The sequence below is a fragment of the Lewinella sp. W8 genome (genome assembly GCF_004375085.3).
GTDB lineage: Bacteria > Bacteroidota > Bacteroidia > Chitinophagales > Saprospiraceae > Neolewinella.
Window position 1 is genome coordinate 1 of record NZ_SNAQ03000029.1, and the last position, 51,718, is coordinate 51,718.

Annotated in this window: 34 protein-coding genes; 16 read left to right on the forward strand and 18 right to left on the reverse strand. The window is 56.9% G+C overall.

Annotated features, from left to right (window positions below):
* Positions 1 to 168: 168 nt before the first annotated feature.
* Together E1J53_RS22670 and E1J53_RS22675 are read right to left on the reverse strand one after the other, a co-directional pair.
* Positions 169 to 603 (reverse strand): DUF1801 domain-containing protein, encoded by a 435-nt coding sequence (locus E1J53_RS22670; RefSeq protein ID WP_134274715.1) that lies wholly within the window; start codon positions 601 to 603, stop codon positions 169 to 171.
* A gap of 191 nt (positions 604 to 794) precedes the next feature.
* Positions 795 to 1,268: an ecotin family protein gene (locus E1J53_RS22675; protein WP_134274716.1), complete on the reverse strand. Its 474-nt coding sequence runs from the start codon at positions 1,266 to 1,268 to the stop codon at positions 795 to 797.
* Between the two features lie 282 nt (positions 1,269 to 1,550).
* On the opposite strand from E1J53_RS22675, the gene E1J53_RS22680 reads away from it, so the two are divergent.
* The 8 genes from E1J53_RS22680 (at position 1,551) to E1J53_RS22710 (ending at position 12,682) form a co-directional block, all read left to right on the forward strand.
* Entirely contained in the window at positions 1,551 to 4,922 is a 3,372-nt protein-coding gene (locus E1J53_RS22680) for a methylmalonyl-CoA mutase family protein (RefSeq protein ID WP_134274717.1), read from the forward strand.
* 85 nt (positions 4,923 to 5,007) lie between these two features.
* Positions 5,008 to 5,169, forward strand: coding sequence for a DUF5522 domain-containing protein (locus tag E1J53_RS24025; RefSeq protein WP_173021606.1), 162 nt, complete (start codon positions 5,008 to 5,010; stop codon positions 5,167 to 5,169).
* A gap of 13 nt (positions 5,170 to 5,182) precedes the next feature.
* Positions 5,183 to 5,953 carry a helical backbone metal receptor gene (locus E1J53_RS22685; RefSeq protein WP_173021607.1) on the forward strand — a complete coding sequence of 257 codons (771 nt, stop codon included), beginning with the start codon at positions 5,183 to 5,185 and terminating at the stop codon, positions 5,951 to 5,953.
* 56 nt (positions 5,954 to 6,009) lie between these two features.
* Positions 6,010 to 6,492, forward strand: coding sequence for an acetyl-CoA carboxylase biotin carboxyl carrier protein subunit (locus tag E1J53_RS22690; protein WP_253932289.1), 483 nt, complete (start codon positions 6,010 to 6,012; stop codon positions 6,490 to 6,492).
* Between the two features lie 64 nt (positions 6,493 to 6,556).
* Positions 6,557 to 8,032 (forward strand): acetyl/propionyl/methylcrotonyl-CoA carboxylase subunit alpha, encoded by a 1,476-nt coding sequence (locus tag E1J53_RS22695; RefSeq protein ID WP_134274719.1) that lies wholly within the window; start codon positions 6,557 to 6,559, stop codon positions 8,030 to 8,032.
* Positions 8,033 to 8,066: 34 nt separating this feature from the next.
* Positions 8,067 to 9,608, forward strand: coding sequence for an acyl-CoA carboxylase subunit beta (locus E1J53_RS22700; protein WP_134274720.1), 1,542 nt, complete (start codon positions 8,067 to 8,069; stop codon positions 9,606 to 9,608).
* A 537-nt stretch (positions 9,609 to 10,145) separates the two neighbouring features.
* Positions 10,146 to 11,261: a phosphotransferase family protein gene (locus tag E1J53_RS22705; protein ID WP_216650094.1), complete on the forward strand. Its 1,116-nt coding sequence runs from the start codon at positions 10,146 to 10,148 to the stop codon at positions 11,259 to 11,261.
* A 197-nt stretch (positions 11,262 to 11,458) separates the two neighbouring features.
* Positions 11,459 to 12,682, forward strand: a complete 1,224-nt coding sequence (locus E1J53_RS22710) for an acyl-CoA dehydrogenase family protein (RefSeq protein WP_134274721.1) — start codon at positions 11,459 to 11,461, stop codon at positions 12,680 to 12,682.
* Here the strand turns inward: E1J53_RS22710 and E1J53_RS22715 are convergent.
* The 3 genes from E1J53_RS22715 to E1J53_RS22725 form a co-directional block, all read right to left on the reverse strand.
* The gene (locus E1J53_RS22715; RefSeq protein WP_134274722.1) at positions 12,679 to 14,340 is read right to left on the reverse strand and encodes an AMP-binding protein; all 1,662 of its coding nucleotides are present in this window, start codon (positions 14,338 to 14,340) and stop codon (positions 12,679 to 12,681) included. The two genes, E1J53_RS22710 and E1J53_RS22715, sit on opposite strands and share 4 nt — an antisense overlap.
* Before the next feature lie 66 nt (positions 14,341 to 14,406).
* On the reverse strand, positions 14,407 to 15,159 hold the full coding sequence (locus E1J53_RS22720) for a DUF6438 domain-containing protein (protein WP_134274723.1): 753 nt from the start codon (positions 15,157 to 15,159) through the stop codon (positions 14,407 to 14,409).
* Between the two features lie 8 nt (positions 15,160 to 15,167).
* A complete protein-coding gene (locus E1J53_RS22725; protein WP_134274724.1) occupies positions 15,168 to 16,151 on the reverse strand; it encodes an OmpA family protein in 984 nt (327 codons plus the stop codon).
* A 77-nt stretch (positions 16,152 to 16,228) separates the two neighbouring features.
* Here E1J53_RS22725 and E1J53_RS22730 point away from each other — a divergent pair, with 77 nt between their 5' ends.
* Positions 16,229 to 16,804 carry a hypothetical protein gene (locus E1J53_RS22730; RefSeq protein WP_134274725.1) on the forward strand — a complete coding sequence of 192 codons (576 nt, stop codon included), beginning with the start codon at positions 16,229 to 16,231 and terminating at the stop codon, positions 16,802 to 16,804.
* Between the two features lie 24 nt (positions 16,805 to 16,828).
* On the opposite strand, the gene E1J53_RS22735 is transcribed toward E1J53_RS22730, so the two are convergent.
* The gene (locus E1J53_RS22735; RefSeq protein ID WP_134274726.1) at positions 16,829 to 17,788 is read right to left on the reverse strand and encodes a septal ring lytic transglycosylase RlpA family protein; all 960 of its coding nucleotides are present in this window, start codon (positions 17,786 to 17,788) and stop codon (positions 16,829 to 16,831) included.
* Between the two features lie 268 nt (positions 17,789 to 18,056).
* Here E1J53_RS22735 and mnmA point away from each other — a divergent pair, with 268 nt between their 5' ends.
* Positions 18,057 to 19,163: a tRNA 2-thiouridine(34) synthase MnmA gene (mnmA, locus tag E1J53_RS22740; RefSeq protein WP_134274727.1), complete on the forward strand. Its 1,107-nt coding sequence runs from the start codon at positions 18,057 to 18,059 to the stop codon at positions 19,161 to 19,163.
* Positions 19,164 to 19,439: 276 nt separating this feature from the next.
* Here mnmA and E1J53_RS22745 read toward each other — a convergent pair whose 3' ends face one another.
* Positions 19,440 to 23,561: an ATP-binding protein gene (locus E1J53_RS22745; RefSeq protein WP_134274728.1), complete on the reverse strand. Its 4,122-nt coding sequence runs from the start codon at positions 23,559 to 23,561 to the stop codon at positions 19,440 to 19,442.
* Positions 23,562 to 23,685: 124 nt separating this feature from the next.
* Here E1J53_RS22745 and E1J53_RS22750 point away from each other — a divergent pair, with 124 nt between their 5' ends.
* Positions 23,686 to 26,277, forward strand: coding sequence for a lamin tail domain-containing protein (locus E1J53_RS22750; RefSeq protein WP_173021608.1), 2,592 nt, complete (start codon positions 23,686 to 23,688; stop codon positions 26,275 to 26,277).
* 105 nt (positions 26,278 to 26,382) lie between these two features.
* Here E1J53_RS22750 and E1J53_RS22755 read toward each other — a convergent pair whose 3' ends face one another.
* Positions 26,383 to 27,396 (reverse strand): pirin family protein, encoded by a 1,014-nt coding sequence (locus E1J53_RS22755; RefSeq protein WP_134274730.1) that lies wholly within the window; start codon positions 27,394 to 27,396, stop codon positions 26,383 to 26,385.
* Positions 27,397 to 27,524: 128 nt separating this feature from the next.
* Here E1J53_RS22755 and E1J53_RS22760 point away from each other — a divergent pair, with 128 nt between their 5' ends.
* Positions 27,525 to 28,424 (forward strand): mechanosensitive ion channel family protein, encoded by a 900-nt coding sequence (locus tag E1J53_RS22760; RefSeq protein WP_134274731.1) that lies wholly within the window; start codon positions 27,525 to 27,527, stop codon positions 28,422 to 28,424.
* A 1,146-nt stretch (positions 28,425 to 29,570) separates the two neighbouring features.
* On the opposite strand, the gene E1J53_RS22765 is transcribed toward E1J53_RS22760, so the two are convergent.
* The 10 genes from E1J53_RS22765 to E1J53_RS22810 all read right to left on the reverse strand — a co-directional run bounded on the left by E1J53_RS22765 (position 29,571) and on the right by E1J53_RS22810 (position 42,662).
* The gene (locus E1J53_RS22765; protein WP_134274732.1) at positions 29,571 to 30,692 is read right to left on the reverse strand and encodes a cysteine desulfurase family protein; all 1,122 of its coding nucleotides are present in this window, start codon (positions 30,690 to 30,692) and stop codon (positions 29,571 to 29,573) included.
* A gap of 31 nt (positions 30,693 to 30,723) precedes the next feature.
* Positions 30,724 to 31,497: an exodeoxyribonuclease III gene (locus tag E1J53_RS22770; protein ID WP_134274733.1), complete on the reverse strand. Its 774-nt coding sequence runs from the start codon at positions 31,495 to 31,497 to the stop codon at positions 30,724 to 30,726.
* 77 nt (positions 31,498 to 31,574) lie between these two features.
* The gene (locus E1J53_RS22775; protein ID WP_134274747.1) at positions 31,575 to 32,054 is read right to left on the reverse strand and encodes an acyl-CoA thioesterase; all 480 of its coding nucleotides are present in this window, start codon (positions 32,052 to 32,054) and stop codon (positions 31,575 to 31,577) included.
* Positions 32,055 to 32,138: 84 nt separating this feature from the next.
* Positions 32,139 to 32,543, reverse strand: a complete 405-nt coding sequence (locus E1J53_RS22780) for a hypothetical protein (RefSeq protein ID WP_134274734.1) — start codon at positions 32,541 to 32,543, stop codon at positions 32,139 to 32,141.
* Positions 32,544 to 32,678: 135 nt separating this feature from the next.
* Positions 32,679 to 33,968, reverse strand: a complete 1,290-nt coding sequence (locus tag E1J53_RS22785; RefSeq protein WP_134274735.1) for an HlyD family efflux transporter periplasmic adaptor subunit — start codon at positions 33,966 to 33,968, stop codon at positions 32,679 to 32,681.
* Entirely contained in the window at positions 33,968 to 36,163 is a 2,196-nt protein-coding gene (locus E1J53_RS22790) for a peptidase domain-containing ABC transporter (protein ID WP_134274736.1), read from the reverse strand. Before E1J53_RS22790 ends, E1J53_RS22785 begins: the two co-directional genes overlap by 1 nt.
* A 152-nt stretch (positions 36,164 to 36,315) precedes the next feature.
* Positions 36,316 to 39,138: a CHAT domain-containing protein gene (locus E1J53_RS22795; protein ID WP_154640282.1), complete on the reverse strand. Its 2,823-nt coding sequence runs from the start codon at positions 39,136 to 39,138 to the stop codon at positions 36,316 to 36,318.
* On the reverse strand, positions 39,138 to 41,270 hold the full coding sequence (locus E1J53_RS22800; protein WP_134274738.1) for a S8 family peptidase: 2,133 nt from the start codon (positions 41,268 to 41,270) through the stop codon (positions 39,138 to 39,140). Before E1J53_RS22800 ends, E1J53_RS22795 begins: the two co-directional genes overlap by 1 nt.
* Positions 41,271 to 41,346: 76 nt before the next feature.
* Positions 41,347 to 42,096 carry a tetratricopeptide repeat protein gene (locus tag E1J53_RS22805; RefSeq protein WP_134274739.1) on the reverse strand — a complete coding sequence of 250 codons (750 nt, stop codon included), beginning with the start codon at positions 42,094 to 42,096 and terminating at the stop codon, positions 41,347 to 41,349.
* Positions 42,093 to 42,662, reverse strand: a complete 570-nt coding sequence (locus E1J53_RS22810; protein WP_134274740.1) for an RNA polymerase sigma factor — start codon at positions 42,660 to 42,662, stop codon at positions 42,093 to 42,095. Before E1J53_RS22810 ends, E1J53_RS22805 begins: the two co-directional genes overlap by 4 nt.
* A gap of 153 nt (positions 42,663 to 42,815) precedes the next feature.
* Here E1J53_RS22810 and E1J53_RS22815 point away from each other — a divergent pair, with 153 nt between their 5' ends.
* The 4 genes from E1J53_RS22815 (at position 42,816) to E1J53_RS22830 (ending at position 51,480) form a co-directional block, all read left to right on the forward strand.
* Complete coding sequence (locus E1J53_RS22815; protein WP_134274741.1) at positions 42,816 to 43,352, forward strand: hypothetical protein; 537 nt, start codon at positions 42,816 to 42,818, stop codon at positions 43,350 to 43,352.
* A 37-nt stretch (positions 43,353 to 43,389) separates the two neighbouring features.
* Entirely contained in the window at positions 43,390 to 45,729 is a 2,340-nt protein-coding gene (locus E1J53_RS22820; RefSeq protein WP_134274742.1) for a LamG domain-containing protein, read from the forward strand.
* Positions 45,730 to 45,763: 34 nt separating this feature from the next.
* Entirely contained in the window at positions 45,764 to 49,936 is a 4,173-nt protein-coding gene (locus E1J53_RS22825) for an HYR domain-containing protein (protein ID WP_134274743.1), read from the forward strand.
* Positions 49,937 to 50,040: 104 nt separating this feature from the next.
* The gene (locus tag E1J53_RS22830; protein WP_134274744.1) at positions 50,041 to 51,480 is read left to right on the forward strand and encodes an amidohydrolase; all 1,440 of its coding nucleotides are present in this window, start codon (positions 50,041 to 50,043) and stop codon (positions 51,478 to 51,480) included.
* Positions 51,481 to 51,718: the final 238 nt, after the last annotated feature.

Genomic DNA, 51,718 nt, shown 5'->3' on the forward strand with positions numbered 1-51,718 from the left:
GATACGGGTGAGGACACTCACCGTAATTCCGTCGCGTGAACTGCATCTGGCTAGAAGTAAGATCGTAAATAATGGTCAGCTAAACCACCTTTACCAATCCTGATGCTAACATATGAGCCGTCGAGTGTAACGAGCTGCTCGGAGGTGTCACGGGTAAAGAAGGAATTATTACTTGTGGCACGAACATTCGTGGTGCTCGTTCAGATAGGCGATGGTCTCCTCGCAGAGCTTTTTCAGCGTGGGAATGTCAATGTCCGCCAATTTTTTGACGTAAATGCAGGCTTTGCCCATTTTGAACTTGCCCAGGTCTGCCAGAAGTCGTTCGCTTTTCTCGGTATGCGAGTACACGTAAAGGGAGAAAGCTGCTTTGCGGGGGGAGAAGCCAAGCATGGGGGCGTCTCCCTCGTGGCCGCTGGCGTACTTATAGTGATAATTACCAAAACCAATGATGGTGGGACCCCACATCTTAGGTGCAAACCCGGACCATTCTTGCATCAACTCGACCAGTTGAAAGCTATCGGCTTTCTTTTGGTCCTTATCCACGTAGGCGTTAACGAACTCAGTGACGTTGACGTCGGTTTCGGCGGTTTTGTTTTTGGCCATGGTGGAATTTTTTGGGCTTTCAAATGATGGGTGAACATTAGTTATAGGCTGTTCCGTGAATTAATCCTTTGGCGATCAAGTTCTTGAATTTTCCAGTAGCGGCAAGGCATGCCTTGCCGCTACCATTTGCCCCTCTGAACTGCCGCGATTCCGCAGGAATCGCTGAAGAACCCTCACGGAACACCCTAACATTAGTTGTTGGTTGCCCGATATTCCCGCTCGATCCTGGTCCAGAATTTATACCGGACCTCAAATTGCTCCGGTACGTAGATCACGACGGGTAACCGGCTGTTGTAAGGGACCAGCGCGGGAGCAGCACGGACGAATTCCAGGTGCCGGTCGGCCTCCGGGCACCCCATCAGGGTGGAGAATACCTTACCGTCCCCTTCGAAAGTATAGAAGTTATACCCCCATCCCTCCACCGTTTGTTGAATGAGCTGACCGGAAAGGAAGTGATCGTTGCAGTCAATTTCCATTGGTATGCCCACATAGACCTCCACGGTGAAGTTGTGTTCTTCCATCAGTTGGGGAAGGTTAATGACGTACCGTGTCTGGCCGGGGTTGGCGGCGGGAAACATGGAGAGGTCAGAGCTTTGTTGCCCCAGAAGAGCCGTGGAAACCAAAGTGAAAAGAGCTACCTTAATGATGTGAAGGATTGGCCGCATAGGGTACGGGGATAAAGTGATGAAAGTACCGGCTACCGACTTAAATATACCACTTCAGGTTTTCCCTGAAGTGATGGGATGGTGCTTCCGGTAGGAATGCTCCCCCGGAAAGACAGTAGTTGCCGAACGGGGTGGGCTGATTACCGCTTCACTTTGTTTGGTACTTCCCTAGCTCCCCCAGGACCCTTACCTTTGCACTTTATTTACGATCCCTAAGCGGAAGAACTACATCTTTTTGCGGGATCTCGTGTTGTACCCTCAGCCCCTAACCGTCGATCATTTATGGAAAAGACCAGCCCCTACCAGGCCAAGCACAAAATCCGGATTCTCACCAGCGGCTCCCTCTTTGACGGCCACGATGCGGCCATCAACATCATGCGGCGCATCATTCAGCGCTCGGGCGGAGAGGTCATTCACCTGGGGCATAACCGGCCGGTTCACGAGATCGTGAACGCCGCCATCCAGGAAGACGTGCAGGGGATCGCCATCACCAGCTACCAGGGTGGGCACAATGAGTTTTTCAAATACGCCTACGACCTGCTGCGGGAAAAGGGCGCCGGACACATCAAAATCTTTGGCGGCGGCGGCGGAACCATCCTACCCAGTGAAATTGAGGAACTGCACGCCTACGGCATCGACCGGATTTACAGTCCGGACGACGGCCGGGCCATGGGCCTCCAGGGCATGATCAATGACCTGCTGCAGCAGTGTGATTTTGCCATTGGCGCCAACCTGAACGGGGAGGTGAAAAAGATCAGTCCGGAGAACCACGTGGCGATCGCCCGCAGCATCTCGGCGGCCGAGAATTACCCGGAGGAAAGTAAGGAATGGCTTGCCGGACTGGCCAAAAAGGCCAAAGAAACCGGGACGCCGGTCCTGGGGATCACTGGCACGGGTGGTGCCGGGAAGTCCAGCCTCGTGGACGAGTTGGTCCTGCGTTACCTGACGGTCTTCCCCGACAAGAACCTGGGACTGATTTCCGTCGACCCCTCCAAGCGGAAGACGGGCGGAGCGCTGCTCGGCGACCGCATCCGGATGAACGCCATCGCCAGCGACCGCGTCTTCATGCGCTCCCTAGCCACGCGGCAGTATAACCTGGCCCTTTCCAAGGATATCGACAGCGCCATCACCATCATGAAGGCCGCCGGATTTGACCTCATCATTCTGGAAACTTCCGGGATCGGGCAGTCCGACAGCGAAATCGTCGACCACGCCGATCTTTCGGTCTACGTGATGACGCCAGAGTTCGGGGCGGCCAGTCAGTTGGAGAAAATTGACATGCTCGATTTTGCCGACCTGATCGCCATCAACAAATTTGATAAGCGCGGCGCGCCGGATGCCCTGCGGGACGTCAAGAAGCAGTACCAGCGCAACCACGATTTGTGGGAGACGCCGGCCGAGGAGATGCCCGTTTTTGGTACGATCGCCAGCCAGTTCAATGACCCCGGGGTAAACCGATTATTTCGGGTACTGATGGGCAAGTTGTTTCCCGATGCGAAGATCAGTGCGGGGGCGGAAGGCGAAAGCAGCAAGCAGTACATCATTCCGCCGGCCCGGGTGCGCTACCTAAGCGAGATCACCGACACCATCCGTCGCTACGACGAAGAAGTAAAGGCGCAGAGCGAAGTGGCCCGCACCCTTTTTGGGGTTGAGCGTAGCCTGCAGCATTTGGGCGCCGAAGCGCAGGATGCCGAAGCAATGGGTCCGGCAGTGCAGGCCCTGGAGGTCGCCAAGTCCGATCTGGAGCAACAGCTTACCGCCGAAAACAAGGCAATTCTGGACGGCTGGGCCGAGAAAAAGGCCGCTTACCAGCAGGACAACTTCACCTACCAGGTCCGCAACCGGGAGATTACCGTGGAGAACTTCACTACCTCCCTTTCCCACAACAAGATCCCCAAGGTCGTACTGCCCCGCTACCAGGACTACGGGGAAATCTTGCGGTGGTCCAAGCAGGAGAACGTTCCCGGAGAGTTTCCCTACACCGCCGGGGTGTTTCCCTTCAAGCGGAAGGGTGAAGACCCCACGCGGATGTTTGCCGGAGAGGGCGGGCCGGAGCGCACCAACAAGCGTTTTCACTACCTGAGCCAGAACATGCCCGCCAAGCGGCTGTCTACGGCCTTCGATTCGGTGACGCTCTACGGGGAAGACCCGGACTACCGTCCCGACATCTACGGTAAAGTGGGCAATTCCGGGGTGAACGTCTCCTCCCTCAACGACGCCAAGAAACTGTATTCCGGTTTTGATCTGTGTGACCCGAAAACGTCGGTGTCCATGACGATCAACGGACCGGCGGCAACGATGACCGCCTTCTTCATGAATGCGGCCATCGACCAGCAGTGTGAGCGCTACATCCGTGAGCACGGACTGGAAGACCGGGTAGAAGCCAAACTCAAAGAGGTCTACGACGACCGGGGGCTGCCCCGCCCCCGCTACGAGGGCGCCTTGCCCGAAGGGAACGACGGCCTGGGCTTGCTGCTGCTGGGGCTCACCGGTGATCAGGTTCTGGAACCCGAGGTGTACGCGGAACTGAAAGACAAGGCCCTCCGCGCCGTGCGCGGCACGGTACAGGCCGACATCCTCAAGGAGGACCAGGCCCAGAATACCTGCATCTTCTCCACGGAGTTTTCCCTGAAACTCATGGGCGATGTCCAGCAGGCCTTCATTGATCACGGCGTGCGCAACTTCTATTCCGTTTCCATTTCCGGTTACCACATCGCCGAAGCGGGGGCTAATCCCATCAGCCAGCTGGCCTTCACGCTGAGTAATGGCTTCACCTTCGTGGAATACTATCTGAGCCGGGGCATGGACATCAACGACTTTGCCCCCAACCTGTCCTTCTTCTTCTCCAACGGCGTAGACCCCGAATACGCCGTGATCGGCCGGGTTGCCCGCCGCATCTGGGCGAAGGCGATGAAACTCAAATACGGGGCAAATGATCGCTCCCAGAAGCTGAAGTACCACATCCAGACCTCGGGGCGCTCGCTGCACGCTCAGGAAATTGACTTCAACGATATCCGGACGACGCTGCAGGCGCTCTACGCCATCTACGACAACTGCAACTCCCTGCACACCAACGCCTATGACGAGGCCATCACGACGCCCACCGAGGAAAGCGTGCGCCGGGCGGTGGCCATCCAGATGATCATCAACCACGAGCTGGGACTGGCCAAAAACGAAAACCCCCTCCAGGGTGCCTTCATCATCGAAGAACTTACCGATTTGGTGGAAGAAGCCGTGATGGTTGAGTTTGACCGGATCACCGAACGGGGAGGAGTGCTCGGTGCCATGGAAACCATGTACCAACGCGGCAAGATTCAGGAGGAAAGCATGCACTACGAGATGCTTAAGCATACCGGCGAGTATCCCATCATCGGGGTGAATACCTTCCTGAGCGACAAGGGCTCCCCGACCATCGTTCCCGACGAGGTCATCCGGGCCACCAAGGAGGAAAAAGATCAGCAGATCACCAACCTGGAGGCCCTGCACGCCGTGAATCCCGGCCAGAGTAAGGCCGCACTGGAAAAGCTCAAAGCGGTTGCACTCGCGAACGGCAACGTCTTCGAGCAACTCATGGAATGCGCCAAAATTTGTTCGCTCGGCCAGATTACTGAAGCCCTGTTCTCGGTGGGCGGACAGTACCGGCGGAGTATGTAGGCTTTTTTAGTGCGGTAGTTCTGTAATATCGCGAGATTACCAGCAACGGCGCCACCAGTAACCAGACAACCAGCAACCAACTCCAATGGCAGATTCATCGGATTTTTACGTTGACGACGACGGGATGTACGTGATGACCGCAGCCTTCCACCTGCGTCGGGGATACTGTTGTGGGAACCGTTGTAAGCATTGCCCCTACGATCACGTAAACGTACCGGGTGGCAAACAACAGTCGGAGGATGATTGAAAGCCGGGATCAATTGAATACGCTCCACCGCTTTGCAAAGGTGCCGGAAAGGATTGTTTCTCTGGTGCCTTCGATTACCGAGTTGCTCTGCGACCTGGGGTTGGCAGACCGAATAGTGGGCTGCACTAAATTTTGCGTGTATCCGCGGCACCTGCGCTCGCGCCAAAAGAATATTGGAGGAACGAAGAATCCACGGCTGGAAAAAATTAGTGACCTGGAGCCCGACATTATCCTGGCGAATAAGGAGGAAAACCGACGGGAAGACGTTGATCGGCTACGAGATGTTGCGCCCGTTTGGGTCAGTGACGTTCCCAGCCTGGAAGCCGGAGAAGACCTGATTCGGAGCCTTGCGGAACTATTTAATGCCGGCGACTTAGGCGATAGCATTATTCGGGCGAACCGGGCCAGCCTCGCGGAACAAAAGCTACCCCAGCGCAAGTCTGCCCTCTACCTCATCTGGCGGGAACCGTTTATGGGAGCGGGGCGCGATACCTTCATTCACGACGTGATGAATCGCCTCGGTTTTGATAACGTCCTTGCGAACCGAACCCGGTACCCCGAGGTAGAAACCAGGGAATTGGAAGACTTGGCTCCGCAGCTGATTTTGCTTTCTTCCGAACCCTATCCCTTTACTAATGCTCACCTTGAAGACATGCAAAAACTATTTCCCTTCGCCGAAATCCGATTGGTTAATGGAGAGTACTTTTCCTGGTACGGTTCCAGGATTGGTCACCTCCGAAGCATTTACGTTGCGGAGCAGGAGCCTTCCCCGGAAACATGCTAACGATCACCTGCCGAAGCCATTAATTCGTCTATCTTAGACCCGAAAATATTCTCGTCTTGACTACACAGTACACCCTGAAAAGCGATCACGGAAAAGTTGCCGTTGATCGTTCTACCATCGACCATCTTGACCTTATTCCGCTGGGTAACGACGAATACCACCTGGTGTCTGACGGTAAGTCCTTTCGCGTAAAATTGCTCTCCATAGATTTGAGTGCGGGCACGGTGTCGCTGCTGGTGAACGACCGCACCTACACCTTTGAGGTAGCCGATGAATACGATCAGCTGATTGATCAGCTGGGACTTGACGTGGTCGCGGACCAGAAGCTCAGCAGTATTCAGAGTCCCATGCCCGGACTGATCCTGGACATTCTCGTGAAACCCGGGGATACGGTGGCCAAAGGTGACCAACTGGTGATTCTGGAGGCCATGAAAATGGAAAACATCCTCAAGGCCGACGGCGAGGGCGTCGTGAAGTCCATTGAAGTTGAGCAAGGAGCAGCCGTGGAGAAGGGGCAGGTCCTCATTGAGATGGAATAGCCCGAGGCCCGAATTTATCCCAAAGATCAGCGGACAAAAGCGCCGCAACAAAGAGCAACTACCCATGCAAAAAATTCTGATTGCCAACCGCGGTGAAATTGCCCTGCGGGTTATGCGCACCGCCCGCAGGATGGGCATCAAAACGGTAGCGGTCTACTCCGAGGTTGACCGTAATGCCCCCCACGTCGTGTACGCCGATGAGGCGGTGCTGCTGGGCCCCTCACCCTCCAGCGAGTCCTATCTGGTGATGGACAAGATTATCGCGGCCGCCAAGGAAACCGGAGCCGAGGGAATTCACCCCGGCTACGGCTTTTTGAGCGAGAATGCCGTCTTCGCCCAGAAGGTTACGGATGCCGGCATTACGTTCATCGGTCCGCGCCCCCACGCTATCGAGGTGATGGGTAACAAACTGGCGGCCAAGGAAACCGTAGCGGATTACGATATCCCCATGGTGCCGGGGATCGAGGAGGCCATCACCGACATCGAGTTGGCCAAAAAAATCGGGGACGAGATCGGTTATCCCATCCTGATCAAGGCCGCCGCCGGCGGCGGCGGAAAGGGGATGCGGATCGTGGACCGCCGCGAGGACCTGGCCGAGCAGATGGCCCGGGCCATCAGTGAAGCCAAGTCGGCCTTCGGCGACGGATCGGTATTCATTGAGAAGTACGTGACCAGTCCGCGACACATCGAAATTCAGGTCATGGCGGACAACCACGGAAACGTGGTGCACCTGTTCGAGCGGGAATGCAGCATTCAGCGCCGCCACCAGAAGGTGGTGGAGGAAGCACCCTCGGCCGTACTCACCCCCGAGCTGCGGGAGCGGATGGGGGAGGCTGCCGTCCGGGTGGCCAAGTCCTGCGATTACACCGGAGCGGGTACGGTAGAATTTCTGCTGGACGCCGACCACAATTTCTACTTCCTGGAGATGAATACCCGATTGCAGGTGGAGCATCCCGTAACGGAGATCATTACGCAGCTGGACCTGGTGGAGCACCAAATCCGGGTGGCGCGGGGAGAAAAGCTGGCCTTTACCCAGGAGGACCTCAGTATTCACGGTCACGCCATCGAGGTGCGGGTGTACGCCGAGGACCCCTTCAACAACTTCCTGCCCGCCATCGGGACCCTGGAGACCTACGTCCGTCCGGAAGGGGAGGGCGTGCGCCTGGATGACGGCTACCGGGAGGGGATGGACATTCCCATTTACTACGACCCAATGCTGTCCAAGCTGATCGCCTACGGCGCCAACCGGGGGGAGGCCCTGGAACGCCTGAAGAAGGCCATTGAAGACTATAAAATCAAGGGAGCCACGACGACCAAGGAGTTTGGCAAGTTCGTGGCGGATCACCCCGCCTTCGTGTCGGGAGATTTCGACACCCACTTCGTAAAACAATACTGGACGGAGGAAGCCCAGGCGGAGTTCCTGAAGGGAGATATGGAGGTAGCCGCCGCGGCGGGCCTTAAGCTCTTCCTGGGGGCCAGCCACCGTTTGCGGACGGTGCAGAGCCGCCCCACGAACTGGTCCGCCGAAAACCGTTGTTAATTCCCTTCGCCAACTAAAGATATTTCAGCCCATCATGACTGATCCCGTAAAAACACTTCAGGAAAAACTGGCCGCCGCCAAACTGGGCGGTGGACAGGACCGCATTGACCGCCAGCACGAAAAAGGCAAACTGACCGCCCGGGAGCGTGTCCATTTTCTCATGGACGAAGGCTCCTTCGAGGAAATAGGTGCCCTGGTCACCCACCGTTCGCGTGACTTCGGCATGGACAAGCAGGTCTTTCCCGGTGACGGGGTAGTGACCGGCTACGGAACGGTGGACGGGCGCCTCGTTTACGTGTATTCTCAGGACTTCACCGTTTTTGGCGGGTCCCTCTCCGAAACCCACGCCGAGAAAATCTGCAAGATCATGGAGATGGCGATGAAGAACGGCGCTCCGCTGATCGGCCTCAACGACAGTGGCGGCGCCCGGATTCAGGAGGGCGTCAAATCCCTCGGGGGGTACGCGGACATCTTTTACCGCAACGTGATGGCCAGTGGCGTGATTCCGCAGATCAGTGCCATTATGGGGCCCTGTGCGGGAGGCGCGGTGTACTCTCCGGCGATGACGGACTTCACCATCATGGTGCGCGATACGAGTTACATGTTCGTTACCGGTCCCAACGTGGTGAAGACGGTCACTAATGAGGAAGTTACCGCTGAAGAGTTGGGCGGCGCGAGTGCGCATTCCACCAAATCCGGAGTGACGCACCTAACGGCGGCCAACGACATTGACTGTATTGCTAAAATCAAGCAGTTGCTCAGTTATCTGCCCCAGAACTGTGAGGACAAGCCCGAGAAAATACCCTACGAGCTGGGAACGGAGGTGCGCACGGCACTGGATTCCATTGTGCCCGAAAGTCCGAACCAGCCCTATGACATGCGGGAGGTGATTACGGGCATTACCGACGAGGGCTCCTTCTTCGAGATTCACCCAGATTACGCGGACAACATCGTGGTGGGCTTCGCCCGCCTGGGCGGGCGCTCGGTGGGCGTGGTGGCCAACCAGCCGATGAGCCTGGCCGGGGTGCTGGACGTAGAGAGCTCGCGCAAGGCGGCGCGCTTCACCCGTACCTGCGACTGTTTCAACGTGCCGCTGCTGGTGCTCGTGGACGTGCCGGGCTTCCTGCCGGGAACCGACCAGGAGTGGAGTGGTATCATCACCAACGGCGCCAAATTGCTTTACGCCCTGAGTGAGGCGACCGTTCCGCGGGTGACGCTCATCACCCGTAAGGCCTATGGTGGAGCGTATGACGTGATGAACTCCAAGCACATTGGGGCGGACATGAACTTTGCCTGGCCGACGGCGGAAATTGCCGTGATGGGGGCTAAGGGCGCGAGTGAGATCATTTTCCGCCGGGAGATCAAGGCGGCCGACGATCCGGCAGCGAAGCTGGCCGAGAAAGAGGCGGAATACGGCGAGAAGTTTGCTAATCCCTACCGGGCGGCGTCACGCGGGTTTATTGACGAGGTGATTTTACCGCGGGATTCCCGGCGTAAACTGATCAAGGCCTTTGCCATGCTGGAGAACAAGGTGGCCAGAATTCCCCGCAAGAAGCACGGTAATATTCCGTTGTAGGAAATCGGGGTTAAGGAAAATTTGGGCGTCGGAAATCGGGTCCGTCTACATGTAGACTTAGTCGACATGAGTTGGGTTTTGGCTTAAAAATTTTCCGTTTTTTAGCCTTCCGTCTACATGCAGGCTTAGTAGGCGTGAGTTGAATTTTGGCTTAGGAATTTTTCCGTTTTTCTAGCCTTCCGCCTACATGTAGGCTTAGTAGGCGTGAGTTGAAGTTTGACTTGGGGTTTTTTCCGTTTTTCCAACCTTCCGCTTACATGTAGGCTTAGTAGGCGTGAGTTAAATTTTGGCTTGGGGATTTTCCGTTTTTCTAGCCTTCCGCCTACATGTAGACTTAGTAGGCGTGAGTTGAATTTTGGCTTGGGGTTTTTTCCGTTTTTCCAGCCTTCCACCTACATGTAGACTTAGTCGACGCGAGTTGGATTTTGGCTTAAAAATTTTCCGTTTTTTAGCCTTCCGTCTACAAGTAGACTTAGTCGACGAAAGCTGATTTTTCCCCAAAAAATCAAATTTTCCCACCCAACTTGTCCGGGGGAAATGCACATCTTTTTTCACCAGTTGTCCCGGGTACGGCCACTCAACGTATTTTGGGCGCTGAACGCAGGTGCCATGAAGCTCGATCAAGCAAAGAATATCCGTAAGGGAGAAGAACTCAACTGGGAAAAACTGGAGGCCTACCTCCGGGAGGAACTCCCCGATCTGACCACGGGACCGATGGAGGTGGCGCAGTTTCACGGCGGACACGCCAATCTCACCTACCTGATTCGGTTTGGGGAGCGGGAGATGGTGCTTCGCCGCCCGCCCTTCGGGAAAATCGCCCCCGGCGCCCACGATATGCAGCGGGAATACCGGGTCTTGTCGCGCCTCAATGATCACTTTGCACCCGCGCCCCGCGCCCATCTGCTGTGCACGGACCCGGACGTCATCGGTGCGGAGTTCATCCTCATGCAACGGCGCAACGGAGTCGTGGTCCGGTATAAACTCCCGGAATGCTTCGCCGATACGCCGGACGCCGAAAACCGACTCTCGGATGCCCTGATGAAGGTTTGCGCGGACCTGCACCTCGTAGACGTAGCGGCCGCCGGACTTTCGGAACTCGGTCGGCCGGAAGGATTTATCGACCGACAATTGCGGGGATGGGCCAAACGCTGGGCGCTCTCCAAAACGGAGGAAAATGCGGATATGGACCAGACCATGGAACGGCTGCTGGAAGAAGTTCCCGCCCCCCAGCGCGTATCCATCGTGCACGGCGACCTGAAGTTCGACAATTGCCAGTTCCAGCCCGACAACCCGGACGAAGTGACCTCCGTCTTTGACTGGGATATGGCCACCCTCGGGGACCCGCTGGTGGACCTGGCCGGCCTCCTGAGCTTCTGGCCCGACCCGGAGCTCGATCCCCGACGCGTGCCCGTACTTTTGGCCGGCGATTTCCCCGATAAAGCCTACCTCAAAGAACGCTACGCTGCCTACAGTGGATTGGACCTTTCCCGCATGGACTGGTACGAATCCTTCGCCTGCTATAAAACCGCCGTCATCGCCCAGCAACTCTACCGTCGGTTTGCCGACGGCGCCACCCAGGATCAACGGATGGCCGGCTTCGGGGAAACGGCGAAGGCGATGGCGGCATTGGCGTTTAGGAAGCTTCGAGGCTAAGGAGAAGGCTGAGGCTAAGGCTAAGGTGTTTCCGGAGGAAGTTTGCTCCGCAAACCGGTCGTATGCTTGAGACTTACGAGAAGAATAGAGGGCGGAATTTTGCTTCCGGTTTCAAGGGTTTTGATCAATTTGTCAAGTCGAGAGATAAAAGCTTCTCCTTATCCATTTCCCTTAATTTCTCTACCTTCCCATCCATCATGCATTTCGACTACAACGACACCACCAAAGACTATCTCCAACGGGTCCGGGCCTTCATGGCCGAGCACATTTATCCCATCGAACGGGAGTACGAAACCTGGACCAAAGCCAACCCCTGGCGGGTATTTCCCGGGATGGCGGCCCTCAAGGAGAAAGCCAAAGCCGCGGGGCTTTGGAACCTTTTCCTTCCTGAGGAATACGGTGATCTGAGCCCCGGGCTGACGAACCTGGAATACGCCCCCCTGGCCGAAGAAATGGGCCGGGTCTTGTGGTCTTCGGAAGTGTTTAACTGCAACGCACCGGACACGGGAAACATGGAGGTGCTGGCCAAATACGGGAGCCCAAAGCAGCAACAAGCATGGCTTTTGCCCCTGATGGACGGTCAGATTCGTTCGGCCTTCCTCATGACCGAGCCGGAAGTGGCCAGCTCCGACGCGACCAACATCGCCACCAGTATCCGGCGGGAAGGGGAGGAATACGTGATCAATGGCCGGAAGTGGTGGAGCACCGGGGCGATGAATCCCGAATGTGGCTTTTACATCGTGATGGGCAAAACCGATCCGGAGGCGCCGCGACACCTGCAGCAAAGTATGATTATCGTTCCGGCCGACAGTCCCGGCGTCAAGGTTGAGCGACCCCTGGAGGTATTCGGCACGCATGATTCTCCGCACGGGCACGCGGAGATCAGCCTGACGGACGTCCGCGTTCCGGTGGATAACATTATTCTGGGCGAGGGTAGGGGATTCGAGATCGCCCAGGGCCGCCTGGGACCGGGAAGAATCCACCACTGCATGCGCCTGATCGGGGCCGCCCAGCGGAGCCTGGAACTGATGTGCCAGCGGGTGGGGAATCGCACGGCCTTCGGCCGTGACCTCAGCAAGTTCAGTAGTATCCGGCAGGACGTTGCCCTTTCGCGCTGCGAAATCGAGCAGGCCCGACTCCTGACGCTATCGGCCGCCGACCGGATTGACCGTCACGGAATAAAAACCGCCAAGGACCTGGTGGCCATGATCAAGATCGTTGCCCCGCGGATGGCCCAGACGGTCATTGACCGGTCGATTCAGTCCCACGGTGGATTGGGGGTAAGCTCGGACACGCCCCTGGCGGGCTTCTGGATCTACGCCCGGAGCATCCGGCTGGCCGATGGCCCGGATGAAGTCCATATGTTCCAGCTGGGCCGAAACACTATCGCTACGTTGGGATCAAAAGAGGGGCCGGCTTAGGACTCCCAGCAGACCATTTCCGAATCTTCAATCCAGCCCAGCAGCTGGTCCTTGTACCGTTCGTGCATCTTGATCTTCAGGGTTGGCGTGAGTAGTCCGTTTTCGATGCTGAAGGGCTCTTTGGCGACGACCACCGCCGCCACCTTTTTGTAGGAGGCTAGGCCTTCGTTGACCCGTTCGGCCTGCTCTGCCAAACGGGTGGTCACGGCATCCTGCGTCCGCGCCGCCGCTGCTTCCGAAAGGGAAACCATCAGTACGGGCTGAGGCATGCCCAGGCCGAGCAGACACATCTGCTCCACGTCCGTGTTACCCTCGAATTTCTGTTCGATCTCTTTGGGCACAATGAATTTGGCCTTGGCGGACTTGAAGGTATCCTTCACCCTTCCGGTAATGTAGAGGAAGCCCTCGTCGTCGATGTAGCCCTGGTCTCCGGTATGTAGCCAGCCATCCCGGATGGTTTCGGCGGTCTTATCCGGGCTCTTGTAGTAGCCCGTCATGGTATAATCCGCGCGCGTCAGGATTTCGTTAGTGTCGGGGTCGATACGACATTCCGTTCCTGGTTGGGTTTTTCCCACCGACCCGGGCTTGTTCTGGCCGGGAAACAGCATGTGGGAAGTGGCGCAATTCTCCGTCATGCCGTAGGCTTCGGAGAGCGTAATGCCGATGCGGTTGAAGAAGGCTTTGGTTTCTTCCGGGATCGCGGCGGCTCCGGTAATGTTCCGTCGGCTGCGGTCGAGGCCCAGACCACTGCGGATTTTGCGCTTCACCAGGGTAGAAATGAGGGGAATCTTCAGCAGGCGATTCAGCTTTTCTTCGGGCATCTTCGCCAGGATTCCGCTGCGCAACTTGGTCCAGATGCGGGGTACGGCAAAAAACAGGGTGGGACGGATGTCCTTCAGGTTGGCCGCAAACCGTTCGATGGACTCCGTAAAGGCGATGCAACCTCCGTGCGTAATGCACATCAGCTCGATCACGCCGCGCTCGGCGATGTGATTGAGGGGAAGGAAACTGAAGAACTGGTTGTTGCCGTTGCGGTCCAGATTGAGGGGGTTGGTGGTATCCAGCTGCTGAGCGACGTTGCTCAGCGTGCCGTAGGTATGCATGACACCCTTGGGGGTTCCGGTGGTGCCGGAGGTGAAAATGATGGTCCAAAGGTCATCGTGGGCGGGCACGGGAGAATCCGTGAAGGGCTCCGTTTCTTCCAGAATTTCTTCCCAGGCTTTTCCCCGTTCGATTTTGCTGTTGCCGGCATAATGCGGGAAGCGGATGATGGGCATGTCGTCGGGAACCCCGGTTCCCATGTCCTCCCAAACTTCCATCTTTCCTGCAAACAGCAGCGCAACGTCTCCGAGGCGGAGTACTTCATTAATCTGCTCCCCCGTAAGGGTGGCGAAGAAGGGGACCGAAACGTGACCGGCCATCATGATGGCCAGGTCGGCGATGATCCACTCCCGGCAATTTTTGGACACCAACCCGATTTTACTCCCCTTGGGTAAGTTCTGTTGTATCAGGTAGTTGGCCATTTTCCGGGCCATTAGTCCCGCTTCCCCCCAGGAGTAGGTTTCCCAGCGTTCGCCGAAGGGTTGCTTGAGAAAAGGCTTGTCGGGGTGAGCTTTTTCCCGCCGGTAAAAGGCTTCAATGATGGTTTCTTGTTGCATGATCGAATTCTGTAGGCTTGCTATAATAATCTCCTGGTCAAGAGAAGAAGTCCGGAGCGTTTACTTCTACCCCCTGGGACCAACCGTCCCGTTTTTCTGAGCACTAATGACGGCAGCGTCCTGCCGCAGAAAGTCCAGAAATTCTTCTGATCCCATGATGTTGGGGTCGGTCGTGATCAGGTAGTAGTTGCCGTTGGGGGACAGCCGTTTCACGAGCTGAACGTTTTGTTTGCCGTAGCGGATGATCCAGGCTTCGGGTTTCACGTCTGCCTGTAGATGAACAATGATTTCTTCCCGGTCGAGGTTGTTGACGGGTTGAAATTTGTTGTCGGCAATCGTATCCGAGGTTTGCCGGAATCCGTCTTCGTGGGCCAGCCGGTTCATGGCTCTTTCCAGCGCCAGGAGTTCTTCGGGAGCCTGGTCCCGGTAAGAGGTAAGGTAGGCAGTACCATCGGCATCGTAGTACGTCATGTCGATGGACGGCAAATCGGGAATGTTGGTACGAAAGGTCCGGGGGTAGTTTTCAAAATCGGCGCGTTCAAAACTGTCAATCAGTGCCGTGGCCCGCCGCCGATCGATGGACTTCTCCCAGGTTCCGGGTCGGTCGGTAAATCTTTCTCCCATGAATACGACCAGTCCATTTTCGTACAAATCCACGGTGAAAACTTCGCAACGCCCGAAGCAGGATCCCCGGTGGTAGCTTACCCGCTTGGTGTATTGATCCGACTTGCTGACGATGGGGCCAAAGAGCTCACAGGAAAAGGTGCTCAACAACACCAGGGAAACGATCAGCCAACTCGGTTGGAAATGGGATTTCATGGTTGATCCTATTCGTTTACCGTAATGAAGATGTCCGTCCGGCGATTTGCCGTAGCTCCTTCCGTTGTATTACTGGGACTGATGGGATCGTAGAAGCCCTTTCCACCCGCAGTCAGTTTTCCGGGATTCAATCCATAGTTGACCAGTTGCTGGGCCACGTTGATGGCTTTATCGGTGCTGTCTTCGTAGGCTCTCAACGCGTTCTGGTTCTGGCTGTCCATGTGTCCGACGATCAAAAATTCCGCCCGGGGATAATTTCTGAGGGTGCCGGCTAATTTTCTGAGGAGCTCCTGTCCGCGCAGACTAACGGTGAAGCCGTCGGAGTAGAGCACCCGCTCGGGCAGGCTGATCTGAAGGCGATTGATTCCCGCTCCGGCAATGACGACGTCACCGGGCGGGAGGTATTCCAGTAGCTGGTTGACGTCACTCTGAATGGTGTTGAGCTCCAGGGCGGCATTCTGGGTGGGGTTGAGGGGGCTTCTGGCAGAAACCGTTCCGTAGGTAGCGGGACCGGTGGGGTCTCCTCCCCCCGCCGGCGTGTAGGCATTTTCCAGGCGGGCGATGGCTTCTTCTCTGGCCTGCAGGTCTAATTCCAGCTGGCGAAGTTCCGCTTCACGGGCGGTCACCTCGGCGGTGCGTTCGGCAAGGCTCTGCTGCAGATCGGTCACCTGATTGCCGCTGGTGGACAGCATTTGCTGGTTCTGGTCCAGGAGTTCCTGGTAGCGGGTTTGCAGCGCCTGGTAACTCTGGTTCAGCGCCAGGTTGGTGGCCGTCAGTGACTCTACCTGTTGGATGCGTTGTTCGAGCTCATTACTCGATAGCCCCACTTCGTCGTAAGTACTGATGGCCTGCAGGTCGGCCAGACTATCGGCAGCGTTGGCCTCATTGCGGTAGTAGTTCCTTTCGGTAACGACGGCATCGTACTGGGTTTTTGGCACGCAGCTGCTGACGATGATCGTCAGGATGGCTACGGCAAATAGTGTTCGTTGCATGGGCTTTCAGTTGTTGGTTCAGCCTAAAAGTATAATAAAATGCAAGTAATATCTTTGTGGCCCTAAAAAAAGCATCTATGCGCTTCGTTCTTATCCTTTCTTGTGTGGCCGTTATGTTCAGTTGTAGTAACAACGATGCGGTGGCCCAAAGTGGAGAAACCCTGGTGGGCTCGGTAAATCCCAAGACGCCCCTGCGGCAAGAAAATAAGCCCGAAGAGGCTCAATTATCGGCCCTGATTCTCCGGATGGGAGAGGTCGAGGCCCCCAGGGGGCAAAAAGTCTGCCTGCCCGTAGTGGCGGAAGGGTTCACGGACCTGATCGGGTTTCAGTTCACGATGCGGCATGATAGTGCCGCGCTGAAGTATGAGCACGTTCGCGGCTTCACTCTGCCCGGCTATGGGCCCTCCAGTTTTGGTACCCGTTTTGCCGACCGGGGCTACGTTTCCACCCTATGGACGGACAACAACCTTACGGGCGCGACGCTACCTGACGGTGCCAAGCTCTTTGAAGTTTGTTTTACCAATCTCCAGGCACCCGGGGAAACTACGGAAGTACGCTTTGCTGACGGGCCAACCACCTTTGAAGTAATCGCCAAGGACATGAGTCAGCGAAAGATCGCCTACGCAAACGGGAGGGTAAGTACGCCGAAGTAGCCAGGCACCTTACGGAAGAAGACGTTATGGTCTTCTGCTCAGTACCACCGTAAAGCCATCCATTTTGTAGCGGCTCTTCAGGTCCGAAGCGTAATTTTTTGCGCTGGCCTGATCGTCAAAGGGGCCCAGGATAACCTTATATATGTGCCCTTCAGCGGCCGGTACCTTTTCGATCAGGATGTTGTCGAACCATTTTTTCTGTAGTTGGGCCACCTTGTCGATCGCCCGCTCAATTTCCCGGAAACTGCCCACCTGGACCCCAAAATTACCGGCAGGTGGCGCCAGCAGTTCAATCTTATAGACACCCGGAGCAAAAGTGGATTGATCGCGGATCATGTCCTTGCTGTTTTCTCCGGTTCGTTTTACGGCTTCACGGGTGCTGGTAGCCGTCACGGTGGGGGTAGGGACCGTGATCTCGGGAGTCCTTTCGGCGGGAATCGGCGTGGGTTCCGGAGTAACCGTAACCGGAGCGGTACGACGGCTGCTTTGAGATTCAGGTTCAGCTGATGGCGTGTTTATTTCTTCGCGTGGACGCGGGGTGCTTACGACCGGTTCCGGATCGGTGGGAGGAATAACGACGGGTTCTTCCGTAACGACTGCACTGGTTCGGGAAGGCTGATCGGGGGTCGACAATAAGGTTACCTCTACCTGAGCGGTGGGTTTGCCGAGCATGCCAAGTTTAGCGGCAGCGGCTTCACTCAACTCAATAATTCTGCCCCGAATGAAGGGCCCCTTGTCAATAATTCTTACGATGGCCGTATTTCCGTTCTCAATATTTTTAACCCTCACGGTACTGTTGTAAGGGAAGAGTTTGTGGGCCGCCACCATTTTGGTCTTGTCGTAGATTTCACCGTAGGGGGTTTCCGCTCCCTCGTATTCACTGCTATAGTAGCTGGCCAGGCCTTCTTCGGTGTCACCCACTAACTGGGCGGTGGTGATGCTCGGTAAGGAAAACGTAAGTAGTAGTATCAGTAAAAGGCGCATAAGTGTTCTGTGGTTTCTGGTAAAGGTAACGTCGGGAATAAGATGGTTGTTATTTGGCCCAAAGTAGGCCTCAGGGCGCGGTCACGGTTTTCCAGCCGGGTAGTACGCCGGAGCCAGGTATAAATATTGTCTTTCGATTCTTTTATGATCTATTTCTCAACTGCTTGTGCCAAACTAGCGTTACTTTTGCGGCCGCTTAACCCCGGGGGTTAAGCCCACATTTTTTCATTTTGGCCGGGCTATGAACCCGTGCGAAAACGAATCAGATATGAGTAAGCACGGAAGGGTGCTCGTCGCCATGAGCGGCGGGATTGACAGCACCGTAACCGCAATGATCCTGCACGAACAGGGATACGAAGTCGTCGGGATCACTATGAAAACCTGGGATTACGCCAATTCCGGGGGGAACAAGAAAGAAACCGGATGCTGTAGTCTGGATTCGATCAACGACGCCCGCGCGGTATCCGTTGAGATGGGCTTTCCCCACTTTATCATTGATATCCGCGAGGAATTCGGGGATCACGTCATCGACAACTTTGTCGATGAATACATGGCCGGCCGTACGCCTAATCCCTGCGTACTGTGTAACACCCACATCAAATGGAGTGCTCTGCTGAAACGGGCGGATGCGATGGATTGCGAATTCATTGCCACCGGGCACTACGCCCAGCTGCACCAGGTGCAGGATTCCGGACGGTGGCACGTTCGGCGGAGCGCCGATGACCACAAGGATCAGAGCTACGTGTTGTGGGGTCTGAGCCAGGAGTGCATGGCCCGTAGCCGTTTTCCGCTTGGTCACATGACGAAACCCGAAGTGCGCCAATTAGCGGCAGATTTCGGTTACGAGGAATTGAGCAAGAAAGCCGAAAGCTTCGAAATTTGCTTCGTTCCCGACAACGATTATCGGGGCTTCCTCAAGCGGCGTGTACCCGGAATCGAACGGGAGCTGGCCGGAGGAAAGTTTGTCAGTACTTCCGGTGAAGTGCTCGGTGAACACCAGGGATACCCCTTCTATACCATTGGACAACGGAAGGGACTCGGAATTGCCCTGGGAGAACCGATGTACGTGACCAAAATCGATGCCGCCACGAATACCGTAACCCTCGGACGGGTGGAGGATCTGGTCCGGAATGGGATGACGGTAGGAGGAGTAACCCTGCAGAAGTACGCCGAACTTCCCAAGGAAGGTCTGGAACTGCTGACGAAGGTGCGCTACAAAGACCGTGGCACCCTATCTATGGTGGAGCAGCTGGCCCCCGACCGGGTCATGGTCGATTTTTACGCTGACGTCCGGGGCGTTGCTCCCGGACAAAGTGCCGTTTTCTACGAAGGAGACGACGTAGTAGGGGGCGGATTGATCCACACCAGCCGTTAATCTTCTAGCATAACCAAACGGTATTGCGATAAGAAAGGGCACCCCCCAAGCATGGAGGGTGCCCTTAAAATTTGTCTACAATAGTTATTCAAGTCTGTAGAACATATGTGTCTTCCGTCATAACTGTTGTTTGTTCATAGCGTCTCTCTCGGAAAATAGGCGGACGGAAGATTGATTAATTCTTTCGCATTAAATCAAATGCAAAGTACAAATATTCATATCGGAAGGTGGCCGCTATTCGGACAATAAGGTCCCTGATACGGACAGAAAGGCAATTTACTGCTCATTTTTCACCTCCTGGAGGATATTTGGTCTAAAATCCGCCGGACGAATACCGTATCTGTTTTTGAACTTTCTGGAAAAGTAACTGGCTTTTCTCAAGCCGATCTTTTGGGTGATTTCCAAAAGTGTCGGACGGGGCACCTTCCCCAGTAGCTCACGCGCTACCTGCATCCGTACCTCCAGAATGAATTTATTGGGGCTCAGCCCGGTCAAAGATTTGGTTTTGCGACTTAGGGTGCGACCACTCACAAAAAAGGCCGCCGCCACGGACTCTGTGCTCAGATTGGGGTCGGTAAGGTGGTTCCTGATGTAGTCCGATAATTCGTTTACCCAGATACGGTCTTCGGGAGAAAGTGCCTCCGGAGCAGATGGCTCATTCGGAGTATCGACTAGTTCCGTATTTTCCAGTAGAGCTTGCTTCCGGACGTTAGCATTCTGTATCAGGTTGCGAATTCGCTGAAGTAATTCTTCTTCCTGAAAGGGTTTGGTAACGTAATCATCTACTCCGATTTGCAGCGCCTTCATTCGGGAAGGGTGTTGCACCCTCGCGGAAACGACTACCGTAGGAATGAGGGCCAGCGCCTGATCGGCCTTGATCTGCTCCAAAAACTGAAAACCATCCATCTGGGGCATCATCAGGTCAGTAATGATGAGTTCCGGGAGGTCGCCTTTTTGTTTGTTGGCCTGAAGAATATCAAGGGCCTGAAGCCCATCTGCTGCGAGGGAAATTTTAAAATAGGGACTCAGGGCACTCTGATAAAACTCCCGCAGGTCAGCATTATCTTCAACTACCAGTACTCTGTGTGCCTGTGGCCCGTGATCGGTAGCGGAAAGTAGCGAGAAGTTTTCCTCTTCTTCCACTTCGGGGGCAACAATCGCCTGTTCTTCTTCCGGGGGGACGGTCGCAACCAGTGGCAGGGCGAGTTTAAACGTACTGCCCACGCCCAGCTCAGACACAACCGATAAGGATCCTCCCATCAGGGTCGTGAGCTCCCGGCAAATGGCCAGACCAATTCCCGACCCTCCTTCTGCCCGTCCGCTGTGCTGTTTCGCCTGATAGAAGCGGTCAAATATGTGAGGAAGATCCTGGGGGGAGATGCCGCGGCCAGTATCAATGATGTGGATGTGAAAGTTCTCCTCATCTACGGAGCAAGCCACCTTTACGGTCCCGCCCCGGTCGGTGTATTTAATGGCGTTTTGCAGTAAGTTCTGCAATAAGGTAGAGAGTTTGTCCCGGTCAATCTTGATCCATAGGGGCGGTGGTACGGTACATACCGGGGCAATCCGCACCTGCTTTTCGGCGGCCAGGTCAGAGAACGAAAACACGATGTTTTCCAACAAACCCTTCAGGTTGGTCGTAACGGGATTGAGCGGAAGCTTTCCCGTTTCCAACATGGATAAGTTAAAGATGTCATTGATCAGGGTAAGCATTCGGTCGCCGTTGATGGAGGCCCGCTCCAGTGCTTGCCGATCCTGATCGTCCAGTGCTTCGTGCTGCTTAAGCTTATTGATCGGTTGCAGCAACAAGGTCAGTGGAGTCCTGAGGTCATGGGATATGTTTTCAAAGAAGCGCGACTTCAGCGCATCCAGCTTTTGCAGTTCAACGGTTTGTCGGCGAATGACCTCCTGACTGGCCTCAATATCCTTTGTCCTCAGATTTACTTCATGCTCCAGCCAGCGGGTCCTGAGGTGAACGATAAACCAGATGACGAGGGCGAAACCCGCCAGCATAAGGGACCTGACCCAGGTTTGCAGATACCAGGGCGGACTTCGGTGGATCTTGTACTGCTTCTCCTCAAGCTTATTCCCCCGGAAGTCAGAAGCCCGTACGATCATCTGATGGGCGCCGTAGGGAATTCCCCGTAGGGGTAAAACGGATTCCGTGATCGGGGTGAACTGCTCCGTAATCCCCTCGATGTGGTAGGTGAGGTAGTGTTGGTTTCTTGATAATTGAGGCGACCTGAAGACCAACTCTGCCGCGGGGGCCTCTTCGGTGAGGAAGATGGTGTTCTCGGCCAGCAACGTAGGGAGTAAATTTTCAACCTTACCGGTGCTGTTGTCTACCCGTAAAACATCGATTGGCGTGATGTAGCTTCGGGAAGATATGGTGGACCCGGAAGGGAAATCATCCGGGTGAAAGGACATTAAGCCGTTAAGTCCACCCAGATAGATCCGGCCGTCATCATCCCGAAAGTGAGCCACCCGGTTAAACTCCTGATTGATCGTGCCGTGTTTGACGTCATAATTCTGGGAAAAGCCATCTTCTTTGTTGAAGCGAATCAATCCTTCCTCGGAGGAAATCCATAAAAGGCCATTTTTATCGGGATAAATGGAGTGGAGGACGTTGGAACTTAGCCCGTCGGCAATAGTGTATTGCCGGTAGCTTCCATCCCCGTAGTAATCCCATTTCAGCAGCCCTCCGTCACCGGAGGCCAGCCATAAGACCTTGTTTTCATCGATGTATACGTGATGGAAGTCCTGAACGGGCAGATAATTCTCCCCCTCAACGCCACTGCCGTACTGCCCAGTCACCCGATTTTTTCGGTCAATAAAGAAGACACCCCGTGAAGTACAGAGTAAGGTATTTCCGGTTGAGTCCAGCGTGGCGAAATACACCAGTGCCTTATTGAGCTCCTGGTGGTTATCGTCATCCTGAAAGGATTCTACCATATTGACCTCTGGGTCAATAATTCTTATGCCCCCGGACTCCGGCCCCACCCAGATTTTTTTAGAGACGGGGTGTTGCCAGAGTAACCAGTACTTTAAATCATCGATGGTCGTGTACCGATAACCTCGGTATTCCGTCATTTCCTTGCCGTCAAACCGCAGCAAATAAGGCGAAGAATTTTCATTTTCGGCTTTGACTACGTCCGGGCCAAGCCATAAATCACCGGCATCGTCCTGCATCACGGTATAATTCCAGAAGTACTGAACGGAATCGTCTACCTCCGCAAGGTCTTCGCCAACTCTGCGGCGGTTAAAGGGGTCAAGCCCCACCCACAGCTTGCCGTTTTTATCCTTACTCGCCTGCCTGACCAGAAATTCCTGACTGGTTTCCTTTCGAAAGGAGTTCGGGGTAAGGTTAACCGCCCATAAACCGTTGTTTTGGTCACATCCGTATATCGTCCCGTCTTTTCCGCGAAGGGCGTAGTGATCCATGGTTACGTGAGGGACGGTTCCCAGTACACCCTCTCCCGGTCGCATCAGGAAAATGGTGTCACTGTAGTAAATCCAGTGTAGGTCGTTGGCTAAGTCCAGGAATTGTAACTCTGCGTTAGCGTTGTCGGGAATTTCCGGGAAAAGGGCCTGCAGATCATACTGCCGCATATTTCCCAGCGAATCATAAGTAGCGTAGTTGCGGGGCTTACCGGACGAAGGACTCATCCACCGCCAATTGATCCCGCTGGAAGGATAATACTGTTTGAAGGTGGGGGTGTAATCAGCGCGATCCAGACTTAGTTGGTCCAGGATCTCGCCGCGGAAATTGATTCGGCTCAGAATACTCGTTTCCGAGCGGTAGCTTCTCAGGAGGGCCCAGAAGGAGTTGCTGGAGGCCTGGCCCATATTGTTCTGCCGCGGAATGTTTTGGCTGAGCTCCACCCGCTCGTAATTATCCCGCCCGTAATACCGGAGGAAGTATCCGTCCTGACTCAGAAAAATCATGCTGCCATCATCCACCTGGAAGTGGAAGTAGCACCGATTTAAATCCTCCAGAAAGTTGGGGGGCAGATACTCAGCGGGGTCAACGGCCTGCTCCAGAATCGGGTCGAAAATGGTGTACCGGATGTTCGGCAAAATCGCCTGAAGCAAATTGTTGTTCTGGCTATTGACCATCCAGAGCATCCCGTCATGATCTTCGTGGATGTCTCCGACCATATTAAAGTGGAGGCCGTGCTCTTCTTTGGTGTAAACCTTGAAGCGCTCTCCGTCAAAGCGGTTGACGCCGTAGCGGGTCGATAGCCAGATTAGCCCCCGGCTATCCTCGTAAATATGGTGAACGGAGTTATGGGAAAGGCCATTGGTCGTCGTATAGTGATCAACCAGACTGATCAGCTCCTGGGCGGGAAGGCCAAGGCTTAGCAGACCGCAAACTAGGATGGTGAGTACTCTACACATGGAAGGTCATCTCTATTCCCCAAGGTACAACGGATTTTATACTAGATGTTCTCCATTCCGAACCGGCTCTACTTTTCCGGCAAATATCCCCAACGGAGCGCCCGGCGCAATTATCTTTACCTCCATGAAATATTGCCTGAGCCTGCTCTTGCTGTTTGCCCCGCTTTTATGCTTCGCCCAAACAACGACGGATGATTTTTCGGACGGTGATTTACTCAACCCGGAATGGACCGGCGACACCCCGGACTTTGTGGTTACGGACGGCCGTCTAAGGCTAATGGCCACCGGAGCGGGGAGCTCTCGCTTGCAAACCCTTACTCCCGTGGAGGCCACCGCCGAGCAGCTGGTGTACTCCTTTCTGGTGGAGATGGATTTTGCCCCCTCCGGCAGTAATTATTCGGAAATTTTTCTGCGGGACTCCCAGGACGCCCAGCGGGTCATTACCCTCCGTTTCGGAGGGATTTCCGGGAGTGACGACGCCCTGGAAATCAGTTTTTCTGCCGGCGGTAATGTCGAGGGGACTTTGGGCGGTGCCGCAGGTGCCCTGGGCAGCAGTCCGGCCGTGGTTCGTTTTGAGTTGAAGCGCACCGGGCAGGCGGACAACTACACCTGGTCCCTGGCGACCAACTATACCGGGGGAAGTGAACTCACGGAAGAAGATACTTTTTCCACGACGGAACGCTTCGCTCCCGATATTTTCGAAATCCTGGCCACCTACACCAGTACCCGGGCCGATCGGTTCAGCTTCGATGACCTGATCGTCTCCGCCACCACCGAAGACCGGGATACCGTTCCTCCGACACTCACGGAGGTGGAAATCATTTCGGCGAACCTGGTCCGACTGGACTTCAGCGAGAACCTGGCACCTGCGCTTGCGCAAAATATCAACAACTACTCCTTAAGCAATCCCTCCATCACCGTGACGGGAGCTACCCTGAACGGAAGCGAGCTGAGCCTGGAACTCAGCGGCAACCTGCCCCTACGGGAGACCGTTACGCTGACCATCGATTCCATCCGGGATGAGGCGGGCAACCTCGCCCAAAACCTCACCGCAGCCTTATTCTATGATCCCACCATTCCTGCCTCGGCGGGCAACCTGATCATCACCGAATTCATGCCCGATCCGAATCCCGTGGTGACGAATCTCCCGGACGAAGAATACGTGGAAATCCAAAACCTCAGCGACGTAAGCGTTTCCCTCGAGGGCGTTGGTTTATCCAGTGGAGGTAGCCCCGCCACCCTGGGGGGCGGAAGCATCGGTCCGGGAGAATACCTGCTCCTGGTGCCCAACGGAGCGGGCGCCGAATACACTGCGCTGGGGATCGATAACGTACGCGAGATGTCCCTGCCCTCGCTCACCAACGGAGGAGATGAGATTGCGCTGGAGTTCGATGGCCAGGTATTATTTGGTCTCCGCTACACCACCGAATGGTACAATGACGAGGAGCGTAACGGCGGCGGATACAGCATCGAATTTACCGGGACGGACCCGGCCGACTGTGGCGGACTATGGCGGGCAAGCCTGGACCCCTCCGGCGGAACGCCCGGGCGCGCCAACAGCGTGCTCGGGATGCCGGCCGATCAGGATGCCCCGGAACTCCGGGAGTTCTCTGTCGCCGGCCAGGAAATCGTATTGATCTTCAACGAGCCCATCATCCCCGATCAGTTCGGTCCCTCCATCCTTACGTTTGATGGCCCGTCCATCACCGCCGTGGAAGTTTTCGAAGACAATGAGCTGACTCTCTTTCTTTCCGAGCAACTCCCCGAAGGCGGGATTTTCACCCTTACGCTGCTGCCGCAGTATCAGGATTGCGCCGGGAACCGCCCCACTGACGACCTGACGCTGCAGTTAGCGAACCCCGTGCTTCCGGCCCCCGGAGAAGTGGTAATCAACGAAGTACTCTTCAATCCCGCTTCCGGCGGAAGTGATTATCTGGAACTCTACAACTGCTCCGACAAAGTTTTCCAAATTGAGGGCTGGGTACTCAGCAACACCCAGTCAACTTCCAGCACCTCGGCTTCCCGCGAGGTTTCCGTGCGTCGCCTTTTCCTACCCGGTGAGCACCTGACCTTTTCGGCCGATCCGGACGTGATCATCGAACAGTACCAAGAAGTGGACCCCACGCTGATGGTGGATCAAAGCCTGCCCAGCCTGCCCGATGACGAAGGGAACATCACCGTGACTTCCGCGGAAGGAGAAGTACTGGATGCCTTTGACTATTCCGACGATTTGCACAGCGAACTGCTGGGGCCGGACGACGGCGTTGCTCTCGAGCGGTTACGGTATAAGGGGAATAGCCAGGAGGACGGAAACTGGTTCAGTGCTGCCTCCACCGAAGGATTTGGTACGCCGACCCGCCCGAACTCCCAAAATCGGGACGCCCTCATGCCTACGGGCGACCAGATTCTTAGTTTGGTCAGCGAAACCTTCAGCCCCGACGGGGACAGCTTTGAGGACATTCTGGAAATCATCTACGTCACTCCGCAACCCGGTTACCTGGCCCGCATCCGCATTTTTGATGCCCAGGGACGGTTGGTTCGTACCTTGCGCCGGATCGAGCTGCTGGGCAGCCAGGGCACCCTGCGCTGGGACGGTGCGGACGATGAGGGGCTGCGGGCCAAGCGGGGCGTGTACGTCCTCCTGGCCGAACTGTTTACCCCGGCCGGTGATGCGGTAGAAGAGAAACTGGTCGCGGTGCTGGCGGGAAGCCGTTAAGGCTTCATCCGATAGGTTTAGGTACTGGTGCTTGTCGTAAAGCAAAATTACAGGGCAACGCGTGCGGGTGCCGGGCATCTCCAGAGCAGCCGTGAGGGTGGGATGCTACCGGCTTTCCTCGCTTCCGTCCGGGTAGAGGGCGAAGCGTCCCTTATCCCGTGGGTGTACGTGTTCGTCGCTGGGCCAGGGCCATCCGCCAAACTGGGTTTTGCGGTATTCGGCGAACGCCATACTTATTTCCTCGGGAGTGTTCATCACGAAGGGGCCGTGCTGGACCACCGGTTCGTCGATGGGCCGCCCCTGCAACAGCAGCATGCTAATACTTTCCTTGCCCGCGACAAGGTCGATGGCGGCTTCGCTCCGTAACTGGATGGAATGGTAGTTATCAATTTCCTGGTCGGCAACGGTCAGGGTTTCCCCCTGGTAAACGTAGAGCGCCCGATTCAGTCCGGGGGCAGCGGCCGGTAGGCTCCACCGGGCGCCGGCTTCCATCCGGATCAGCCAGACCGCCAGATGATTGTCAGCATCCGCAGCCCAGGAATGCGGGGGTGGGGTCAGCGCGGCCTGCTCCCCGTAGTCGCCGGCAATCACCTTCACCGATGTTTCCTTGCCCGCGTCGTCCTTGGTGGTCACGACGGGAATATCTTCCGCCCAGAGCATCTGGTAATTCGGGGGCACCATTTTACTCTTACGGGGCAGGTTCAGCCAAATTTGAAAGAGCTCCAGAGTGTTGGGCCCCTCGGGGTCCAGGAGCGGAAACATTTCGGAGTGCAAGACGCCCTTTCCCGCCGTCATCCACTGTACGTCTCCCTGCCCGAAACGCCCCGTGGCGCCGAGAGAATCCGTATGGTCAGCGAAACCCCGCTCCACGACCGTGATGGTTTCAAAGCCCCGGTGGGGGTGATGCGGAAATCCGGGTACCTGCTGTCCGTGATACATACTCCAACCATCCTTCCCGCCGAAGTCATTCCCGATTCGTCGTCCCGCCAGGTTGTCTTTGGGGCCCAGCTCGTCGTTACCGGCAGGGTAGTGGTCCAGGTGATGGACACTGAACAGGAAGGGATCCTGGGTTTGCCAGGGCATACCAAGACGCTGTACGGAAAGAATCGGGGAGGACATTGGATTTTTATTTATGGTGTATACGATTAACGTAGGTACAACGGAATGGTTTGACGAAAGTCATTGCCTCCCGTACGGAAAAAGACTAGCTTCCCGGCAGAAAGGCCCCTGGCCACTAAACCAACCTTATGGAGACCATTGAATACCTGAAAAACTGGATGGTGGAGCATCCCACGGCGGTAAACATCCTTCGCTACCTGGTTTGGGTGGTGGTGATTATTCTGGTGATCTCCTTTCTGCGCAACTTCGTGAAGCGGAAGTTACCGGACATTGCCATTCGCTACAAATCACAGAAGGCCATCGAGATTCTGGGCTACCTGATCATCATCCTGGTTACGATCACCTACTTTACGGGAAGCATCAAGGACGTTACGATCATCATTGGCCTGTTGACGGCCGGAATCACCATCACCCTGCAGGAGTTAATCCTGAGCGTGGCGGGTTCCTTTTACATTTTTGTCGTGAAGGTGTACAAACCGGGCGACCGGATAGAGATGAATGGCATCAAGGGCGACGTCATCGACATCGATAGCATTTACACCACGATGATGGAAATCGGGGAATGGGTATCCAGTGATAACTACAGTGGCCGGATCGTTAAGCTCAGCAATGCTTTTGTATTCAAGGGGGCGATCTATAACTATTCGCAGGACTTCCCCTTCGTTTGGGATGAGATCAATCTGCCCATCCGGTACGGAGGGGACCTGGAGCGCGCCAAATCAATCGTCCGGAATACCGCGGACGAACTCCTGTCGGATTACGTGAAGCAGTCCATTACCCAGTGGCAGACGGTGGTCAAGAAATACTACATCGAGGACGCCATTGTGGAGCCCACGCTGGCGCTGAAACTCACGGACAACTGGATAGAAATGAACCTGCGGTATATCGTAGACTACAAGAAGCGGCGAACCACCAAACACCTGCTTTCGGAAGCCATTGAGCAGAAAATAAGGGCGACCGAAGGTGCGGTGGAGCTCGCCTCCACCACCTTCGAGGTGGTGCGTATCCCCGGCGTTAAGCTGGAATAGGAAAGGAGACAACCGACACGAAAAATGAGCTTCCAGAGACAGGTTGACCTATGGTTTAATTATTTGACAATCAAGAGTTTTAGTTTTGCAGTAGCGGTAGGGGATTTGTAGGATGGCATTAGCGTTATACCTCTTCTGATAGCACACAGAATGTCATTTCAGCTGAGTTCAGTCTCTTTAGTTCTTCCCTGCCAAAAGGAAGGTTGTAACATTGTATAAATTGGGTCAGATGAGTGGAGTAGCTAAATGGGGAGGGGTACGTAAGAATCCTCCAGGTTTACGCTTAAGCGCTAAGGAGAATTCTGCCTCATAAGCTTTCTACCTTTTGTAGGCCAAAAGGTAGCCAAAAGCCCTCGGCTGCATCATCGGCTTAACGGGAATGAAGACCTTTGCTGACCTACAAAGTCGAAACTCGCAACCGACTTGAAGGACAAAAGACCGCTGATTAGTTGCACATCACTGGAGGCTTTGCAAAGCCTTGGGATGCTCATACAACAACTTTGCTTAACGGTCGCAAAGGCCTCCATTCCCTACCGATGACGAAGGCCGAAAAAGGGGTAGCAGGGAAAAACCGGAACAAATCCCTAAGGAAAACTTGGTAGTAGCAAATACTTTGATCAAAGACAGCAACGAGAATAAATCTTATATCCGGCCTTAATTGCTGGTAGGGGGAGCGGTGCTTTTGGGCCGTGAAGCGGAATTGGTGTTTGAGCCAATGCTCGATGATTGCTTGAAAAACAAGGAGTCGGCAATCGATAGGTGTTCTTTGAAAAAATTAGTGTGCGGCGAGTTTCAATTTCGTAGGCGCCAAAAGTGCCGTGAGCCCGTTAAGCCGGCAATTTAGACGGAAGGCTTTTGCGGTACTTTTGGCCGACAAAAGTACCAAACTTGCATAGTAGAAAAAATGTCCGTCTTTGTTCGGAATCAGTAATGATTAGGCTTCCATATCACACCTCCATCTAATACCAGAAAAGCAATTTATTGAGGAAAAACATCAAGGAGAAGAGGTTTATAACTCTATGCTACAACCAGGGTTATAACTTTGCACTAACCCACAAATTTCCTGCCGCTACCGTTTGCTCTACTGATCAACCGCGATTCTACGGAATCGCTGATGAAACCTCACGAAAAAAACTACCATTAGAGTTAAAGCATGCCCTCCAACTTATCGATCACGGTATCAATTTCTTCCAGGGTGTTGTGGTGGCTGAAGGAGAACCGGATGGTGTGGCGTTTGCTGTCGGGGTGCAAATGACCGACCACGTGGCTCCCCACGTCAATTCCGCTGGAGCAGGCCGATCCTCCACTCGCCGAAATGCCGTGCAGGTCGAGGTTCATCAGCAGGAGGTCGCCTTTGGGCGATTCGGGGAAGCTTACGCTGAGCACCTTGTAGTGTCCGCGGGCGGGGTCCCCGTTAAAGGTTACTTCCGGGTACTTTTCCCGTAAGCGGGACTGGAAGTGGTCCTTCAATTGCTGGATGTGCCGGGCGCGGGCTTCCCGTTCGGCCACGGCTTTTTCCAGCGCCTTGGCCAGGCCCACGATACCGTAGATGTTTTCCGTGCCGCCGCGCATATTGCGCTCCTGGGCACCGCCATCCAGGTAGGGCTTGATGATGTTGTCGTTGTTTACGTAGATAAAGCCAACTCCCTTGGGACCGTAAAATTTGTGGGCGGATCCGGAGAGGAAATTTACCCGCGTCTGGTCGAGGTCAATGGGGTAGTATCCCATGGTTTGCACGGTATCGCAGTGAAACATGGCACCTGCGTCCGCGCACAAAGTGGCGACCTCCTCCATGGGCAGCAAATTCCCGATTTCGTTATTGGCGTGCATCAGGCTGACCAGGGTCTTTTTGGACTTATCGGCCAGTAGTTCCCGGAGGTGGTTGAGGTCAACGTGTCCCCGCTCGTCGATGTTGGCCATGACCACTTCCGCGGCGCCGGTGGCTTCGATGCTTTCCAGGCTGTGCAGTACGCAGTGATGCTCGAGGGGAGAGGAAATGATGCGCTTGACGCCAAGGTCCCGGACGCTGTTTTTCAGCGCCATATTATTGGCTTCGGTGCCCCCGGAGGTAAAGAAAATCTCTCCGATACTGCAATTCAGGGCGTTGGCCACCGTCTTGCGGGCGGTTTCGATGAGCGCCCGGGCCTGCCGGCCTTCGGCGTGAATGCTGCTGGGGTTACCGTAGTGGGCGCGCATGACTTCCGTCATGCTGTCGAGTACTTCCGGGTCGAGGGGGGTGGTGGCAGAATTGTCGAGAAAAATACGCATGTTGGTGGCTTGGTTAGGGAGCAAATGCGGGTCAGGTGGTTAGATCGAGGGCAATCGGGCAGTGGTCAGAATGCATGGCGTCCGGCAGGTGTTGGACGCTCGTTACGCGGTCCATCCACTCGTAATTGAGGCTGTGGTAATCGATGCGCCACCCCTTGTTGTTGGCCCGGGCATTGGCCCGGAAACTCCACCAGCTGTAGGCCACCTCCTCCGGGTGTTTTAGCCGGAAAACGTCTCCGAGGCCACTTTCGGCGAACCATTTGGTCATCCAGGCCCGTTCGTCGGGGAGGAAGCCACTGCTCTTTTCGTTGCGTTTGGGGTCGTGGAGATCAATCTCCTGGTGCGCGATGTTGTAGTCCCCGACTACGAGTACGTTGGGCCTTTCCTGGCGCAGGTCCTTGATGTACTGCAGGAAATCGTCCAGAAATCGATATTTGAAATTCTGACGTTCTTCGCCCTGGCCGCCGTTCGGGAAATAGCAGTTGAAGATGGTCAGGTCACCGAAGTCGGTGCGCACCACTCTTCCTTCCCGATCGTAGGCTTCCATGCCAATGCCTTCCTGCACATAATCGGGGGCGATGCGGCTCAGCGTAAGCACTCCGGAATAGCCCTTTTTGCTGGTGGCGCTGTGCCATTGTTGGTGGACATATCCCAGGGCTTCCAGTTCCGTCATGTCTACCTGCTCCGCAGACGCTTTGGTTTCCTGGAGGCAAAGTACGTCGATGTCAGATTCGGCAACCCATTCCGCCAAACCTTTACGGAGAGCAGCCCGGATACCGTTTACATTGTAGGTAACAATTCGCATGGCCGCGAAGATAGAAATTCGACTGTGATCTGCTGGCTTTTTCCCTCCTTAGTTAAGTTGGAGAACCGGCGCTGGAGTTACTGGCCAAAAATTTCTCTGAGGTGGCTCGCCTGGTCGGGTTTCATCCGGCCGGCCAGAACGAGGCGTAGTTCCCGCCGGCGCATGGCGCCGGCGTACCGCTGTTCTTCAATCTCCGTAAGCGGAATGATTTCGGGAATGGCTACGGGACTGCCGTTGTCCTTGTCCAGGGCCACGAAGGTGAAGTAGGCGTGGTGGGTCCGTCGTGGATTCGCTCCCTGCATGGTGGCGGCGGTTGCCTCCACGTAAATCTCCAGACTGGTGTTGAAGGCCCGGGTTACGGTAGCTTCCAGCGTCACTACCTCACCGTTGCGGATGGGGGAGCCAAAGGCGACGTTGTCCACCGAAGCCGTTACCACCGGACGATTGGTGTGCTTTCCGGCGCAAATGGCGCAGGCGATATCCATCCAGCGCAGCAGGTTTCCCCCCATCAGGTTGTTCTGGGGGTTGGTATCGTTGGGCATGACCAGTTCGGACATGATCGTCCGACTATCGGACACGCGTTTGGCGGGAGGACGAGACAAAGGGGGCTTGGTTTTGGTTGGGGCAATAAAGTCCGGAGCTTATTCTACAATGACGCCGGGCTGGTTAAGAACGGGAACGGTTTGCAGTTCCGCTTCGTTGATGGAACCCGCCGGGAAAATGAACTTTTTATCCAGCATGCCTCCCTTGGCGTTGAAGCTGACCCAGTATTCGTTCTGAATGCCGAACAGTTCGGGGGCAATGGGTTCGATTTTCAGAAACCCCTTGGAAGGAATGAGCTGATGGAAATGGCGGAGTACCGTAGTGGTTTTATCCCTTCCGTTGAGGATACCGTAGCCCTGGCTGGTGATCAGGACGTTCTCCATCGGTTCATCCATTTCATTGATGACGTAGATATCCCATAGATCGTCCTTAGTACCGTTCGGACGGGGAACGACGGCTACCATTACGTGGGTGACTTGGGGGACTGCGATATCTTCTTTCATGGGTGAGCGATTAGCGTACCTACTTTTAAGGCCGCGAAGATACGATAATTCCAGCACCCGTAAAACGAGCTAACGTTAATCTAATTATAAGAAGGTCTGTAAGTTAGCCTTTGCCGGATGAAGGACATCCGCAGGTTACCGGCCGAGGAAGCGCCGCAGCAGGGTTTCGTCGTCGGTGATGATGTTGGCCTGGCCGTGCATGAGCGGAGAGGGTTCCAGTCGGCGGCCAATGGTGGTCTTCAATCCTTTCGGGAAGGCGACCTCTACCGTGATTTTCCGATCCGTGGGGATGGTCCCCTTATTCATGACAACTCCCTGAACGGAGCCAAATTCCAGGTAGGGGTAATTGTCAAACTGAACCATCACCCGTTGCCCGACTTCCACTTTCCCGGAGCCCTTCAGCGCCAGGTCAATGCGTCCGATGATGTCACTATTGGTGGCCGGAATGACGGTGGCCACTTCGCTAGCCTGGAGCAGGAACCGGTCTTTCTGAATCAGGCGGTCAAACAGTACCTGGCCCCGGACCGGGCTGACCACGGTATAGTCGCGCATCCACTCCCCCAGGGAGGCCCGCAGGGCCGAAAAGCTGTTCCGCAGGTCGTCGGCGGCCTTGGCCACCGTACTGGGTAGTCCGCCCCGGTAACTCTCAATCTGGTTGCGCATCAACTCGATGTCAAAACTCGCCGCCCGCACGTTACTCCGGCTGCGCTGGAGATCCGCCTCCGTAATCTCAACGGACCGGCGAGCGGTGTTCAGTTGCTCCTGGTTGTCAATGCCGTCCCGCAGCAGTTGTTCTTCCCGGGTCAGTCGCTCCCGTTCCCCCTGAAGCTGCCTTTCCAGGCGCTCCTGGAGTTGTCGTTGCTCCCGGATGTAGCGTTCCCGTTCCGCAATGCGACGACGCAGCTCCGGGGTGGTCAGGCCGTCCAGCCGGCGGGCTACCAGGTTGTTATACACTTCCTGCTTCTCCTGAAAATCGTATACGGCTTCCTGGATTTCCCCAAGATTCCAGTTGGCGGGGATTTCCAGTTCCGCCAGGGCCTGATCGGTCTGGTCCCGCATGTTGTACAGGCGGGTGTCCAGCGAGGAGAGGTGCTCGTAAGTTCCCCGGGTTTTGGCTACCATCAGGGTTTGGGCGGCCTCCACGGTGTCTCCGCTGTTGACCAGGATGCGGTCAATGGAGAAATCCTGTTTAACCTGCAAGCGCCTCGGTGGGTCAATGGTGGTAAGGGTAAGCTCTCCTTCCACGACGTCGGGGTAGGAGTAGAAGGAGGCCAGCGTCGCCAACGATACGACAAAGACCAGCAGCACCAGCGTACCGTATTTGGCCAGCCATACGGGAGGCGTGCCGATTACCTCCTCAACGTCCTGACTACGCCGGAGTTGCGGCGACTGGGCGGGAGTGGATGATGAAGCGTAGTCGGCCATCAGTTACCCAACAGCGTTTGATTCCGGACGAGGCGGAAATAATTGGATCGCCGCTCCATCAATTCCCGGTGGCTGCCCTGCTCGACGATTACTCCCTCGTTGAGGACGATGATGTGATCCGCGCGCTCAAAGGTGGAATGGCGGTGGGCCACCAGGATTACCGTTGCTCCGGCGATGTAGTCAAACAACTCGTCCATGATGGTCACCTCGGTAAAGGCGTTCAGGCCGGTGGTGGCCTCGTCAAGGAAGAGGTATTTGGGCTGGTGATAGATGGCCCGGGCAATCAGCAGCCGTTGCTTCTGCCCCTGGCTGAGCCCCATGCCGGATTCCCCGATTACGGTGCCGTAGCCTTCCGGAAGGCGATCAACGAAGCGTTCAATCTGGGCAATTTTGGCGGCCTTCACCATCCGGGACTGATCCACGATATTGGCCCCCAGTGCGATGTTGTTGGCGATGGTGTCCGTGAAGATGTAACCATCCTGCAGCACCACCCCCGACTGGCGTCGCCAGAAGGATTTGTCCAGCGTGTTCAGGTTAGTACCTCCCACCCGGATTTCACCACTGGTGGGCTGGTAGAAACCCTGTAGCAACTTCAGCAGCGTCGATTTTCCGCTGCCCGAGGTCCCGACGATGGCCGTGATCTTACCGGCGGGAATGCGGGCGTTGAGGTCCTTCAGGACCATGGGGGCATTGGGGAGGTTATAGTGGAAGTTTACGTCCGCCAGGTCAATGCTGCCATCGCCCGGAATGATGCTGATGCGGTTGAATGGGTCCTCCTCATCAGCCTTGTTGTGGATTTCGTTCATCCGCTCCAGGCTGATCATGCTTTCGCGGTACCCGCGAATGAATTCAGTGAAATCCTCTACGGGATTGTTTAGCTGAGCAAGAATGTAGTGGATGGCCACGAGGGCACCCAGGGTCAGGTCACCGGAAAGCACCGCGCCGGCAGCCACCAGGGTGATGAGGAGGTTTTTGATCTGGTTGAGGGCGGTTCCTCCGGTCCGTTGCCATTGGTCCAGGTAGCTGAGGCGCTCCTGAGTCCGGTACAGTCCGGCTCGCTGCCGCTCCCAGGCCCAGCGCTTTTGCCGGCTGGCGTTACTTTGTTTGATCTCCTCAATACCGTCGATGATTTCCATCAGACTCTCTTTCCCCTTGGCACTTTGCTCGAAGATTTTGAAGTCCAGGTCCCGTTTCCGCATTTCCTGCAGCCCCACCCACCCAACGTGAAACAGGGTGCCGATGAGAAAGATGAAGAACAATTCTACGCTCCACACGGCCAGTACCAGCGAAAAGGCGAAGAAGTTGAAAAGACTGAAGGCCCGTACGAGGGTAGAACCGGTCAGGAAGCTCTGCAGTCGCTCGTGGTCGTTGATGCGTTGCAGGAGGTCACCGCGGCTCCGGCTGTCGAAGAAGGAGAGCGGAAGTTTGGTGAGCTTGTGAATGTAGTCACTGACCAGACTTACGTTCACCCGCCCCCCGATGTGTAGCATAATGTAACGACGCAGGGCACCGAGCAGCGTGATGCTCAGCATCAGAATGCCCTGGGCCACGACGACCAAAACGATGAAGTCGAAGTCATCATGGACGATCCCGAAATCGACCATGTTTTTCAGCAGGAAGGGTAGGGCGATCTGCAGGACGGAGGCCAGGAGTAATCCCGAGCCAAACTGCCACAGAAGGCTGTTGTACTTACGGAAGTACTGCAGGACGTACCGCAGGCTGCTCTTATCGAGTCCCTCCTTGTCCTTGGAGTAGAATTCGGGGGTGGTTTCGAGGACCAGGACGTTCCCCATAGGGTGCCCGCCCTCTCCCTGAAGCGTGGCCCAACCCTTGAGGAGGGCCTCGGCCGAAAGTTCTTTTTTGCCGATGATGGGGTCGGGGTCGGCGATGTAATATTTCCCCTTGCGAATCCGGTAGAGCACCACGAAGTGTTCCTCGTTCCAGGGAAGAATACAGGGTAGGGGAATGTCGCGTTCCAGCTGTTCCAGGGTAACGGGCAAGGCCAGGGTCTGCAGGCCGATGCTTTCCGCACCTTCACTGATGCCCAGTAAGCTGACCCCCTCGCGGCTGATCCGCGTCCGTTCCCGGAGAAATTCCAGGTCGTAGTACCGCCGGTGATGCCGGGCAACCATGCGCAGGCAAGCTGCCCCGCAGTCCATTTCTTCCAGCTGTTGGTAATACGTAAAGCCTAGCATAACCTCACAAATATAATACCTTGTAAGTCAAAGGGCTAATGGCTTTGAGCTGCTCCGAAGGGTGACTGCACCCAGGTGGTCCATGGCACCCGCTCCGTCAAAAAAAACTACCGTTCACTCGCGGGAGGGAACATCGGGGATCGAGAATTTATTTAAGCAATTTGCTTATTTTTTCGTCTGATTGCCCAGTATGTAAGCCCCAAAAGGAGCAGAATTAGGGCAGCGATCCCCAAGTACCCCATCCGGCTCGATCGGGTAAGTGCTACCGTTTGCACGGGTCCGTAGTAGGTCATGCCGGCCCACTGATACGGCGATTTTTGGTGGTCCGGAACCTCCGGATTCGCCAGGTAAGCACGTTTGGCTTCGTGCAAGGCATCGGGAACGGATTGCTCTGTTTCCAGTAGGCCATAAAGCTTGGTCAGGATCGATCCCGTACTGTTGGCGTTGACGTTCCAGAGGCTGGAAATTATTCCCTTGGCACCGGCCTGGGCGAAGCCACGGCTCAGGCCCAGCGTTCCTTCCCCGGGGGCATTTTTTCCGATGTTGGTCTGGCAGGCACTCAGGATTACCAGCTCCGCCGGAATCGACAACTGATACACGTCCTGCAGGTACACCAGGCTATCGTAGAGGGCAATGTGCGGAGCCTGCTCTTCGGGGGAAGAAAAAGCGTGGGTAGACAAGTGAAGGATGCGGGCAGAGCTAACGGACCGGGTGAAGGCGGAGCGGTTGGCCTCCTCGTTCAGGTGTTCCTCCAGTTGGTAGATGTTCCGCAGGGTACTGAGTTCATCCGTGGCGAAATCCAGTTTGGGGTATCCGGTGGGGGAAGAGCCGTCTCCGAAGGGCGCAAACGCCAGGAAAGAGGTCGCGGAGGTCTTTGGTAAATGATGCTGACGATAAAGCACCGTAGCGGAAAAACCGTGATGAATCTGGTGACGGTGCAGGACCAGCGGAAGGCCGGAAAAGCTGCCGGGAAACTCTGCGGAAAGGGACAGGGCGGAGAAGGGCAGGTAGGTGAGCAATCCGTCGGGAAGAATGACGAGGGATTGCCCCTCCGGAACGTCCAGGGGTTGCAACAACTGGGTGTACAACTGATGGGCGGTACGGGTGTAATCCTGGGGAGCATTCTGGATCACGGAGGCGGAGGAGAAGTAGTCCAAAAACGCCGCCGTGGTGGCCAGAATATCTTCGCTTTGGCCCAGTCGATGGACTTTCGGGCCGTCAGCGCCAAGCACGAGGGCAAAGGCATTCTTTTCCCCCAGAAAGTATTGCACCATCCACCGTTGTCCGTCCGCTAAAAGTTCGTCCGTAATCGTTTGCCAGGGCACGATCTCCGACACTTCCTTACTGGCCCGGAAGGCGGGATATTCCTGACCCACCCGCTCCCGGAAGGCCGCCAGGGCCCGTTTGGCGGAAAGGTAGTCGCCATACCGGGCATCTCCGGGGGTGTCAGGACTGGACAGGGCGCTTCGGCTCGCTTCCAGCCGGTTAAACAGCACTCGTTCCCGTTCCCGGAGGCTGTCGGGTAATGCGCGCAACGCATCACCCTTCAGCAGGGCTTCGTACAGTAATACGGCTTTGCTTTTTTCGAAAAAGTAATGGGCGGCAGCGCCCTGGTCGGTGGCAAAACAAAGTTGAATGGCCGCTTCGTACAGCTCCGTTGCGCGGGCTCTCCAGATGAGTTTGGTTGTCATCCCGTCGTGGTCTTCGCGCAGCAGGTCGATGACGGCGTCTCCCCGCTGGTAAACCGCCAGCGCGTCTTCTAGTGCGGCGTCTTCTCCGGTCTGGCGGTGGAGGGCTTCCAGGCCCCTGGCCTGGTCGGTCAGGTAGCGCAGCAGGTCGATCTTCCCGTCGGCGTATTCCAGTTGCTCCAGGGTCGGGATTGACCCCAGCTGCCGGGGCGTGTAACCCGGAATCAGCATCGCCTGCGCGCGCTGAAAGGCACTGACGGCGTCTCCGGGACGATTGATGGCCAGGTAATATTCGCCCAGGTGGTCTTCCCCCTGGGCCTCCAGTCGGGGTAAATCATTTTCCCGGGCCACGCGGATACCGCGCTGCAGGTACTGCAAGCCGAGTTTGGTCTGCCGGTTTTCTACGTAGGCCAGTCCCAGATTGTTGGCCGTCACGGCAATGCCGAAGGGGTTATCCCCGGCACTGAAAATGCGCAGCGCCCCCAGGTAATGCTCCACGGCGGCGGGAAAATTTCCGAGTTCATCCTTGACCGTAGCGAGGGTCAGCAGGCAATTTGCGTAACTTTCCTGGTCCACTTCTTCCGCCGCCAGGTATTCCCGGCTGGCGATGCTCAGCGCGGAATCTGCCCGGGCGAACTGTTCCTGCTGCTGCCACAAAAGGCCGAGGTCGTGGAGTGCCCTGGCCCGTCGGGTCGGGTGTCCGGTGGCCGCAGTAGATTCGATGGACAGCGTCAGGAGCTGGTGTGCTCGCGTGTATTCTCCCATGGCTCCGAGTGCCTGGCTGAGCTTAAGCCGGGCGTTATGTAGCCTCCGCTCCGCCTCCTCGGCCTCGGCAACCTCACTACTTTCCTTCAGGGCCTCAAACACCGAAATACTCTCCTCCAGGGGGACAACCGCATTACGGAAATCATTCTGAACCACAAGAAAATAGCCAAGGTTGTAGTAGGATTTGCCGAGATCCTCCGTGGGGTTTTCCGTGTAGAGGCGTTGCCGCAGGTGCAGTGCGCGTCGGGTATAAAAGGCCGCGCTGTCCGGTAGACCAAGGTAATTGTACTCCAGGCTAAGCTCATGATTTACCGCCGCAGTGAGGGAATCCAGTTCTTGGGGGCAACCCATCAGTTGGTCCGATAATTCCCGGAATTCTCCAACCTCATACGTTTCAAGAAACCGATTAATGGCCGCTAGAATTTCTGCCTCCGTCGGGCACTGGGCCCGCAGGCCCGTGGAGAAGAAAATACCCAACGGAAGCAGCAAAAGCAGGAAAAAAGGACGGACGGCGATCGGCATCAATAGTGAATGATTTTTGCGGTCAACAGGCGGTTCCCGGAGCGTAGCTGCACCAGGTAGGCTCCCGACGGCAGATCGGGAATGTCCACCCGGTAGGGGACGCCCGCGCCAATGGCGGGCGTGCGCAGCTGGTGTACGGTTTGCCCGTTCAGGTTGATGATCCGTAGGCGTCCTTCCGACAGGGTTTCCGGACTTTCCAGCCACAGCTCATTCACCACGGGGTTGGGGTAGAGTCGAACGGGGAGCCTGGTCGGATTGTCCAGGTCGGTCATGATGCAGGGCACCAGGTCGGCGAAGCGCAGGAAGCGGCCCTGGTCCGCTGCATTACGCAGGTCGTTGGTGGGGGTAAGACATTCCAGCACTTCGGTGCGCACCAATCGGTAAGGAACCTCTTCCGGCGTACCTCCGTTCAGGTTGACGCAGATGCCCTTGGCCGCCGCGGCGGTGACCATCGGAGTGGCCATGGAAGTGCCGGATTTTTTCTCCTGGCGGTTGCCGGGAATGGCGCTCAGCACTTCGGTGCCGTTGGCCATCAAGTCCACGAAGTTGGGACTGAAGTTGGTGAAGAAGGCGGGGAACACGCCGGCCAGACCATTGGGGTCCGGTTCCGTGGCGCCCACGGTAATGACGTTGTCGGCCGCGTAGCAGGCGGGATACTGGGGCAGGGTATCCAGGTCGATGCCGTCGTTGCCCGCTGCGCTGACGATCAGGATGTTCTGCAGGGCCGCCGAATCAATGGCGTTGGACAAAATCACACTGGAATCCCCGAAGAAGCCCCAACTGTCGTTGATGATGTCGGCGCCATCCAGGATGGCCTGGAAAGTGCCACAGGCCACGTCAAACAGATTGGAAATGCCGTTGTTGTCGTGCGTTTTGTAGGGGATGAAACCGTACTTGCAGTCACCGCCGAACTTGCGCAGACTATCGGCAATAATGCCCGCTACGTGGGTGCCGTGACTGTTGTCGTCGTAGGGGTTGTTGTTGTCGGCGATGAAGTTCCAGCCGATGGGATCGTTGAGTAGGCAGTTGCCGTCTTCGTCCTCCCCAGTGGTTTCGATGTCATCACTGCCGGTCCGGACAAAGCCCCGCACGGCCGGATGCTGGTAATCAATCCCCGTATCCAGGATGGCGATCATAATGGATTCCTCAACGCGGGCGTCCAGGTTCCGGAGGCTGTCCGTGGTCAGCGTATCGTTGGGCATGATGGGCGACGGCTGGAGGATAACGCCGTTGTAGTAGTTCAGGTCCACGCCGTCTACTTTACCCCGGGAGCCCTGGCCCAGTTTGTTACTTTGGATGTTGGTACTACCACCGGTTTCCCGCCGGGGTGGACCGTTATCGGCAAAGGCGGAGCCGTCGATTTCCCAGAGCTCCAGTTTGTCGCAGGCGCAGCTGTCCTTCAGCACCGCCCCGTTGGCCATCCGCAGGGAATCCCGGAAGGCCGCGTCGGCCGTGGGCGAAAACTGCACGACCAGCTGGTAGGGAACGTAGGCCCAGCGGGCGGAATCAATTTCGTAGGGATACCCCTGCTGCGCCAGGTAGTTGCCCATGGTGTCCGGCACGGTCTGTGGGGTCGGGAAGCCGTCAAAAAATTCGACGTCGTCAATCAGCCAGAAATAACCTTCCTCCTCGTGTTCGAATTCGATTTGCAGATTAGGGACGTTGAAGTCCGTAAGGTTCACGATGACGGTGTCAAAGGGTGCGGTCTCCACGTCCCGACCCAGGAGTGGGTTGAGTTGAATCTGGGCCAGAAGCCCGCCGTCCTGATAAACGTTCAGGAACACGTCCCCTTCGTAGTGGCGGTAGTACTGATGGAAGGTGAGGTACAACTCCGAGGATGCGGTGAAGTCGAGGAAGCCCGGAGATCGCATCCGGGCGCCGGAACCGTCTCCCCAGAGGACGGCGGCGTTGCCGCCGGAGCCGGAGGCAATCGGCGGCCGACCGTCCCAGAAAGCATCGATGGCCGGGTCATCGGCCGTCCCGTCCGTACTCTCGCGGACGTTGCCGGAAAGTACCCAGTCGTTGATGTCGTCGTTGTCGAAGTCAAAAATGGCCAGTTGCGTCTGGGCGCTCAGGTGGCCGGTGAAGACCAGGAGCAGGAGGGTGAATAGCGAGGGAAGGGAGCGAATCATAGAGTAAGATGTTTCAGATATGGGTGAAAGAGTAGGGGTTGAGGGAAACCATTACCGGGCGTAGTGCCCGAAGTCACTACTCTTCAGCGAGGGCATTCAGGAGATCGCGGGCCCGGGGCCCGTAATCGGGGTGCGTGGCGGGCACCCCCTGCAGGGCCTTCCGCGCTTGCGCCGTTTTTTCATTTTTCAGGTAGGCCAGTCCGAGGTAAAACTGACCGGCGGCCGCCAGCACCGATTCTCCCGCCGCCAGGGAGGAGAAGATACTTTCCGCTTCCTGCTGTCGGTCGATCTCGAGGGCCGCAATGCCGAGGGCCAGTTGCGCGGGCACGTCCGCGGGTTCCTCCTCGAGGTAGGCCTTCAATTGGGGGTACGCCTGCCCGTAATCCCCCGCGTTGAAGGCCGCCTGGGCGGCCTCGGCCATGGCCTCGCTATCGCCTTTTTCCACCAGGTTCAGCGGCTGGTGCTGGGCGTACTGTCGGTATAAATCCGGACTGGCGAACGGATTGAAGACCAGCACGAGTAAAGCGATGGCGGCGGCCACCCCCACGGCCCCCATCCAGGGGCGCAGGCGACGGACTTTGGCCTTAGGAGCGGACGTTTTCTGCTCCCCGATCGCCCGGAACGTGCCGGCCAGTTCGGCCATCTTGGCGTCTAGCGCCGGGCGCTGTTCCCGGGTCTTCAGGTAGGTGCGAAATTCCTGCTGATCGGCCAGTTCCCTGGCCAGATCCGGCTCTTCGCCCAGCCTGCTTTCCAGGCTCGCGCGGTCTTCCGGACTCAGATCATCCAGCAGATACGCACTGATTAGTTTTTTGTCGTTTTCGTTCATCCCTCCGTAACTAAAGCTTGATATAAAGTCCGCCAACGCCCCTCACAGGCGTGTTTCCTGCGGTAGACGGTGTTGGCGTCGGTCATCCCGAGTTGCGTGGCGGCCGCGGCGGGTTTTATTCCCGTCATCAACAGCCGCATCAACTGCTGGCACAACTCGCTGAGTTGCCGGAACGTGCGGTCTAATCGCTCCTGTCGGAGTTGCTCTTCTTCAATGGCCTCCAACTGGCTGATCATCGTCCGTTCGTCATCATATTTCCGGACTTCGATTTTTCTTACTTCCGCCTCCCTTCTTATTTTTCTCAGGGCGTACAACCACTTATTCTGGCAGATGCGAAACAGCAGGGCACCAATCGGGCAGGTAAGGACGAAGTCCGGATCATTGGCCTTCTGGTGCAGGGCAATGATGCCTTCCTGGAAGATGTCCTGCGCGTCGTCTACGCTTCCGCTGTTTTTCTGCACCCAACTGCTGACGGTGGGGCCGTGGGATCGGTAAATGTCGTCCAGGACGGAAAAGTCACCGCGGCGCAGGGCCTCGATGTATTGATGATCGGGGTGGGAACTCATAGCGTAACAATGATAAGAAGGTTTTAACATTTTTGGTCATGACCCGGGGTAAGATTCGGAGCGGAGTGGCAATCGGGGTGCAAACAGACGGAACACGGGGCGACGATCGCCCCCGGAATTATCCCTCTGGTCACCGATGAAAATCACTTCGCAATGAAAACTCTGCTTTTATCCCTCTTGCTCTCGTTTGGCATTTTCTGGTCGTCCCCCGAGGCGGTTCCCCGTCAGACGAGCATTCAGCTCCAACAACCCACGGCGGTGCCCGGCAGCACGCCTTCGCTGCAGTTCAACTGGACCCGACCGACTTCCCCCGATCCGGAAGACCCCAGTTGCCAGACCGGTCCCCTGAGCCTCAATATCTACCTCGTATCGGCTCCCCCCGGAGGCTCCTTCAGCGGCCTGCGCTACTACGAATTTCAGCAACTGGCCAACGCCGGGCAGTTGGTAAAAAGCTTTACCGGGCTTACCGGCAATTCCCAGCTGCTGACCATCAGCGACGTGCTGCCCGGCAAGATGCAAAAGTTCACCAAACCCAATACCTACTACGTCGCCCAGGTGCGCTGTGCCGGCCCCGGCCGCAGCAATTTCGTGGGCTTCCAGTATTACGGAATCCAAAAACAAAAGTACCAGATCAAGCCCGGCGTGTCGCCCGTGGGTAGCCCCATTCTCCGGCGGTCCGGCGGTCAGTAATCAAGGTCCCGTATCCACTAACTCTAAATAAAAAAACATGCGACGTTTCACCCGCAAATTACTCTTGCTCCTTTCCCTTGGGGCGCTGCTGGCCGCAGGAAAAGTGTACGGACAGAACCGGGCACTTGACTTTGATGGCAACGATGATGATGTCACGCTGAACCTCATTCCTACACCACTGTCCACCAATGCCGCTACGTTCACGGTTGATCTGTGGTTTAAGTCCGCCACCGTCCCGGGTGGGCTGCCCTGCCCCATGGAATACCGCAGCATGCTGTACATAATTGGCGGACAATTCCTCTACGAGATCGGGGAGTGCGGTGGGGTGCTCCAGCGGAGTAGCTTTCCGGCTTTTCCGCAACAAGCCACCGCGATTCCTGGTGCCACCATCACACCCAACCAGTGGCAACACCTGAGGGTGGTACACGACAACGGCACGCTGGAAATCTACCTGGACTGTAACCTGGTACACACGGAAGCGGTCTCTATCCCCCTGGGAATCCAGGAATTCACGCTGGCCGAATATACTGGTCTCAACGCATTGACCGCCGAGCATTTCCAGGGGAGGATGGACGACGTCCGGATCTGGACCAACGTACGCGACCCGCTGGCCTGCGACGAAATCTTCTGTCCGCTCAACGGCGACGAAACCGATTTGCTGGTGCACTGGACCTTCGACCAGGGCGTGGCGGGCGGCAACAACACGGGAATTCTGGTGGCCACCGACGCCACGGCGAACGGCAACGACGGCCAGCTGGCCAACTTCACGCTCACCGGTAACCAGAGCAACTTCGTCAACGACGGCGCGGGTTTTATTGCTCCCGACCTGAACGGACTCCGCCTGAAAATCAGCGACTACCCCTACCGCACGGGACCCCTGACCAGCATCTGTAGTGGAGACCCGGCCCACTTCACGCTAGCACTGCCCGATGGCAGCACGCCGGGGCCCTACGGTAACGTGGCGGTGCAGTGGGAAGTTAGCGCGGACGCAGGTGCCACGTGGACCAGCTTAACGAGCCCGCCCTTCACGGACTTTAGCTTTCCGATCCTGCCGGGCGTGCTGACCGTGAACTGCTCCGGAAGTACCAAAGGCTTTGAAGACCGGCTGTACCGTGCCGCCGTCGAGGTGACCGACCCAATTACCGGCCGGACCTGCGATTACCTGTCCGAAGCAGCTCCCCTGAAGATTTGTTGCCCGATCAGCCCGGCCACCGTTTCGGTGGCGCCCTCCGCCGCCCTGTGTGAGGGTGAATCGGTCAGCTTTCAGGTGCAACTCAGCAGTCCGGACCCCTTCGTGATGACGCCCGGTCCCAACACCACCATCAGCTGGGAAGTGGTTGACCCCACGGGGGTAACGCCCCTGCCCGCCAACCAGAACAACACGGCCTTTACTTACGCCTACACGGCACCTGCGGTGAGCGCCCAAAGTACCGTCTGCTTCGTGGCACGGGTAACCAACTGCAACGGGAAAGCGCAGTCCTTCGATGCCTGCGTGACGATTGATCCCGAACCCGTTTGCGGCATCATCGAGGGGCTGCCCCTGGGTGCCCCGCAAAACCTGCGACTGGTGAGTCCGCTGCCGAATCTGGTGTACGAAATCTGCCCCGGCGAGGACGCCGTGCTGGGCATCGATCCCGCCAATCCCTTCCAGGATTGCATCCCGGAATGGCAGTACACCTTTGATCTGTCCCAACCCTGGACCAGCCTCGGCCTGTCCAACACCGTACAAAACACCAACGTGCTGCCGAGCCACCTCTGGCCCGCGGGAGCAACGAAGATCTACTACCGCATTCAGTGCAACCCCTTGTCGAATCCCTCCGGCTGTGCCCCCTGTTTTGGTAACGTGATTACCATCCAGCTGACCACGCCGCCGGCCGTGCCCATCATCGCCGGCTCCACGGAGGAATGCCAGGAGGATCTACCGACCACCCTGATGGTCACCAACCCCGTTTCCGGCTTGCAGTACACCTGGTTGTGGAACGGCCTGCCGGTGGGGAGCGGCATCAGTCACCAGGCGAGTCGCGGCGGACAGTACGTCGTGACGGTCAGCAATGCCTGCTTCACCGTTCAGAGCGATCCCCACAAACTGGACGCCTGTGAGGTGATCGCCATCCTGAGCTGCCCGATTACGCCCAACGATTGTGCCCGACTGGGCGACAAGGTCATCGTGGAGGCTACGGAAAGCTTCTCCACCTGCACTCCGGCCTCGCTGTCCTATGCCTGGTACCTGGATGGGGTGCTGTTCCCCGGCGTCACCGGCGACCAGTTTTCCTTCACCCCTCCGCCCGGCGGCAGCACGGTGAAAGTCGTGGTGACCGATAACGTTCGGGGCTGCATGGGCATGGCCGAACGCACCGTTGTTCCCTGCGACTTTTAACCCAAAACCCGCTTACCACCCTAAATAATTCGTGATGATTTCCTTCAAACGCTTCTGGCTGCTCTTCGGGGCAGTCCTGACCACCCTTTGCCTTTTCGGCCAGAATCCGCAACCCGCCAACTGGTCAAAACTTTACGGCGACGGTCAGCAAAACCTTCCCCGCCGGGTGAAGGCCTTCGGCGACGGCATGTACGTCGCCGGGGTGACCACCGACGCTGCGGGCGTACAGTACGGCACCTTCACCAAATTTAACCCCCTGAACGGCTCCGTGGTCTGGCAATTCCAGCTGGATATTCCTAGTGACATTCAGGACTTTACCCACGTTCCCGTTAAGGATGAATTTATCCTGGTGGGGGCGACCATCATCCCGGGGGTCAGCGGACCGGTGGACAATCAGTCCCTCATCGTCCGGGTAGACGACAACGGCATTGTGCTGGACCAGCGGACCTACCAGCTGGCCGGACGGGAAGGCTTCACCCGGGTCGTGCGGCACCCCAATCCCGACGACCCCGACTTTCCCTACTTCGCCCTCGGCGGCAAGAATCCCGACACCAACGCCCCTTCGAGCTTCGATGAGGTCGTACTGTTCAACTTTGATGCGGCCCTGAACACCAAGTGGTGGCAGCAGTACACCGAGATCAATAACGTGGAGATCGAAGCCCTGCGGGGCCTGATTCCACTGTCCAACGGTCAACTGTGGCTGGTGGGCAACGGCTCCATCGCCAACGAAGGGGCCATTATTCGGATTCAGTCCCAAAAGGGTAATCCGGTGGGCCCGGCCATCTACCATCCCGACGGGATCGACTGGTACGACGGCATCGAGTTGCCGAACGGGGAGGTCGCCCTGGCCGGCGAACGCTTTTCCTCCGGGAATGCCATCATGATGATCGTGGACCAGGTCAACGGCGCGCCGCAGGCGGGGCTACTCTTTCAGGACGTCCAGCAATTCAAAGAGTTGGGCTTCACCACCGTCGGGGCGCCCGCGGGCGCCTACCGGCTCTACGGCCTGGGCGAAGACAAAACACCGCCGCTGGTGGGCAACGTCATGCACCAGGTTACGTACCAGCCGGGAGTATCCATCACCAAAGATTACTCCCGCTACCTCAACGACGGTGCGACGGACTGGACGGAGGCCCACTTCTCCGTTACGCCCAGTACGAACCGCATTTTTTACGCCGACGGCCGGCAGTACGCTACGCCGGTGTTTGGCGACTGGGAAATGATGGTGGGCAGCTACCCGCTGGATTTCTCCGCCTTCTGTACGGACGATCACGCGCAGACGGAGCAGGGGTATTCGGTGGCGCCCACCAACTTTACGCCCATCCGCCTGCGGCGGACCCCGACGCAAAGTAATCCTCCCGCGCTTCCGACCTCCCTCCCGTACGCCTGCGAAAACAGCTGTGCACCCACGCCGACCTGTACGGCCGACTTTTCCTGGGAGGCCGACTGCTGCGAGGCGACCTTCACCACCAACGTAACGGGCACGGCGCCCTTCTTCTACTCCTGGGACATCGGCTGTGATTTCTCGGTGGAGTCGACCAGCCCCAATCCGACCCTGTCCTTTCCCGCTCCCGGCACCTATCCGGTTTGTCTCATCGTAACCGACGCCACGGGTTGCCAGGTGAGCGTACAAAAGAACGTGACGGTGGTGGACGATCCTCCGGTGCTTACCTGTCCGGACGTGCTGTTGCCCACCGATCCGGGAGAGTGTTTTGCCACCTACAATCCGGTCATTGACGTGACGGACGACTGCACCCCCGATGATCGCCTGCGTCCCTTCTGCCAGTACTCCGGTGCGGTGACCGGCCCGGGGCCGTTCACGGAATTCCCAAAGGGGGTGACCACCGTCACCTGCCTGGTGGAAGACGGCAAGGGACAGATGGCTTCCTGCACCTACACCATCACCGTAGAGGATCGGGAGCCGCCGCAAATTGTGTGTCCGTCTCCGGCCCCGGTAACGGTGCCGGCCTGTGATGGTGGGGCCAAGGTGACCTTTGCGCCGCCCGTGGCCACGGACAACTGCCCCATGGTCACCACCACCCAAACGCACCAAAGCGGACAGTTCTTCCCCTGCGGGACGACGATGGTGACCTACACGGCCACCGATATGGCCGGACTGACTTCCAGCTGTAGCTTCCCGGTGACGGTGAACTGCAGTTGTGCGGAGATCAAGGATCAGGACATCTCCTGTTCGGACGTAGACGACGAATTCAACTTTGGCATCTCCGTCCGGGACCTTACGGGCGGAAACCCGAGCAATTGCACGGTTACCGTGCGGACCCTGCAGTCCAACGTTAGCGTGAACTACGGTGTGGCGAATACCGGATCCAGCTACATCATTACGGGAACCCTGAGCCTGACCGGGCCACCGGTGCCCCTGGTCATCAACCTGGTGGTGGACGTCACCTGTATTTGTCCCGATGGCTCGGTGCACACCTGTTCGTTCCCGGTAAACCTGGAGACGCCCTGCTGCAAAAAAATTGAGATCGATGATCAGGCGTTGTGCCGCCTGGACGATCAGGTGCAGATCAACCTGCTGGGCTGCAACACCCTCTACGACGTGCAGCGGGTACGCTGGTACGTGGCCGATGCGCCCTGCACGGCGGGTACCGTCTTCGGGCCGCCCCTGCAGGTCACCAGCGGTTGTGATCCGCTGATCCTCTCGCCCCGCTTCCACAACGGAGACGTATGCGTGTACGCGGAGGTGGACATGGGACCCCAGGCCGGTCCCTGCCGGACCCTGCGGACGGAAGTTACCCGGGTTCGCCTCTGCGAACCGGTGGGCTGCACGCTGCAGGACCAGGCCTACTGTTACGCTGGGACCCCCATTACGCCGGCACCGCTGACCGTTGCGCCCCAGGCCGGCCCGAACTCCTGCGACTTCACCGTGCAGTGGTACGACGACAACGGAATTATTCCCGGTGCTACGGGACTGACCTACCAGCCCCCGGCCCTGAGCCTGCCGGCCGGCTCCACGGACTGCTCACAGTCCTTCACCTACCGGGCGGTGATCACCGCCGCTCCCTGCGGTGATCTGGAGTGCAGCGCCACCATCCGCCTGGACAACGAAGCGGCTCCCGACGGTACGCTGGACCTGCTTCCCCCGGACGTATTGCCCTTCTGCCCGGGAGAGGACGCCATTCTGGAGTATACGCCGGAGTGTGCCGGCTCCCCCGAGCGGTGGACCTGGCAGGAAAGCCAGGACGGCGTAACCTACGTCGACATCACCACCAACGGCGACCGCAATCCGCGCTACCAGACGAACCGTCTCTTTCGGGACACCTGGTACCGGATTGAAAAGCAGAACGGGGTGTGCCCGGTGGACCAGATTGACCTGTTCCTGGACGTCCGTGATCCGCTGGTGGTCAGCAATTTCGTGGCCGACCACGCGCCAAAGTGCGATCCTACTTCGATCAAGCTGCAGCTGGACATCAGTCCGCAGTACGCCTCGGCGGCGGACTGCTCGTACACCATCGAATACTACCACAACGGACGGCTTTTTGATACCCAGACCAGTCTGGGGGGCACGGCCGGAACGAATTACTTTGCACCTGCGTCCGCGCCACTGTCCGGTAATTTTTACGCCATTGTATCCAGCAATTGCTGTGATGAAGTGGTGCAGACGCCCGTGATTACGCTGGATCCTCCGATGGAGGTCACCATTGCCGGGCCCTGTTTCCGCTGCAAAAAGGAGAACGTTCGCCTGGACGGGATCGTCCTTAACCCTCCCGCCGGCTTTACGTGTACCTATCAGTGGTACCGGACCACCAGCCCCACGGTCGGTAACGACCTGCTGCCTGGGGAGACGGGAACTACCCTGATCGTGGACCCCTCCTGGAAAGGGCCCTTCGTGTTCGAGGTGACCTGTACGGACGGCGTGACGACCTGCGTCAAGCGGGCGGTTTACACCCTCAAGCAATGCGGTGGTAACGACTGCGTCGTGTCGATCAATAACGTACCGGTGCTCGATGCGAACGTGTATCCCAATCCGGCCGACGACCGGGTGTTTGTGGAGCTGGAAAGCCCGCGGGCCATGAACGGTCTATCTCTCTTCGACATGAATGGCCGCCTGGTCAGAACGTATGCGGGCGAGGGACCGCAGGTGCAATATGAACTGGATTTGAGCGGACTGGCGGCCGGGACCTACGTCCTGCGCGCGCAGTCCACGCAGGGAGAATTAGTGGTAACCCGGATCATCAAACGGTGATCAATTTGGTGGGTTTTTGATTTTCTAGCGGCCGTTTCCTTCGGGAGGCGGCCGCTTTTTTTCAGGGGTTCACTATCTTCCCAGCCTCATCTAAGAGCAATAGTATGCGTAACAATTTCCTCCTGCTGTGCGGCCTCCTTCTGAGCGGCATGGCGGTGGCCCAGGTAGCCACCAATGATCCGGCCAAGCAGGCCGTCAACACCTCCATTGACGCACAGTATTCCAGCCTGACGGAGCTGAGTGATAAGATCTGGTCCTTCGAAGAAGTCGCCTTCCAGGAAGCACAATCCGCCCAGGCGCTGATGGACTACGCCGAAGCCCAGGGCTTCAAGATTACCAAAAACATCGGCGATATGCCGACGGCCTTCACGGCGGAGTTCGGCTCCGGAAAGCCCGTCATCGGGATCCTCGGGGAGTTTGACGCCCTGCCGGGACTGTCCCAGAATACGGTGCCCTACAAAGACCCGCTGCACGAAGGCGGCGCCGGGCACGGCTGCGGACACAACCTTTTCGGGGTGGCCTCCCTCGGCGCGGCCACGGCGATCAAGCAGATGATTGAACGGGGAGAACTGAAGGGCACCATTCGCTTCTACGGTACGCCGGCGGAAGAGAAGTTCTTCGGTAAACTCTGGATGATCCGCGCCGGCGCCTTCGAGGACGTGGACGTGGTCATGGACTGGCACCCCAGCGGGGAAACCAAAGTCGGTATGCAAACCGGACTGGCCCTGGTGGACTTCATGGTAGAATACTACGGGCAGGCCGCCCACGCCGCCGGGGACCCCTGGAACGGCCGCGACGCCTCCGACGCCCTGGAGCTCTACGCCAGCGGCATCAACTACTACCGGGAGCACGTCAAACCCACGGTGCGGATCCACTACGACATCCAGAAAGCCGGTGAGGTGGTCAACGTGGTGCCGGACTACGCCCGGATGTGGACCCGCGTCCGTGACGGCAAGCGTGATGGTCTGGTGGAAGTCTGGAAGCAGGTAGAGAAGATTGCCGAAGGTGCCGCCCTGATGGCCAACGTCGACTACAAGATTACCCTGATCTCCGGGGTGCACGAAGTCCTCGTCAACGAAACGGGGGCCAAAGCGATGCAGAAAAACCTGGAGGCCCTGGGCGCCATCTCCTACACGGAAGAGGAGCAGGACTACGCCAAGAAAATTCAGGAAGCCACCAATAAGCCGCAGGTGGGTATTGAATCCGTGATCTCTCCGCTGGAGAAGACGGCCGAGTTCCCGATGGGGGGCTCTACGGACGTCGGGGACGTGAGTTACGTCGTGCCCGTCATCCGGCTGCGGGCAACCACGGCCCCCAAGGGAACGCCCTGGCACTCCTGGGCGGTAGTGGCCTGCGGGGGGATGTCCATCGGTCACAAGGGCATGCGCCACGCCTCCAAAATCCTGGCTATGACCATGGTGGACCTGTACAAAGATCCCAAGCTGGTCTCCGACATTCAGGCGGAATTCAAGGAAGATATCGGTGACTACGAGTACAAGGGCATCCTTCCCGACGGACCGCCGCCGGTTGGGGTGAAGAAGTAGGTTAGTCTGTTAGTAGTTTAGTCTGTTAGTCTGTTAGTCTGTTAGTCTGTTAGTCTTTTAGTCTGTTGGTCTTTTAGTCTGTTAGTCTGTTAGTCTGTTGGTGGAGCTCTTGGAGACTGTTCAAGTAAGTGTGTCTACTATCTTTAAGAATGAAAAGCGCAAAAGACAAATTACCAGCGGATCTCCAAAAGCTGTTAGCAGACCATCTTAAAAGTGGTAAGCCCCTACTTGGTCAAGA

Excerpts from the sequence above, each read along its gene's own strand:
- E1J53_RS22670 (WP_134274715.1), bottom strand. The coding sequence starts at position 603 with ATGGCCAAAAACAAAACCGCCGAAACCGACGTCAACGTCACTGAGTTC.
- E1J53_RS22675 (WP_134274716.1), bottom strand. The coding sequence starts at position 1,268 with ATGCGGCCAATCCTTCACATCATTAAGGTAGCTCTTTTCACTTTGGTT.
- E1J53_RS22680 (WP_134274717.1), top strand. The coding sequence starts at position 1,551 with ATGGAAAAGACCAGCCCCTACCAGGCCAAGCACAAAATCCGGATTCTC.
- E1J53_RS24025 (WP_173021606.1), top strand. The coding sequence starts at position 5,008 with ATGGCAGATTCATCGGATTTTTACGTTGACGACGACGGGATGTACGTG.
- E1J53_RS22695 (WP_134274719.1), top strand. The coding sequence starts at position 6,557 with ATGCAAAAAATTCTGATTGCCAACCGCGGTGAAATTGCCCTGCGGGTT.
- E1J53_RS22700 (WP_134274720.1), top strand. The coding sequence starts at position 8,067 with ATGACTGATCCCGTAAAAACACTTCAGGAAAAACTGGCCGCCGCCAAA.
- E1J53_RS22705 (WP_216650094.1), top strand. The coding sequence starts at position 10,146 with ATGCACATCTTTTTTCACCAGTTGTCCCGGGTACGGCCACTCAACGTA.
- E1J53_RS22710 (WP_134274721.1), top strand. The coding sequence starts at position 11,459 with ATGCATTTCGACTACAACGACACCACCAAAGACTATCTCCAACGGGTC.
- E1J53_RS22715 (WP_134274722.1), bottom strand. The coding sequence starts at position 14,340 with ATGCAACAAGAAACCATCATTGAAGCCTTTTACCGGCGGGAAAAAGCT.
- E1J53_RS22720 (WP_134274723.1), bottom strand. The coding sequence starts at position 15,159 with ATGAAATCCCATTTCCAACCGAGTTGGCTGATCGTTTCCCTGGTGTTG.
- E1J53_RS22725 (WP_134274724.1), bottom strand. The coding sequence starts at position 16,151 with ATGCAACGAACACTATTTGCCGTAGCCATCCTGACGATCATCGTCAGC.
- E1J53_RS22730 (WP_134274725.1), top strand. The coding sequence starts at position 16,229 with ATGCGCTTCGTTCTTATCCTTTCTTGTGTGGCCGTTATGTTCAGTTGT.
- E1J53_RS22735 (WP_134274726.1), bottom strand. The coding sequence starts at position 17,788 with ATGCGCCTTTTACTGATACTACTACTTACGTTTTCCTTACCGAGCATC.
- mnmA (WP_134274727.1), top strand. The coding sequence starts at position 18,057 with ATGAGTAAGCACGGAAGGGTGCTCGTCGCCATGAGCGGCGGGATTGAC.
- E1J53_RS22745 (WP_134274728.1), bottom strand. The coding sequence starts at position 23,561 with ATGTGTAGAGTACTCACCATCCTAGTTTGCGGTCTGCTAAGCCTTGGC.
- E1J53_RS22750 (WP_173021608.1), top strand. The coding sequence starts at position 23,686 with ATGAAATATTGCCTGAGCCTGCTCTTGCTGTTTGCCCCGCTTTTATGC.
- E1J53_RS22755 (WP_134274730.1), bottom strand. The coding sequence starts at position 27,396 with ATGTCCTCCCCGATTCTTTCCGTACAGCGTCTTGGTATGCCCTGGCAA.
- E1J53_RS22760 (WP_134274731.1), top strand. The coding sequence starts at position 27,525 with ATGGAGACCATTGAATACCTGAAAAACTGGATGGTGGAGCATCCCACG.
- E1J53_RS22765 (WP_134274732.1), bottom strand. The coding sequence starts at position 30,692 with ATGCGTATTTTTCTCGACAATTCTGCCACCACCCCCCTCGACCCGGAA.
- E1J53_RS22770 (WP_134274733.1), bottom strand. The coding sequence starts at position 31,497 with ATGCGAATTGTTACCTACAATGTAAACGGTATCCGGGCTGCTCTCCGT.
- E1J53_RS22775 (WP_134274747.1), bottom strand. The coding sequence starts at position 32,054 with ATGTCCGAACTGGTCATGCCCAACGATACCAACCCCCAGAACAACCTG.
- E1J53_RS22780 (WP_134274734.1), bottom strand. The coding sequence starts at position 32,543 with ATGAAAGAAGATATCGCAGTCCCCCAAGTCACCCACGTAATGGTAGCC.
- E1J53_RS22785 (WP_134274735.1), bottom strand. The coding sequence starts at position 33,968 with ATGGCCGACTACGCTTCATCATCCACTCCCGCCCAGTCGCCGCAACTC.
- E1J53_RS22790 (WP_134274736.1), bottom strand. The coding sequence starts at position 36,163 with ATGCTAGGCTTTACGTATTACCAACAGCTGGAAGAAATGGACTGCGGG.
- E1J53_RS22795 (WP_154640282.1), bottom strand. The coding sequence starts at position 39,138 with ATGCCGATCGCCGTCCGTCCTTTTTTCCTGCTTTTGCTGCTTCCGTTG.
- E1J53_RS22800 (WP_134274738.1), bottom strand. The coding sequence starts at position 41,270 with ATGATTCGCTCCCTTCCCTCGCTATTCACCCTCCTGCTCCTGGTCTTC.
- E1J53_RS22805 (WP_134274739.1), bottom strand. The coding sequence starts at position 42,096 with ATGAACGAAAACGACAAAAAACTAATCAGTGCGTATCTGCTGGATGAT.
- E1J53_RS22810 (WP_134274740.1), bottom strand. The coding sequence starts at position 42,662 with ATGAGTTCCCACCCCGATCATCAATACATCGAGGCCCTGCGCCGCGGT.
- E1J53_RS22815 (WP_134274741.1), top strand. The coding sequence starts at position 42,816 with ATGAAAACTCTGCTTTTATCCCTCTTGCTCTCGTTTGGCATTTTCTGG.
- E1J53_RS22820 (WP_134274742.1), top strand. The coding sequence starts at position 43,390 with ATGCGACGTTTCACCCGCAAATTACTCTTGCTCCTTTCCCTTGGGGCG.
- E1J53_RS22825 (WP_134274743.1), top strand. The coding sequence starts at position 45,764 with ATGATTTCCTTCAAACGCTTCTGGCTGCTCTTCGGGGCAGTCCTGACC.
- E1J53_RS22830 (WP_134274744.1), top strand. The coding sequence starts at position 50,041 with ATGCGTAACAATTTCCTCCTGCTGTGCGGCCTCCTTCTGAGCGGCATG.